Raw genomic sequence first — 56,240 nt, forward strand, 5'->3', positions numbered from 1 at the left:
CGGGCCTTTTCGCCGGGACCGATTTTCATGCCGAGCGCAATTGAGCAGATCGTGGACGCCTATGTGCGGCTGAAGAACCGCCGTGGCCTCGACCAGCTCATGATGCACAGGCAGCGGCTCGCGGTGGATCTGAAGAGCAGGTCCGGCTTCGATTTCAGCCTGCCGATCGACAAGATCGACGAGGAGATCGCGATCATCGAGGCGGGCCTCAGCAGGCTGAAGGCGGTGAATTCCACGGCGCTCTAGCGAGCCTCGCCGCGCCTTGGGACTGAGGTAGGGCGCGTCGTCGCAGCCCGCTTCCGGTTCATGCATGGTTCAGCCCGGCCGTGCCCCAATGAGCCGGTTGTTTCGTGGGACACGAATCCTGTTAGGCTTGTCCCCGACATTGGAGGAGACGTCATGATTGGACTCGCGCTGGCCGGCCTGATTGCGATTGCGAGCGTGCCGGAGGCATCGCCGGAGCCCCTGGTCGCGCAAGTTCAGTTCAGAGCTGGCCCGGGCGGACAATGTCCGGACGGCTATGATTTCAATCACTCGAACGGCCGCTGCTATCCCAACGACTATCATGCGCCCGGTTACTACAACCGGCCCGATTCCCCCTACGGGGGCCGCCGCGGTGGCCTCTGTCCGGACGGTTACGACTACAATTACTCGAACGGCAGTTGCTATCCGAACCGCGCGCGGGCGCCCGGCGCCTACGGAGCTCCCGAATACTACGGACGCCGCGGCGGGCTCTGTCCCGATGGCTACGACTACAATTATTCGAGCGGACAGTGCTATCCGAACCGCGCACGCCAGCCGGGCATGTACGGACGCTAGGGCGCCCTAAGAGGACTTTCCGCCGTCGATCACCGTGAACAATGGTCGGGCCTTGGTCGGCTCGACCAGCAGTTCGTCGACCATGGCGCTTGCAGCCTCGACATATTTTCGCGTGGGCTTGTCCAGGGGCCGCTGAGCCTCGTCGTCGAGCGCGACCCTGGCGGCCTCGACCAGCTTGCGCATGCGCTCGGCATGGTCGTCACCCGCCGTCAGCGTCGCGCGGGCCAGCGAGCGCAGCACGAACAGCTCGCCCTCGAGGCGGAGGAGGCGGTCGTTGAGCCTGGTGAGGACGGCGTTGAGGTCGGCCATTGCTTGCTGTTCGGCGCGGAGGGGCCATCCTGATCTAGCTGCCATGGGTGAACGGAGTCCAAACGCTTTTGGCGCAATTGGGGTGATCTCCGGCGGCCTCCCGGCATCGGCAATGCCGCCGATGTGACTGATCGCGACCCTGCGGCCCATTGGGACGCGCATGGTTCCCGCACCACATCGCAAGACGGGTGGACGTCTGGAGCACGTTCAATGCGGTCTGTTGTGGCCTTGGTTCTGTTGATCTCGGCGTGTGCGCAGGCGGCAGCCGCGCCGGGCACCATGCGCGTCCGCGCCATCACGCCGTTGTCCGCCTGCCTGAAGACGCGCCGGTGCCGCCCGGCTGGTACAAATTCCCCGGCCAGCCGCCGATCCCGCCGTCGGAGAACAGGAATCTCGATCCTTCGAATTTCGGCGGCGGCTGATCGCGCCTTACGCCGCAGTCCGCGCCAGATAGTCGCGGGCGAAGGCGAGATACCAGTCGAGGCAGGCGGGATTGGCCATCGCCTCCTTGTTGATGACTTTCTCAACGGGCTGGCCGAGCAGCAGCTTCTTGATCGGCAGCTCCTGCTTCTTGCCGGACAGCGTGCGCGGGATCTCGGCGACCGCAAAGATTTCATTCGGCAGGAAGCGGCGGGACAGGCCGGCCTCGATCGCCTTGTTGATCTTGGCCTGCATCGCGGCGTCGAATGCGGTGCCCTCGCGCAGCACCACGAACAGCGGCATGTAGCTGTCGCGGCCGAGATATTCGAGGTCCACGACGAGGCTGTCGAGCACCTCGGGCAAGGCTTCGATCGCGGAATAGAGCTCGCTCGTGCCCATGCGCAGGCCGTGGCGGTTGATGGTGGCATCGCTGCGGCCATAGATGATGCAGGATCCATCAAGATTGACCTTGAGCCAGTCGCCGTGCCGCCACACCGGTCCGCGGCCGCTGCCGTCGAAATTGTCCGGATAGGTCTCGAAATAGCTGCTGCGGTAGCGCGCGCCGTCCTTGTCGTTCCAGAAGTAGAGCGGCATCGAGGGCATCGGCTCGGTGCAGACGAGCTCGCCGACCTCGTCGATCACGGCGCGGCCCTGTTCGCTGAAGGCTTCGACCGCAGCGCCCAGCAGGCGGCATTGCATCGCGCCCGGCGTCTGCGGCAGCTCGCGATTGCCGCCGATGAAGGCGCCGGCGAAGTCGGTGCCGCCGGAAATGTTCGCCCACCAGATATCGGCCTGCGCCTCGCTGCCGTTCGTCTGCGACAGCGCCGCGAAGCGTGCGTTGAACCAGGCTTGCGTGTCGGCGCTGAGCGGAGAGCCGGTCGAGCCGAGGCAGCGCAATCGCGAGAGGTCGCCGGCCGCGGTCAGATCGATCTCGGCCTTGGCGCAATTGGCGAAGAACGCCGCGCCCGCGCCGAAAAAGGTTGCCTTCGACTGCGCGACGAAGCGCCACAGCGTGGTCCAGTCCGGCTTGTCCCTGGTGCCGCCGGGGCTGCCGTCGAAGATGCAGCAGGTGCTGCCGCTCAGCAGGCCGCCGACCTGGCTGTTCCACATGATCCAGCCGGTCGACGAGTACCAGTGATAGCGCTCGCCGAAAGAATTCTCGTGATATGAGCAGCCGATGTCGTTGTGCAGGCCGAGCAGCGCCAGCACCACGATGACGATGCCGCCATGGCCGTGCACGATCGGCTTCGGCAGGCCGGTGGTGCCGCTGGAATAGACGATCCAGAGCGGATGATCGAACGGCAGCCACATCGGCTCGAACGCGTCGATGGCGGCGCCGGTTCTTGCCGTGATGTCGGAGAGCAGGGCATCTGGCGCGGCGACCGCGTCGGCGGCGTTGTGCAGGATGACATGCGCGACGGTCGGTAGCGATCGGCGCAGCTCGGCGACGACATCGCGCCGGTCATGCTGCCGGCCCGCATAGGTGACGGCGTCGCAGGCGATCAGCACTTTCGGCTCGATCTGCTTGAAACGGTCGATCACGGCGGGCGCGGCCATGTCGGGCGCGCAGACGCTCCAGACCGCGCCGATGCTGGCGCTCGCGAGAAAACCGATGATGGTCTCGGGAATGTTGGGCAGATACGCCGCAACGCGATCGCCTGGCTTGACGCCTCGCTCGATCAGATGCAGCGCGAGCGCCGCCGCCTTGCGGCGCAGCTCCGGCCAGCTGGTCTGTCTGAGCTTGCCGTCTTCACCGCTGCTGACGATCGCGGGCAGGCCGGCGGCGTCAGCCGCGTCCACATGACGGAACACGTGCCGCGCGTAATTCACCTGTGCGCCGGGAAACCAGACTGCTCCCGGCATCTTGCGCTCGGCGAGAACGGCCGTGAACGGCGTCGGCGATTGCAGATCGTAATAGTCCCAGATGCTGCGCCAGAAAGCGTCGAGATCGCGCACCGACCATTGCCGCATCTCCTCGTAACTGGCGAAGGACAGGCCGCGCCGTTCGGCGAGCCAGTTGCGGTAGAGGGCGATCTGGGGAACGAAAGCTGCGGTCATTGCTTGCCGGGTTCGATTGCGGGAAGGCAAGTCTAGCTCGCACCGCAGACGAGCAGAAGCCGTCATTCGCGCAGAGCGCAATGGCGCCGGAGTTGGAGCGGGCGGTGCGTGCGACGCGGCTGTCGCCAGCGCAATGAGAGCTTCAACAGTCTCGCAATTGCTAGGCCGCGCTTGCAATGACAGTGCGTAGCCCGGATGGAGCGAAGCGTAATCCGGGGCCGGCCTCGGCTATCGCGCGCAGCACCCGGATTTCGCTTCGCTTGATCCGGGCTACGGCACCGGGACTGTCGCCTCAGCTACCACTCCACGCCGGCCCAGCGCCGGCCGAACACCGGCGGCTTCGTCTTCACCGCCTGCCAGCCGAAGAAGTGGTGCTTGCCGGACCAGCTGTGCACCACGCTGCCGCAGATGCTGCACTTGAAGTGGCCGACATGCGCCTCGGAGTGTTCCTCCCGGGTCGCGGTGTAGTTCATGCTGCAACCGGTGCAGGTGAATTCTTCGATCGTCCAGATGCTGTTGGCCATTGCACGGAATGTTTGTTGGGACCTCGACGCAGGGTAGGCGCGGGCGTTTGCATCGACGTAAACCGGCGAGCGGAAATCCGGTTAATCGCCGTTAGCCAAACCGGTTCGCGGCCGACGCGTTTGCATGATTTTCCCGGGTTTTGCAGCGCCCGTCAGTCCAAATCGCGCCGCCGGCAGGTCCAAGCGCGCCACTGATCCGGCAGCTAGATTTCACCCGTCGCCCCGGTCGGGCGGGGCAAGGTTCGATGGGGGTGAGATCGTGGGGAAGAAGCTCGTTTTGCCGGCCGCGTTGCTGTCGCTGACAACGCCGGCATTCGCTGCCGATATGGTTGCGCCCGTGCCGATGAAGGCACAGGTCGCGGCACCTATCTTCGCCTGGACCGGCTTCTACATCGGCGCCCATGGCGGCGGCGCGTGGAGCAAGTGGAGCGGCATGGACCCGGCCGATCCGGCGGCCGGCTGGAGCTCGGTCACGGCCAGCGGCGGCGTGGTCGGCGGCCAGATCGGCGGCAACTACCAGATCAGCAATTTCGTGCTGGGCCTCGAGGGCACCGGCGCCTGGTCCAGCGTCACGCTCAACAGCAACAGTCCGTTCGGCGGCGGAGCTGGTTTCATCTTCTCGCTGAAGAACGACTATATCGCCACGGTGGCCGGGCGCTTCGGCGTCGCGTTCGACCGCGTGCTGCTCTACGCCAAGGGCGGCGGGGCGTTCACGCGCGACAAATACTACGCCAACAACGGCCTTGCGGGCGCGCTCGCCGGCTCCGCCTCGGGCAGCTTCAACCGCACCGGCTGGCTTGCCGGCGCCGGCGTCGAATGGATGTTCATGCCGAACTGGTCGGTGAAGGCCGAATACAACTATATGGGCTTCGGCGCGATCAACGAACTGCCGGTGACGACGGGCAATCTGGTGGCGACGCCAGCCAACGTGAAGCTGAACATCCAGACCGGGACGGTCGGCGTGAACTATCACTTCTAGCCGCGCCGGGGGCGCAGGATCAGTCCGAGGTCTGACGCATGTCGCGGTCGATGCGCATCTGCACGCGCCGGATGGCGAGCAGCGGCAGCCTGCCTTGCACCCGCCCGGTGCGGACCTTGTCATCGATCGCGTAGGCGTAGCGCCAATAGCCGGGGGCACCGTTCCGCTGGAGCGAATAGTGGACGCCGCGGTGGATCCCCGCATGCTGGTCGGGCTCTCTGGGGTGGCGCTGCATCGTCTCGGAATGCTCCAGGGATCGATGCGTTCCTATCCGGCGGTCGGCGCGTCCGCCGCAGGAGGAACCGGTCGTCTTGACGGCGGATGCGGGGCTGGCAATAACGGCTTGTTCGAGTGCCGGAACCCGCGTCGATGCCGCAAGGAAGGTTGTGCCCGTGAAAAGCCTCCGTCAGCTCCTCACGGGAGAGGACATCATCCAGCTCGTGATCCGGCTCGGCCTGCTTGCCCTGCTGATCATCTGGACCTTCCTGATCATCCGCCCGTTCGTGCCGATCCTGGCTTGGAGCGGCGTGCTCGCGGTTGCGTTCTATCCGGCCTTCAGCTGGGTCGCCAGGATGCTCGGCGGACGTCCCAAGACCGCCGCGGCGATCCTCACCCTCGTCACGCTCGGGATCGTCATTGGTCCCGCGACCTGGCTCGGCATCAGCGCCGTGGACGGCGTGCGCGAGCTGGCGCACCAGCTCGGTACCGGCGATCTCGCGCTGCAGTCGGCGCCGGAGCAGCTCAAGTCCTGGCCGCTGGTCGGGCCATGGCTGTTTGAGCTCTGGGATCAGGCCTACAACAACATCCGCGCAGTGCTGCGCGAGGTTGCGCCCTATCTCCAGCCGCTGGCGGGGCCTCTGTTGTCGCTCGCGGGCGATGCCGGCGTCGGCACGCTCCAGTTCCTGGTGTCGGTGTTCGTCGCCGGCTTCCTGTTCCCGCACGGGCCGCGGCTGGTCGCCGCCGGCCGCGGCTTCCTGTTTCGCATCGTCCCCGAGCAGAGCGAGCATTTCCTGGGGCTTGCGGGTGCGACAATCCGTGCGGTGGCGCAAGGCGTGATCGGCGTCGCGATCGTGCAGGCGCTGCTGGCCGGCATCGGCTTCAAGCTCGCTGCCGTGCCGAGCGCGGGCCTGCTCGCCTTCATCGTGCTGCTGCTCTCGATCGTGCAGATCGGCGCCTTCCTGGTCCTGCTGCCTGTGATCATCTGGATCTGGACCGCCAAGGACGTCACCACCGCGCTGGTTCTCACCGTGTTTCTCGTCCTGGTCGGCTTCATCGACACCATGTTGAAGCCGCTCGTGATGGGACGCGGCCTGAACACGCCGACCATCGTGATCTTCGTCGGTGTGATCGGCGGGACGCTGGCCCACGGTATCGTCGGCCTGTTCATCGGACCGATCATCCTCTCCGTCGCCTGGGAGCTGATGATGGCCTGGATCCGGACGGAAGATCAGGCAGGGGCCGCCCAGGGCTGATTTCGGCTTGGCGGGCGCGAACTCGCCGCCGCTGCGCATGGACGACGACGGCCTCGCTGCCTGTGATCAAGGCACGCCGCGAACTTGTCTATCCGACTAGACAAGTTACGATGGCTCGATTCTGTTTTTGATTACGGCAGCAATGGCAAAGTCTTCCAAGCTCGTTGCCGCGAAGCGCGGCAAGGTATTGTTGGTCAGACGCCGGTCGGACGGGCTTTGGATGTTCCCGGGCGGCCGCAAGCGTTCGCGCGAGTCCGACAAGGATTGCCTGAGGCGCGAGATCAAGGAAGAGCTGCCCAAGCTGAAGCTCGGCCGGATCAGCCTCTGGAAGGAAGTGACGGCCAGGAACAAGCGCTCCGGCCGCAAGATGAGCGATGCGATCTTCATCGCCAAGGCCGCCAAGGGCAGGCTCGAGATCGGCGACAAGAAGGAGATCGACCGCGCCGCCTGGCACAAGCCGCGCGGCCTTCGCCTGACCCCGACCTCGCGCTACATTCGCGATCGCCTGTTTCCGCGCAAGGCGCGCTGAACTAGTCCTCGCGTTCTGCCGATTGCGTCCGTCCGGCGTAGGATCTCGACCGGCCGAGGCGCGGCTCCGGCGCGGCGCGCCTCACGGCCTCGGCCTCGCGCTCCTCCTTGCGGACCTTGCGCGCATTGCGCATCGCGCGCTTGACGAAGGGGTGCTGGGAATCCTCGGTGAAGAACAGCACCACTTCGCAACTCGGGCACTGCCTGGAATAGCCGTCCTGCAACCGCGCGGCGCGATCGCGGAACACGTTCTTGCAGCGCGTGCACTGAATCTGGACGGAGCCCATGTGCGATCGACAATGACTGATGGAAATGCACCGTCAGCTGATCGCAAATGTCTGAAGAAAGCTTGAAAGGCTCTTGTGAATTCACTGCCACTCTGTCGCAGCTCGAATGCCGCGTGATGCGAACATGCTCGCGTCACGCGTGCGGCGAAGCGATTGTCGCTGAAGCCGGCGGCAGGCTATTGCTTGGCCGCCATCGTCTCCAGGCAATGGTTGAGATAGGCGGTGCGATCGCGCGGCAGCACCTTGTCCAGATCCGCCTTCAGCGCGCATTCGCGCTGCCGCAGCTGCTCGGCGCGGCGCTTCTCGGCGGCTTCGCGGAATTCGGGAGCGACCTTGTTGGGATCAACCAGTGCCTGCGAGCGGGCCGGGGTGGTTGCAAGCAGGATGGTGGCGGCAACGAAAATGAATGGTTTCAAAATGAGCCTCCGTAAAAGGGGGCATCCTAGCGTGCGGCGCGCAAACCTCAAACCGGCACATGCGGTACCCCGTTCCGCCGCGGCCGCGCTGGCGAAGCGAGTGTGAACCAGTTCACAAGCGCGCGGCGGGTTCGCTGCTATGAAGGCATCATTGCTTCACCAAATCATTTTCGACGAAACGCCCCGGCGTCCAAGCGCCGGGGTTTTTCGTGTTGGCAAGGCGCTGTTTCCGATCGGATTGGCCTTACGCAAGGCACGATCCCGCGCAAGCATCGGCTGCTTGTGGAACGGGCGGGGTTCCCCGCAATGGTTGCACGGAACGTTGCCGCGAGGCGTGCGTTCGCCCGGCAAATCCCATATGGATGGCGGCGCGTCGCCGAATCGAACGAGGCCGGCGCGCGCGTTCAGTTGGTGGCGGTTGACGACCAGAAACGGATTCACGTGAGGCTTGCAAAGAAGGCGCGGGCGGCCAAGGCTTTGCCTAAGAAGGCATTGCCTAAGACGAGGTCGTCCAAGACGACGCTGTCCAAGGCGAGGTCGTTGAAGACCAAGGCATCGTCGAAGACCAAAGCTTCGCCAAGGAAGAGCGAGGGAGCGCAGCGCGCCACGATCTCGTCATCGTCGCCTCTCGGTTCGATGGCGCTGCATCTGCTCGCGCAGTGGAAGCAGTCCGGGCCGAGCGGCATCGTGTTTCTCGCCGAGAACGAGAGCAGGGCGGAGCGGCTCGGCAGCGTCATTCACGCGCTCGATCCGTCCTGCGAGGTGCTGGTGTTTCCGCGGCTGAACACCTTGCCGTTCGATCAGCTCGAACCCTCGCACGAGCTTGCAGGGCGCAGAGCCTCGGTGCTGCGGCGCCTCGCGAAATCCAAGAAGCCGATCTTCCTCGTCTCGACCGCAGAGGCGGTGATGGAGCGCCTGCCGCTGCCGGCGAGCCTGTTGCGCCTCAGCATCAGCCTGAAGGTAGGCGGCGCGTTTTCCGAGCGGGATCTCGAGACGCGTCTGGAATCCCTGGGCTACGATCTCGACGACGAGCCGGACTATCCGGGCGGGGCGCTGTTTCACGGACAGACCTTCGAGATCTTTCCCGCGGGCGCGCTCGGGCCGTTCCGGATCGAGCATTCAAATCGCGCCATCGACCGCATCGTGGCGTTCGATCCGAAAGAGCACGAGATCATCTTCGAGACCAAGGAGCTTCTCGTCGATCCCATGTCGGAGCGGCTGGGCCTTTCCGGCAAGGGCGGCAAGCGCGCGACGCTGTTCGACTATTGCGGGCGGGCCAAATGGATTGTCGACGCAGGCGTGCCCTCGCACGCCGACGTCTGGTTCGACACGATCGAGGAAGCGGCGCCGCGCGCGGAGCGGGAGCGCGAATATCTCGGCCGTCGCGACTGGAAGCAACTCTCCAGGGGCATGAAGGTGCTGCCGCGCACGGCACCGTTCCAGGCCATCCCGGAGTTCTCGAAGCTGACATCCACGCGCAAGGCGCTGCGTGCCTTCATCGAGGAGACGCAGCGGGCCGGTTCGCGGCTGATCCTCGTCGCCGCGCAGGGGGACGACCTGCGCGTGATGGAGCGGATGAGCGGCGTCAAGGCGCAGCGCTCAGAGGATTGGGACGAGGCGAGCCGCGGGGGCAGCGGCGAGGCGTCGCTTCTGGCCGATCTCGATGCGGGGTTCGTCGTGGCGGGGAAAAAGCCGATCGTCGTCGTGACGGCGTCCGACGTGCTCGGCAGCCGGGCGCATCATGCGCAGCCGATGGCGCGCGCCTGGAGCGCGGCGTTCGATCATGCCGACGTGCCGGAGCAGGGCACCGTGGTGGTGCATCTGCAGCGCGGCCTTGCCGTGCTCGACGGCCTGCAGACCGTCAACACCGGCGGCGGCGCGATGCGCGAGATGATCCGCCTCAAATTCGCGGGCGACAATGCGGTGCTGGTGCCGCCGACCGATCTGGCGCTGATGTGGCCCTACGCCGCCGAGCTCGGCAAGCTGGCGCTCGACAAGGCGGACGGCAGCACATGGTGGGGCCGTCGCAGCGAGGCCGAGCGCGAGATCCAGATCGCCGGCAAGGTGCTGGCCAAGCACATCAGCCAGCGCCGCCGGCGGCGCGGCGAAAAGCTGGTGCCGCCGGGATCGGCCTACGAGAAGTTCGTCGCGCGCTTTCCCTATTTCACCACGATCGACCAGGCCAGGGCGATCAGCGACGTGCTGGACGATCTCGCGTCCGGCCATCCGATGGACCGGGTGGTCTGCGGCGATGTCGGCTTCGGCAAGACCGAGGTGGCGCTGCGCGCGGCCGCGGCCGTGGTGCTGTCGGGTAAGCAAGTCGCGATCGCGGTGCCGACGACGGTGCTGGCACGGCAGCACGTCGCAACCTTCCAGAAGCGCTTTGCCCCGTTCGGCATCGAGGTCGGCAACCTCTCGCGCGCAACCTCCGGCGCGGCGCTGCGCGAGACCCGGGAGGGCCTGCGCAGCGGCCGGATCAAGGTCGTGATCGGAACGCAGGCGCTGACGGCGAAGGACGTCAAGTTCGATGACCTCGGCCTCGTCATCATCGACGAGGAGCAGCATTTTGGCGCGGCAGAGAAGGCCAAGCTCGCGGCCCTCGCCAAGAATGTCCATGTGCTGATGATGAGCGCGACGCCGATCCCCCGGACGCTTGCCGCCGGCCTTGCCGGCTTCCGCGACCTCAGCGTCATCGCCTCGCCGCCGGTGCACCGGCTTCCGGTCGCAACCAGGATCGCGCCGCTGTCGGATGCGGCCATTGCCTCCGCGCTGCTGCGCGAGCAGCGGCGGCACGGCCAGAGCTTCCTGATCTGCCCGCGCATCCAGGATCTCGATCCCATGCTGGCGCGGGTGCAGGCGGTGGCGCCGGACCTGCGCATCGTCTGCCTGCACGGACGGCTGGCGGCCGACGAGATCGACGATCGCATGATGAGCTTCGTCGAGGGCAGGGCCGACGTCCTGCTCGCGACCAACATCGTCGAGAGCGGCCTCGACATTCCCCGCGCCAACACCATCGTGGTGTGCTGGCCGGAGAAGTTCGGTCTCGCCCAGTTGCACCAGCTGCGCGGCCGGGTCGGGCGCGGCGGCATCCGCGCCTTCGCCCATCTGTTGACCGAGACGCAGTCCGGCCAGTCCGAGAAGCGCCTCGCGGTGCTCGAGGAGTTCAGCCGTCCGGGCGCGGGCTTTGCCATCAGCGAACGCGACCTGGATCTCAGGGGCGCCGGCGACCTGTTCTCGGAGGAGCAGTCCGGCCATGTCCAGGTGTTCGGGCCCGTGCTGTACAGCCACCTCCTGAAGATGGCCTCGGAGAAGGCCGACGACGAGCGCGCCGCGGTGTGGGTGCCCGACCTCAACCTGCCGGTCGGAGACATGCTGCCCGAGACCTATGTGCAGTCCGAGCCGGTGCGCCTCGAGCTCTATGCGCGGGCCGCACGATGCAGCAACGAGGACGACCTCGACGATCTCGAGGAGGAAACCTCCCGCCGCTTCGGGCCCCTGCCGAAGGTCGCGCGCGACTTCTTCGCCGCGGCAAGGCTTCGGATCGAATGCAAGCGGAGAGGCATCATCCGGCTCGACGTCGGCCCCGGCGCGGTGGCCGCGACGTTCCTGCCCGGGCGGTTGCGGAAGTCGCGCGGCAAGTCGCTGCAACGCGACGGCGACCGCGTCGTCTATCATAGCCAGACGCGCGATGCGCCGTTCGAGACGGTGGAGGAGCTGTTCGAGCTGCTGGACGAGGGGTAGGGCGAACTAAAAGTTCGAAAACAACCCCATGCACAGTAGCCAAGTGCTTGCCGGCACTAGGCCTTTCCGCAGCCGGTGGGAATGGCCGGTTGACCCGTCGGGCAAAACAGGCGCATTCTGCCAAATTCGGAAAATCCGTTGGGCGATGCGCGCCTGCCGGGACGGCACACGCTGTCCGCGGCCTCGGCTTTCTGGCGCGGTCCCGCTCATGGCGTCCCCGTAGTCGGCCGGAGTGACCGCTAACGTGGAATTAATCCAGAACGCCGACAATTTTAGGCAGTTGTGTATGGGTGCTGCGTAAAGGGGTCCTCGCGAGGGGCGTTCCAGGGGCGGCTTCCGTTTGCTCGCTCACTGGGGTCAATGCACGTGACCACGACTTTCGAAACGCAAGGCCTCGTCGAACAACTCGACCCTGCAGCCCTTGCCGCCGCAGCAGCGGCGGACGAAACCGCTGCCTTTGAAGCTCCAGCCCCGATCGTACGGACCAGCCGGAAATCGGTGCTGGCCCTGTCGGCGTGCGCCCTCGCCATCGCCATCAATGGCGCGGCGGCGGTCTACACATTGCCGTCCGTTCTCCCCGCGCTGAATGTCAGCAGGCTGGCTGAGCTGCTTCCGCGCCGCGAAACGCCGCCGCCGCCGAAACCGGATCCGGTCGTCGCGGCCTTGAAGGATATTCAGTCGGCCCAGCAGCAACACACGGCCTCGCTGCAGGCGAACAATGACCTCGCGCAGCAGAACGCGGCCGTGCTGCAGCAGGATTCGATGGTGCTGCTGTCCCTGCGCCAGAGCATCACGGACGAGCGGGTCGACGTGAGGAAGATTTCTTCGCAGCTCTCCACGCTGATCTCGAAGGTGGACTCGCTGCAGAACGTGATGATGTCGGACATGACGTCCTCCATCCGGAAGGCGAATGCGCGCTACGGCTTCTCGGTAGCGATGCGCAAGCGGATGCTGACCCGCCAGACCAGGCCCCTGGGGCCGGTCCCGGCGGGCGGCGCGCTAGGGCCCGTGTCGGTCGGTGGCGCGCCGCTGAGCATGCCGGCTGCGACGGCGGCTCCGGAGAGCTGACGGCTCGTCGAGCAGATCGCCTAGCTTTTCTTGAAACTGAGATACCGTACCGACTGATTGGCGCGCGAGCTGCAGGCGGAACTGGAATCCGAAGCGCCGTTGGCGAGCTGGAAGCTGCCATGGGTGCAGTATCTGCCGCGGCAGGCCGCTCCCTGCCTTTCGAAGAAGACGGTGATGGGATAGCCGCATTTGTTGGCCACGCTCAGGCACGCGCAATTCCTGCCGCCCGGTTCGTCCATGCACTGGGTGGGCGTGGAGCTCACCACCGACCCGCAGATTTCATCGGCCGATTTCGCCGCCGGCGGCGGATTTCCTGCGATCTTCTTGCCCGGTTGAAGCGGCTGCGAGCCCGATGGCTGGTACTCGGTCTGGAGCGGGGCCGATGAATCGCCGATCAACTTCGCCGGCGGCTTCTGCGGGGCGGGCTTGGCTTGTTGCGGCGCAGCCTGGCCGCCGCCGATCCGCGTGACGACGATGGAGCCGTAGGTCATCACGCCGCTTGACTGCAGCGTGTAGACGTAAGTGCCGGCACTGTTGGTGTAGGTCAGGCTGTTGCCGTTGCAGGTCCAGGTGCCCTGAACGCAGAAGGCATTGCCGGTGCACAGCGCTTGCCCGTCCGGCGTCAACGTGCCGATGTTGCTGGTGCCATGCTGCCAGGTGCCGACGAACTTGCTGGCACATGATGACGGCGGCGCAGCCAACGCGTTGCCGGCGAGCAAAAGGAGAGCAAACGAGCCGAGAGCGCGCAACCCAATCATCCCAATCCCCTTTTTTGCAATGTGACGAGAGAGCCATCGTGCGATTTGAAAATCAAGGCGGCGCTGTCGCCGTGGTTACCTCGTCGGACTCGTCGGCGCGGGGGGCAGGCTTGCGCCGCAAGTGCGTTGCGCGATCGCACGTCCATCGCCGGACCGTGATGCCGCGCCGGATTGCGGCGGGCGCGTTGGCGCATCACATCACCCCGGTCGTTCGATGGAGCTGATGCGATGCGCGCTGCCCTTGCGATGGGTCTGTTGATTGCCCTGTGCACCACTGCGAACGCCGCGCCGGCGCATCGCTTGCGTCCACATCACCCGCACTATCCGGAGGTCGATCGTTCCGGCGCGGAGGCAGATCCTCGGGTGCGTTTCGCGGTTCCCGGCTGGAGCGATGAAGCAACGCAGCGCTGGCTGAACAGCGCCTCGTCCAATGTCGGACGAGGGGGATAGAAGCCGCGACCGGATGTGTTGTCGGCTCGCGCTCGCGAGCCGATGGGGGCCGGCTTCTGAATTGAGGGGGGCGGAACGGCTAGGCAGCCTGCTCCTCGAACGAGGTGTAGATGCGGCCGGCGGGATCGACGACCTGGACGTCCCAGCATCCGTCCTGGACCAGCTCTCTGGCCTTCTTGAGGGCGGCCGCGAGTGTCGGCCGCTTGAGGCTGACGACGCCTGCCGTGTCGAAACCGTTGATTTCAAACATGCCGCTTCCTCCTGTGATTTTCTCGAATCCTACATCTTTCCGGCGCTTTGTCTCGCGGCTTTTTGGGGCAGGGCGCCTGGAACCAGCAGGCTGGTCCCCTGTCACCGCGAGCGGCTGAGGGTCGTCGGACACCCTGCCGGCGACATGGACGTCCCCCGCCGGGGTTGCTACGATATTGGCCTGCATTTCAGGGGTGTTTTGCCGTGCGGCTCGATCGGCCCGCGGCCCGATTGGTCGAGCGGCATTACAAGCAAAGGCGTTGTCGAGGGATGGTCAGCCGGCGGCCAGCAGGGACAGCCGCGCTACTCATGCTGCTTTTGTCGGCTGGCCCTTCATTTGCGACTGAAACCGTCTGGGACGTCCTGGAAGGGTTTGGGCTGACCGGCGTCTGGAGCGTTGCTTGCGCAGCGCCCACGACGGCCGCCAACTTCCGCTACATCTATTCCAAAGCCGCCAATGGTGGCGCGACGCGCGAGCTCGATTTCGGTGTCAGCGAACTGACCTCGAGCGTGATCGAAGTCGCGGAGTTGCTCTCGCCGTCGACCCTCAAGCTTCGCGTCCGCAACGCCGATCCGCGATTTCAGCACCTCAACAACCTGATCCTCGAGACCGTGCTGATCAAGCAGATCAATTCAGGAACCGGAGAGATGCGCGTCCGGTTCATCGAAGCCAGCGACAGCTCCGGTCAGGTGTTCATCAAAGGTGGCCTCGTCGTGGGCGGCGCGCAAGCGCGGGTCGGAAAGCCAACCTTCTGGCAGCACAGGTGCCGCCCTACGATGACGTGACATTGCGTCGCCGAAGCGCTCGGTGGATCTGATCGGTCATACATGCAGCGGCGCATTTCGGGCAGGCAAAGGCCACGCGCGCGCTCGAATTCATTCCGGCATTTCGTATTCTAAAAACGCCGCTCGCTTGAAATCATTCGCGAGCGGCGTTTCTCCAGCCCCGGGAGGGTCATGCAAAATCCCGGCAGCATCAACTTGCCAGCTTGTGCAACGCGGTCAATTCCGACCATCTCTTATGGTCAATCTGCAAATCGACTTAATTCTCAATGCGCGCACAAAAAGGCGTGTTTCGCAGGGTGCATTCACCTGGATCTATCTTCGATTCTTGTTTCTCTCACAGAAGAGAAGTCCCGCCACTTTCGACTTCGGCGCTGACGTTCCGCCCGAGGCATCTGCAACTGTGAAGCTTGGACTTACGCCGTTTGCACCGAGCTGGAATGTGTTGCCGACGCCGGCAACAAGAGCCCCGGCAGCAGGTGCATATTCCTGCCAGCCTTTCGGGCAACTGGGCAGGTTGAACGCCAGGACCGTGTGCTCAGGTAGGTCTTGTGCGTGCGCGGGAAAGCAGGAGGCGCTCAACAAGACGATCGATATCGCGGCAGCAATTCGCATGATTTAATCCCTTCAGTTAAATGTGCGCCGCGGCAGCATAGTTTGGGCTAAAGTTTTATGCGTGGCTAAACGGGAAGCTGTTGCACAACATTGAGCCAATCAGCGGTAATTTAAGGGGTGTCGGCGCGAAATCCGGAGTTGGCAGCCCGGTAACGGCTTCATAAACATTAAAGGGCATGCATAAATGAGGTTTTGGTTATTTAGATTCGTCTGAAAGGTTATTGCGGAATGGCATTTGCACCCGACCATCACGAGATGTTTCGCCTGATCCTGGCGTTTCAGAAGATCACAGATCCGGACCTCCGCCGAATGGTGCTCCAGCACGTCGAGGAAATGGAACGGCAGCAGACGACGGGGCGCGAAGATGATGCGGCAGCCAAGAACGGTATCGCACGGCCAGAGCCTGACCCTGCCGTCATCGAGGCTGGCCTTCAGACATTGGCCGGCCCAATTTCAGGATAGGTCGCCTCGATCGAGCAAAGTTCGGATTGCCTGCAAGCTGGCCTGGAGCTGTGTTCCGGCCGTTTTTCAACGGGAGAATTTAGCGTGGCTTTGGGGACTGTTAAGTGGTTCAACGCAACCAAGGGATACGGATTTATTCAGCCGGAGGACGGCGGTCCTGACGTATTCGTCCACATCTCGGCCGTTCAAAAGGCGGGCTATACCAGCCTGGCTGAAGGGGCCAAGGTTAGCTACGAGTTGGCTACGGGACGTAGCGGTAAAGCCTCCGCCGAAAATCTGAGGATCGGCTGAGGCGCCGATCGTGGCACGCTTTTGGCTTGGTCATGAACCGGGGGCCGCACGTCTCCCCGCCCATGCCTCGGCCTGGACCACCAGATGGGCGGGGAGATCGCTGCTCCCAATAGCTCTGTCCATGCGCAGCGGACAGCGGATGGCTTGCAGTGTTGCTCCGTGAACTCGGCCGCCAGATCGCGCACGCGATGAACCGGGGAATGGTTGGTGAGATGGCGGTCTGTCCTACCGTCTTCACCACGGAACACTCATGACAACTTCACTACCAATCGCACTGGCGGCCCGTTCTCTCTGGTGGGAACGGGAGTCGCCGCGCCGTTGCCGGGTCTTTGAGAGAAGAGGTGCTGACTGAGATTGTGTCGCTCTTAGCGTATATAGCGATAGGGCCGCTCGAAAACGTATGTTGAGCCGAAGCGGTATGGCAGGGGATCGTAGCCAATCACGTAGGCTGCTCTCACCCTGTAAAGCCTGTGTCGCACGACGGCTGTGTGCCGATGCCACGTAGTGCATACGCACCTGGCGCGAGAGCTGAAGTCGGTAGCGGTCGCATTCTGCGGCAGGAAGCAAATAGCAAATGCCAAAATCGCCAACGGCCGAAACATGGGTGCTCCAAGACACGCGCTTGCTACGGTCCCTTAAGTTGACAGAGTCCCAAAAGTTCCCATTGAGCTTGGTTGCCATAGAGCGAATTGCGTGTTCGGTCACTGCTTTCGGTGGGCCGACTTCAAGAAGCGATCGGGAAAAAGAAGCAATCTCGGCGGGAATCAGATACGTTCTCTGGTGCGGGCGGTAATCCCTACTTATCGACCGCACCATGGAAATGCACGGCCTCGATCTCTCTGCCCGGAGAGGCCGGGGCCGTTTCCTCTAGAGCTCGCGGCTCATCGCGAGCTCGGCCCGAATAATCGCCGGCTGATCTTCACGGTGCCGCATACGGAATTTCCGCAGCAGCACCAGGTCGTCGCCCGCATCATCGTGCCGGCCGACTATATGGTCACCCCTCGTTGCAGGGTGCTGGGTTGGTCCGACGAAAAGCCTGCGGAGGCGTATCTTGCCGCTTTCGAGCCGGCCGGTGATCCGAACCAGGTCGCAGAAAGGGCCGCCCGCCAGTTCGCGCTGGCGGGCTTTCTTAATGGCGCCGGAAAAACTCGTTCTGCAAATGTCGCTTGATGTTCTCGGGGCGGCGCTCACCCTGGGAGGCTAGCTTGAGGACCCGTTCGGCGACCTCAACTGCGGTCCGTCGATGCTGCTGGGTGAAGGTCGGACTGGAGAGAACATCGTCCAGGACGTCGCGAAGCATTTGCACAGTGGCTGCATCATAAGACATGAGCCAGCTCCTAATAGTTAGAGCAACAAACGAGCGGTGCCGAGCTCGAAATGCGCGTCTCGGAAGGCCGCCTATTTTCTAACTGGGCTCTGAAATCCCAGTTGGCTCTCAGAATGCAATGGACATGCCACAGGCTGATGACGGATCGATCCCCGCGGCCTGTTACAGCGTCGGCTCGAGCTTCCTGATCTCCTCAAGCCGGGCCAGGCAAAACTCGCGGTACAGGCTGTCAATGAGCGTCCACATGGCAATCCCCCCTTAGTCAATGACTGGACCGTATTCCGGCTCTGTTTCAGAGACGCTTCACGGGACTCAGGAAATGGCTTCATGCGCACCTGGCGTGTGGCCAAGCAAATGCGGACATCGCGCGGACACGAAACGAAGTTCGCTGCTTTGATCCTGCAAAAAATCGCGAAGTGCTGGTTTCTGCCAGAGTTTTGGTGAGCGCGCTGGGGCTCGAACCCAGGACCCCGTGATTAAAAGTCACGTGCTCTACCGGCTGAGCTACGCGCTCCCATGGCCGCGGATGGCTTCGAAAGAGATCGCCATCGTCTTCGGACATTCGAGAAGCATGTCTTGCCGCAGCGCGTAAGGTTGCGTCGCGGGGAAAACCGGCCGTTTCCGGATCATGCTTTCGGCCCGCGCTGTGTAGGGGGAGTGGCTGCGCAGGTCAATAGCGCGGGTGGTTGCCGAAACTGTCGGCAGGAGCGGGGATTTGCCTGCGGTGTCCGTCGTTTAGGCCGGGATTTTCAACCCGATTGGTGAGCCGTCATCCACCCCCAAAGAGCCCATGACTTTTAATCACGGGGTCCGAGGTGCCCTAGTTTGGGCCGCTCCGTCAGTTCGCCTCGCGCCGGACCTCGTTCGGCACGGCTTGCGGCGTTCCTGCCGGGGTCGGCAGGGCGACCGGGCGGAGGCCGATCAGCTCGGCGGTGCGGATCGCGCTGTCGCGCCAGAACTGGAACGAGTTGATGCGGCTGAGCTCGAGGATGGCGATGGCCACCGCCGCGAGGAACGGCAGGCTCTGCAGCACCAGCACGCCGGCGAAGATGTAGATCTCCGTGATCTGGCGGAAGCTGTTGGACGCCACCAGCACGCCGGCGCCGACCAGGAGCAGGGTGCCGATCACGGCCTCCCAGAACGCCTGGAACTCGATCGACATGCGCGAGAGGCCGCCCTTGGAGGTGCGCGCGAAGGCGATGTGCTCGGTGATCAGGCCCTGCGCCACCGCGCGCGACACCGTCCATTGCACGCTCATCGCGGCGATCATGGCGCCTAACATCTGGCCCGGCTTGATCGCGACGCGGGCGCGGTACATCGACAGGAAGTGCACCAGCGAGACGATGAAGGCGCCGATGATCGGCAGCGTCAGGATCTTGTCGGGAATGGCGATGTCGGCAAAGGCGACGATCGGCACCCAGACGAGGTTGAGCAGCGCCACGACCACGCCGAGGCTTTCGGCGCCCAGCCAGTTCAGCCAGCCGAGGCCATATTCGCGCTTCTGGTCCGCCGTCAGCCGGCTCGCGCCGGGCAGGAAGCGGCGCCAGTGCTTCTTGACGATCTGCAGGCCGCCATAGGCCCAGCGATGGCGCTGCTTCTTGAACGCCTCGTAGGTGTCCGGCAGCAGGCCCGCGCCGTAGCGGGTGTTGGTGTAGTGCGTGACCCAGCCGAGCTCCTGGATCGCGAGGCCGAGATCTGAGTCCTCGCAGATCGTGTCGGATGACCAGCCGCCGGCCATGTCCATCGCGGCGCGGCGGATCAGGCACATCGTTCCGTGCACGATGACGGCGTTGAGCTCGTTGCGCTGGACCATGCCGATGTCGAAGAAGCCGGCATATTCGCCGTTCATGATGTAGTGCATGATCGACAGGTCGCCGTCGCGATGCTCCTGCGGCGCCTGCACGAGGCCGACGCGCGGGTCGGCGAACGCCGGCACGAGGTCCTTCAGCCAGTCGGGCTCGACGACATAGTCGGCATCGAGAATGCCGATGATCTCGGCATCGACCGCGGTGCGGTCCATCGCGATGCGCAGCGCGCCGGCCTTGAAGCCCTGCACTTTCTCGGCGTTGATGAACTTGAAGCGTTCACCGAGCGCGCGGCAATGGTCCTGGATCGGCTGCCAGAAGGCGGGATCCGGCGTGTTGTTGATGATGACCACGCATTCGTAGTTCGGATAGTTCAGCCGCGACAGCGCATCGAGCGTCTGCTTGAGCATGTCCACCGGCTCGTAATAAGCGGGGATGTGGATCGAGACCTTCGGATAGTAGTTCTCCGGCACGTTCTCGACCGGCTTGCCCTTGGCGAGCAGCCGCTGCGGCGGACGGCCGAAGGCGACCGCCGCGATCTCGTCGATGCGCGCCATCGCGATCAGCACCAGCGGGACGAGCAGGATCATGCCGAGCGTCAGCGCGAAGGCCGAGCCGAAGATGAAATAGTGGCTGTTCCAGAACGCGAACACGATGGCCGTCCACGCGCCGACGCCGTTGGCGGTGGCCGACAGCAGGAAGGCCTGCTTCGCGGTCGGCTTTTCCAGCCGCAGGATCGGCAGCGAGAGCAGGATGCCGACCAGCAGCGCGATGCCCATCAACTTCCAATAGTCGGGATTCTCGACCGGGCCGGTCCAGGCGAATTTCGGCTCGCGGCTGGCGTTGAGGATGCCCCAGTACGGGCCGACGCCGCCTTCGAAGAACTTCCAGGGCTGATCGATGGCCTCGACGATGTTGTATTCCATGCCGATGGCTTCGGCGCGGCTGACGAAGTTGCGCAAGGTCAGCGCCTGCTGGAACGGGCCGGGGTCGGCGTTGCGCAGATTGTAGCCCTGGCTCGGCCAGCCGAACTCGGCGATCACGATGCGCTTGCCGGGGAACAGGTTGCGCAAAAGGTTGTAGCGGTCGACAGCCTGGTCGACCGCCTGGTCGGAACGGAAGTTCTCCCAGTAGGGCAGCACGTGGGCGGCGATGAAATCGACGTTGGAGGCAAGGTCGGGATTGTCGCGCCAGATGTTCCAGATCTCGCCGGTCGTGACGGGCACGCGGACCGAGCCCTTGACCTTCTTGATCATGTCGATGAGGTCTTCGACCTTCTGCTCGCCGCGGTAGATCACCTCGTTGCCGACCACGACGCCGACGACGTTGCTGTTCTTGCGGGCAAGCTCGATGGCGGCCTTGATCTCGCGCTCGTTGCGATCCTTGTCCTTGTCGATCCAGGCGCCGACGGTGACCTTGAGGCCGAACTCGGCCGCGATCGGCGGCACCAGTTCCACGCCGCCCGTGGATGAATAGAGGCGGATCGCGCGCGTCATCGTCGACAGCGTCTTCAGGTCGGCGCGGATTTTCTCGACGCTCGGGATGTTGTCGATGTCGGGGTGGGCCGAGCCTTCGAACGGCGCGTAGGACACGCTGGGCAGCAGGCCCTTGAAGTCGGGCGCGGGTTCCTTGTCGCGCAAGACTCCCCAGAGCCCGGCGTGAAGCACAGACACAAGCAACAGAACGGCGGCGACAACGCGCATCGCGGCTAAACCAAAAGGGGCTGAGGTGGCAGGGAAGCGGATCCGACCCCGAGATCCGACCAAGTCCGCGGCAAAAGGAGCATATCGCTGCCGCGCGGTTTCACAACTGTCATGGGCTCATGTCCTTATGAGGGCATGGGCTTTTCGAGCTCGCGTGGCAGTGCCAACCGTCTCTATGGCCGATCGTTCCTGAACGGCAGCTGAAACGATCGCGGCTATTTCTGGGGCGCCGGTGTCGGACTTGTCGCAGGCGAGGGGCTGGCGGCCGGCTGCGGCTGCGCAGCGTTGGCGGCGGGCGCTGCCGGCTGGGAGGCGGCGGCTGCTGCCTGCTGCGGCTGGGAGGCCGGGTTGATCCAGCAGGCGTGCACGCGGCTGTCCAGGGTCTCGGCGACCTTGGGATCGATCTGGCCGCCGAAGCGGGTCAGACAGCGGAACGCGGCCTGGATATGGCCGCCGGGGCAGCCGAAGCGGTCGTAGAGGTCGAGATGGCGGAACGCGGTATCGAGGTCATCCCGCCACATCAGCCGCACCACGCGCCGGCCGAGCCAGACGCATTCCGGGTTGCCGGCCGGGCCGTTGATGACCTGGGCGGCTTCGGCGAACTCGTCGGTGCGGCGCTGGTTCTGGGCGGCGTCCTTGGCGGCGGCGTCGGCGGGCTGGGCGGCGGCCTTGCCCTGGTCGGGAGCCGGGGAGCCGCTCTGGGCGGAAGCGCCGGTCAGGCCGGCCAGACCGAGAAGGGCGGAAACGGCCAAGGTGGCGGCGAACTGCCGCAGGACCGCATTTCGTGACTGACGCACCCGTTGCCGCATGAATTCCCCAACTTCTCCACTGACCGCCCGCGTCAGGATCCCCGCGGACGCGCCGGTGATGGCGTCCAAATGGGTCTCCAATGCGGCGGAAAATTCCCGCCAAGTCCCATGACCGGTATTTCGAATTTTGTCCAGCAAAGTCACGATCCTAGGCCTCTGTCGAACGGCCGCAGGTAAATTCCTTGGGGGAGCGATCGATCCATCCGGCATCACCTCTTGGCAGACGGCGTGGATGCAGGTAATCGACGGCCCTTCGCGGAGGACGGAACTATTTCTCTTCGTACGCCACTGGCGCTTCTGCTCGTCTCACTGGGTGCGATTGCTGCCGTGTGGTGGTGGCTGGCCACGCCAATCACGCTCGCGCGCGCCCCGATCGATCCCGCCGACAAGGTTCAATGTGTCTCCTATGCGCCGTTCCGGGGCGACCAGTCGCCGCTGAACGCGTGGACGCATATTGAAGCCGATCAGATCGAGCAGGATTTGCGCCAGCTCAAGGAGATCACCGACTGCGTCCGCACCTATTCCATGGAGAATGGGCTCGACCAGGTCCCGGCGATCGCCGCCAAGGTCGGCGGCATGAAGGTGCTGCAGGGCATCTGGCTCTCCAGCAACCGCACCAAGAATTTCGAGCAGGCCGCGCTCGCCGTCCGCCTGTCCAAGGACTTCCCCGGCATCATCACCAGCATCATCGTCGGCAACGAGGTGCTGCTGCGCGGCGAGATGACGACCGCCGACCTCGTCTCCATCATCCGCTCGGTGAAGGCGCAGGTCAGCGTGCCCGTCACCTATGCCGATGTCTGGGAGTTCTGGCTGAAGAACCGCGAGGTCTATGACGCCGTCGACTTCGTCACCATCCACATCCTGCCTTATTGGGAGGATTTTCCGGTCAAGGCGAAATTCGCCGCTTCGCATGTGGAAGCGATCCGCGAGCGCATGGCGGTGGCGTTTCCGGGCAAGGAGATCCTGATCGGCGAGACCGGCTGGCCGAGCGAGGGGCGCATGCGCGAGGGCGCACTGCCGTCGCGCACCAACCAGGCGCGCGTCGTCTCGGAAATCCTCGGCCTTGCGAAGGCGAACAAGTTTCGCGTCAACCTGATCGAGTCCTACGACCAGCCCTGGAAGCGCAAGCTGGAAGGCACCGTCGGCGGCTATTGGGGCCTGTTCGATTCCGTGCGCCGCGAGCTGAAATATCCGCCGGGCCAGCCGATCAGCAATTTCCCGTACTGGAAATGGTACATGGGCGCGGGCATGGGCCTGTGCGTGCTGGTGTTCGCGGTGGCGCTGATCACGCTGCGCCGGCGGCCGTGGACGCCGCGCTTCTCGGCCTGGCTCGGTGTCGCCATCTCGGCGACCACGGCGGGCAGCCTGCTCGGGATCGGCGTCGACAAGATGTACTATGAGAGCTACGGCATCGGCGGCTGGCTGCACTGGGGTGCGCTGCTGCTGGCCGGCATCCTGGCGCCGATCTTCTGCGCGCAGGCGATGGTGATCGGCCGCAGCCTGCCGACCTTCCTCGACCTGCTAGGCCCCCGCGAGGGCCGCAAATGGTCGAAGCTCACCGCGGTGCTGGGCCTGACGCTGGCGCTGACCGCCGTCATCGCGGCGCAGACCGCGCTCGCCTTCGTGTTCGACCCGCGCTACCACGACTTCCCCTATGCCTCGCTGACGATGGCGGTGGTGCCGTTCGCGCTGTTGATGCTGAACCGCCCGCAGGTCGGCCAGCGTCCGATCGCGGAGGCGGTGTTCGCGGGCGTGCTGACGCTGTCGGCAATCTACGTGCTGTTCAACGAGGGGCGCGACAACTGGCAGTCGCTGTGGACCTGCGCGATGTATCTGTTGTTCGCGCTCACGCTGTGGCGGGCGCGGGCCGAGCAAATCCAAGAATGAACAGGCCGATCGCAAGGCCCGACAGCACGACGTTGTAGAGCACGATGCCGAGGCCGGCGGCGATGATGCCGACGGTCAGGAGCACGATCGACGGCCGCATCAGGTTGAGCGTCGCCACCACCAGCGCGACGATGCCGAACACCGAATTCTTGAACAGCACGGTCGACACCGAGCGCGCCTTGCAGATCAGCGTCTGCAGGCCGGCATCGCAGGCAAGGCCGACGGTCGAGAGCTCGATGCCGAGATAGCGCAGGTAAAGCGCATAGCCGACGCTGGCAAAACCGACGACGATCAGGAACTGCACCTGGTAGGGCGTGAGGCGGAAGGGCTTTTTTGTCATGGCCGCAATATGGTCGGGATGGCGTCGGCAGGCAACAGGGCAGGTGGGCGCCTGTTGATTGCTCGCCAGCTAGTGATGGCGCGGGGAGCCTGGAACAGGCAGGACTTTCGCCACTGGCTCGCGTGCCGGCTATTTCAAGCCCAGCCGGCGCTCGACCCAGCCAAGAACGAAGAGCACGAGCAAGGTGACGGCGATCGCTGCGGCGACGAGCAACCAGGCTCCCAGAGCGCAGGCGATTCCGAGACCCGCCGCGATCCAGACGGTCGCAGCGGTGGTGAGGCCATGAACGGTCTTCGCCTTGCTGTCATGCAGGATGACGCCGGCACCGATGAAGCCGACGCCTGTCAGGACGCCGGCAACGACGCCCTGAATGACTCTCGAGATCGCGTCCGGATGATCTCTCAGGTTCTGGAACTCGATGACCGAAATCGAGACCAGCGCGGAGCCGAGGGCCACCAGCGAAAGTGTCCGCATTCCCACCGGCTTGTCGTTCATGTCGCGGTCGATGCCGATCAGCAGCCCTGTTCCCGCCGCAACGAGTAGCCTCAAGACATCATCGAGTTCGTTCATCGGAGCTCACGCGTTGTCGCCGAAGGATCGCGAACTTGCGGTGAAGTCGAGGCTCAGGTCGAAGCGTCCGATAGTCGCACGGTCACGGGTCCCTATCGGCCGATGGACCGACTGATGGTGAGCGGAATGCCTACCGCCGGAAGAACGACGTCAGCGTCGATCCCGTCGATGCGGTCTCAGGCTTCGCCTGTGCGGCCGGCTGCGGGGCCGCGGGTGCAGGCGCGGGCTCTTCGCGTTTCGACGAACGCTTCGAGGAGTAGCTGCGGCGGCGCTTGTCGGGCTTTGCATTCGGCGCGGGCGCGGGTGCTGTCTCGGCTTGCGGCGCCGCCTCCTGGGTCTTGTCGGCGCTCTTGTCCTGCACGCGGTCCTGGGACTTCTCCTGTCCCTTGTCCTGCGACTTCTCTTGGCCCTTGTCCTGACCCTTCTCCGAGCCGCCGCGCATCGACAGCCGCTGGCCGTCGAACACGGTGGTCTCGCAGTGGCGGTCGTTCTCGGAGAGCCCGGCGCAGAGCTTTGCAGCGGCCGCCGCATTGATCAGCGGGCCGGCCCCCAGGCGCAGCTGCATGCCAAGGCCGTTGGTGCCTTCCTTGATCATGATGATCGGCCGCAGCGCTGCGACTTCCGGATTGGATTTTGTCACGCCGCGCCAGAGCGCACGCAGGCCGTCGACCGAGTTGGCGCCGCCGAGGTCGATCGCAAATCGCGTCTGCTGGACCGCTATGGCCGGCGCTTCGCTCTCGGTGGCCTCCGGCGGCTTGGCTGCAACGGCCGCGACCTCGGTCGGCGCGGGCGCTGCTTCAGGCTTCTTCTCGGCGGCCTTCTCGGTCGTGTCCGGCTGAACCAGTCTCGAAGCAGCGGGATCAGGCGGCGCCATGATCGACTTGGACGGCACCAGCGGAAGTATCGGCAGCGCCGAGGTCGTTGCCGGCGCCTGCGACACCAGCGATGCGGCGGCCGCGCTCTGCGGCGGCGGATTTGCCGGCTCCTTCGCGGTGTCCCTGGCGGCGTCCTTGGCGGGCTCCTTCGCCTGCTCCTTGGCGCTCGCGCGCGGCTTGTCGGGGGAGGGCGAGGGCACCGAGGCGACCGGGCCGACGCTGGGTGCTGCGGATGCGGCTTGCGCCTCAGGCGCGTCCTGCGGCTTCGCGGCCTGTTTGGCGATGGCGCCGGTGACGGAATCGAGGCCCTGCTCCAGCACGGTGACGCGGGAGTAGAGCCGGTCGCGATCGGTGTTCAGCGTCTCGATGGCGGCGGCGAGGCGGCGGGCCTCGTTCTGGCTTTCCCGGGTCAGTTGCTGCAGCCGGTCGGCCTGGCGCGTCAGATCGGCGGCGGCGACCTGATCGCGGCGCCAGCCGAGCTGGGCCTGGTTGGCCATCACCGCGATGACGACGGCGCCGACGGCAGTCACGCCCCACGTGCCCAGCCGCCACATCATGCGGCGGTCGAACGTGCTTTCCTCGGCCCAAAGCCCGGAGAACAGCCCGCCGGTCTCCTTGGCGCCGAAGGCATCCGCCAGTGGGTCGGAATCCTTTGCCATGAACGTTAAATGCCCAGCCCCTGTCCGGCTTCCCCGAATCAATCAGGGAACATTAACAGGAAAACCCCGTCGCACTTGAATTCCGGGCGTTTGCGGGGGTAGCAAGGCGGCAGCTTGCGACGGCGGCGCACCGCCTGCCGCGCCAATTGATTCGGCCGTATCTGACAGGATTTCGATGACCGCCCGTTCCAGCCTCACGATCGTGCTCGCCGCCGGTGAAGGCACGCGCATGCGATCGAGCCTGCCGAAAGTGCTGCATCCCGTCGCGCACCAGAGCCTGCTGGCCCATGTGCTCGCCGCGGCACCGAAGGGAACCGGCACCGCGCTGGCCGTCGTGATCGGCCCCGATCACCAGGCCGTCGCGGAGGAAGCGAAGCGCATCCGCCCGGACGCTCTCACCTTCGTGCAGAGCGAACGCCTCGGCACCGCGCACGCGGTGCTCGCGGCACGCGAAGCCATCGCGCGCGGCGCCGACGATCTCCTGGTCGCATTCGGCGACACGCCGCTGATCTCGGCCGAGACCTTTGCGCGGCTGCGTGCGCCGCTCGCCAAGGGCGCCGCCATCGCCGCGCTCGGCTTTCGCGCCGCCGATCCGACCGGCTACGGACGCTTCATCGTCGAGGGCGACCGCCTGGTCGCGATCCGCGAGCAGGCCGATGCCAGCGAAGCCGAGCGCAGGATCGATCTGTGCAATGCCGGCGTGATGGCGATCGACGGACGCCGCGCGCTCGAGATCCTCGAGAAGATCGGCAATGCCAATTCCAAGGGCGAATATTATCTGACCGACGCGGTCGAGATCGTCCGCAAGCAGGGATGGGAGTCCGTGGTGATCGAGACCAGCGAGGACGAAGTGCGCGGCATCAACACCAAGGCGCAGCTCGCCGAGGCCGAGGCCGTGATGCAGGCGCGCCTGCGCAAAGCGGCGATGGAGGCCGGCGTCACGCTGATCGCGCCGGAGACGGTTTACCTGTCCGCCGACACCGTGTTCGGCAAGGACGTCACCATCGAGCCGTTCGTGGTGATCGGCCCCGGCGTGTCGATCGCCGACGGCGCGGTGATCCATTCCTTCTCGCACATCGTCGAGACCACGCTCGGCAAGAAGGTTTCGATCGGCCCCTATGCGCGGCTTCGGCCCGGCACCTCGCTCGGCGACGGCGCGCGCATCGGCAATTTCGTGGAGACGAAGGCGGCGACGCTGGAGGCCGGCGTCAAGGTCAACCATCTCTCCTACATCGGCGATGCCACCGTCGGTGCCAATTCCAACATCGGCGCCGGCACCATCACCTGCAACTACGACGGCTTCAAGAAGCACAAGACCATCATCGGGCAGGGCGCCTTCGTCGGCACCAACTCCTCGCTGGTCGCGCCCGTGAAGATCGGCAACGGCGCCTATATCGGCTCGGGCTCGGTGATCACGAAGGATGTGCCCGACGATGCCATGGCGCTGGAGCGCAACCAGCAGACCATCAGGGAAGGCGGCGCCAAGCGCTATCGCGAGATGAAGACGGGCGGCAAGAAGCCGGAGAAGTGAGCGGCCGCCTGCCGTCCCCCGATTGGTGTCGTGAGGGCTGCGCTCATGGACAACGACTTCATCGACGATGCGATCTCATTCCTCGTCAAACGCGTCGTCGTGCCGCCGGGACAATGGGTGTTGGAACAGGTCGGCGAGCCCCGTCCGACCGAGATCGCATCACTGGTCACCGGCCTGACGTTCTGGGCGTTCGTCGTTTGCCTCGTCTTTGCCCTGGTGCTGGGGTGGTGAAGCACCCCGCTATTCGTCGTCGGCGAATTCCGAGAAGATCGCGCGGGTCAGGCGCCAGCCGCGCGGCTTGGCGCGCTTGGCCGGTTCGCCCTGCGCATGCTTGACGAAGACCGGCTTGCTTTCCTTGCCGCGCTGGGGCGGCGGCCAATGGGCGAGGTGCGTGCCCGACGTCTCGCTGGCACGCAGATACAGCGACGACAGACCTTTGCGGTCGGATGAGCCTTTCATGGCCTTGTTCTCCTGACAGGAATCGTTGGTCAAACTTGTTGACAACAAGTTAACGCGCGGGGTTAAAGGCCGGCCACATCGACGCAGGCAGCGCCTGGTGCGGTCGGACGCTGTCTCAATCAGCAATAATTATTGAGTATATGGTTCCCTCGGAATTTCGCTAAAAACTGAGCGTGTCGTTTTGGCGATTTTTCGACGATTTGGGGGATATTGATCCGCATGTGCGGGATTGTCGGCATTCTCGGGCGCGAACCGGTTGCGGAGCAACTGGTCGACTCGCTCAAACGTCTTGAATATCGCGGCTACGATTCCGCGGGCGTTGCCACGCTCGAAGGCAAGCATCTCGAGCGCCGCCGCGCCGAGGGCAAGCTGAAGAACCTGGAAAAGCGGCTGGAAGCCGAGCCGCTCAAGGGCACCACCGGCATCGGCCACACCCGCTGGGCCACCCACGGCAAGCCGACCGTCAACAACGCCCATCCGCACGCGACCGAGCGCGTCGCCGTGGTCCACAACGGCATCATCGAGAATTTCCGCGAGCTGCGCGAGGAGCTCGAGAAGAAGGGCGCGGTGTTCCACACCGAGACCGACACCGAGATCGTGCTGCATCTCGTCGACGATCTGCTGAATCGCGGCAACAAGCCGGTCGAGGCGGTGAAGCTGGCGCTGGGACGCCTGCGCGGCGCCTTCGCGCTCGGCTTCATCTTCGCCGGCGACGATGACCTGATGATCGGCGCCCGTAACGGCCCGCCGCTCGCGATCGGCTATGGCGACGGCGAGATGTATCTCGGCTCCGACGCCATCGCGCTCGGCCCGTTCACCGACACGATCAGCTATCTCGAGGACGGCGACTGGGTCGTCCTGACCCGCAAGAGCGCCAGCATCTTCGACAAGGACGGCCACGCCGTAAAGCGCGAGAAGATCAAGCACGCCGCCTCGACCTCGCTGGTCGACAAGGCCAACTATCGCCACTTCATGGCCAAGGAGATCCACGAGCAGCCGGAAGTGGTCGGCCACACCCTGGCGCGCTACGTCGACATGGCGACCGAGCGCGTTTCGCTGCCGGTCAAGCTGCCGTTCGATTTCAACGACATCCGCCGCATCAACATCACGGCGTGCGGCACCGCGAGCTATGCCGGCTTCGTCGCAAAATACTGGTTCGAGCGCTTTGCGCGCGTGCCGGTCGAGGTCGATGTCGCCTCCGAATTCCGCTACCGCGAGGCGCCGCTGCGCAAGGGCGATCTCGCCATCTTCATCTCGCAGTCGGGCGAGACCGCCGACACCCTGGCCGCGCTGCGTTACGCCAAGGCCGAGGGCGTGCACACGATCGCCGTGGTCAACGTTCCGACCTCGACCATTGCGCGCGAGAGCGAGACCGTGCTGCAGACGCTTGCCGGTCCCGAGATCGGCGTCGCCTCGACCAAGGCCTTCACCTGCCAACTCATGGTGCTCGCCAATCTTGCGATCGCCGCCGGCAAGGCCAGGGGCCAATTGTCCGACGAGGACGAGACCAAGCTGGTCCACGGACTCGTCGAGGTGCCGCGTCTGATGTCGGATGCGCTCACCACGGAGCTGCAGATCGAGAAGCTCTCGCGCGAGATCGCGAAGTCGCGCGACGTGCTCTATCTCGGCCGCGGCACCAGCTTCCCGCTCGCGCTCGAAGGCGCGCTGAAGCTGAAGGAAATCTCCTACATCCACGCCGAGGGCTATGCCGCCGGCGAGCTCAAGCACGGCCCGATCGCCCTGATCGACGAGACCATGCCGGTCGTGGTCATCGCACCCTATGACCGCGTGTTCGAGAAGACCGTCTCCAACATGCAGGAGGTCGCCGCCCGTGGCGGCAAGATCATCCTGATGACCGACGCCAAGGGCGCGGAGGAGGCGACGGTCGATTCGCTCGTCACCATCGTCATGCCCGACATGGCGGCGGCGTTCACGCCGATGGTCTACGCCGTCCCGGTTCAGCTGCTCGCCTATCATACGGCTGTCATCATGGGCACCGACGTCGACCAGCCGCGCAATCTCGCGAAATCGGTGACGGTGGAATAGGCAGAAGGGATACCGGTCGCGTCGCTTCGTGGTCTTCCAAAACCTGCTAGAAGACCCTAGCTTGTCAGCTGCGACCGACCTGGAACCCGAATGACCACCCGCGACGACGTCCCTGCGCCGCTTGATCCCGCACCGGAACCGCATACCGGGCTGATGGGCCGCTTCCGCAATTATTTCCTGACCGGCCTCGTGGTGACGGGGCCGATCGCGATCACCCTCTATCTGGTCTGGTGGTTCGTCACCTGGGTCGACGGTGTGGTGCGACCCTTCGTCCCGCTGGCCTATAGGCCCGAGACCTATCTGCCCTACGGCGTTCCCGGCTGGGGACTGATTGTCGCGTTCTTCACGCTGACCCTGGTCGGTTTCCTCGCGGCGAACCTGATCGGGCGGACGCTGGTCGATGTCGGCGAGACCTTCCTCGGCCGCATCCCGGCGGTGCGCGCCATCTATCGCGGCCTGAAGCAGGTGTTCGAGACGCTGTTCTCGGGCAAGGGCTCGAGCTTCCGCAAAGTGGGCCTGGTCGAGTTTCCCTCGCCGGGCATGTGGTCGATCGTGCTGATCTCGCAATCGCCGAGCGAGGACATCGCCCGCAGCCTGCCGGGACAGGAAGAGCATGTCTCGGTGTTCCTGCCGTGCTCGCCGAACCCGACCACCGGCTTCTTCTTCTACGTGCCCAGAAGCAAGATCATCGAGGTCGACCTCACCGCCGAGGACGCCGCGACGCTGATCATGTCGGCCGGCGTGGTGCAGCCGGGCTCGGCGCCCGACCCGAAGAAGGCTGCGGCGCTCGCGGGCATGGCCAATGCCGCGCGCATCGCCAACGCCTCGACGCTCCAGCAACAGCCCCAGCCTGCGAAGGTGGAGTAGGGCCATTCCGCTGCGAGATGGCCGCGTTCACGCAAGGCCTCGCATCCTCTGCTAATCTTCCGGTCGAATTGAGCGCCTCGCTCAAAGTTCGATCTGGAGTGCACGATGTCAAAGACCATTGCGATCCTCGCGCCCGGCGCCATGGGCAGCGCCGTCGCCCGCCGTCTCAGCGAAAACGGCGCGCGCGTGCTGACGTCGCTGAAGGGGCGGAGCGAGGCGACGCAAAAGCGCGCCGCGGATGCCGGCATGATCGGCGCCGAGGACGAGGCGATTGCGGACGCCGATGTCATCCTCTCGATCGTGCCGCCGGGCGAAGCGGTGGCGCTGGCCGAACGGCTGGCGGCGCTGATCGTCAGGCGCGAGAAGAAGCCGATCGTGGTCGATTGCAACGCCGTCAATGTCGATACCGTGCAGAGGATCGAGGAGATCATCGGCTCGGCACAGGCGCCGTTCGTCGATGGCGGCATCATCGGCTTCCCGCCGCAGAAAGGCGGCAAGAGCCCGGCCTTCTACATGTCCGGCGAGTACGCAGGGGACGTCGCGATGCTCCGGGATTTCGGCCTCGACGTGCGGATTGTCGAGGGACCGGTCGGCGCAGCATCGGCGTTGAAGATGTCCTATGCCGGCATCGTCAAGGGCCTCGCCGGCATCGGATCGGCCATGGTGATCGCGGCCACGAAGGCGGGCGCCGCGGACGCGCTGCGCGACGAGCTCGCGCTCAGCCAGCCCGCGATCCTCGCCCGCCTCGAAGTGGCGCTGCCGGACATGATCCCGAAAGCCTATCGTTGGGTCGCGGAGATGCGGGAGATTTCCGGCTTTCTCGGCGCCGACCATCCGGCCAGCCAGATCTACGAGGGCTTTGCGCGCTGGTTCGAGCATCTGGCCGCAGACGCGAAGGGCGAGGCGGTGGATGCGGAACTGCTGAAGGCGTTTTCCGCGGGTATCGCGCAGAAGAAATCCTGATCGTCAGGTCTCACTCGCCGTCTATCGAGATGGACTCCAGAAAGCCCTGGATGTCCCGGTCGCGTCTCAGGCGTAGGACTGGGACATCGGGGCCATGTTCGATGCGCTCGGCCTCGATGTCAGGCACGCGCTCGACGTCGTAGCGCCATGCCTCCTTCATCAGTTTCCAGTCGAACTGTTCCGGACATCCCTCGGGCAGATCGGGGCGGGCCTTGTCGCGATCGAAGGCCGAGCGCCAGAGGATGCGCCACTGGCAGACCCAGCGCGGGCGGTCGATGACGACGAGAACATCGGCACGTGCGATCGTGAGATCGAACGCCAGCCCCGAGAAGCTGCCGTCGACGACCCACGCATCGCCCGCGATCGCCTCCGCGACGCGCGCTCGAAAGCTTGCTGTGTCGGATGCTGTCCAGCCCGGTTGCCAATAGAGGACGTCGAGATGCACCACCGGCAGCCCGAGCTTTTGCCCGAGCTTGCGAGCAAGGCTCGTCTTTCCGCTGCCTTGTGAGCCAACCACGATGATCCGGCGCATGGCGGGAAGGTTGCATGAAGTCGGTCGCGGCGAAAGGGCAAGCCGTCTGAACTAGTCGTCATTGCGAGCGCAGCGAAGCAATCCAGACTCTTTCCGCGGAGGCAGTCTGGATTGCTTCGCTGCGCTCGCAATGACGGGCAGGAGACGGAGCGAGGCTCGTCTGCTAATCTCTCAGTGGAAGCAATTCTACTGCAGTGGGAGTTCGAATGAGAGTGCTCGTGATCGGCGCAGGCGCGCTTGGCGGCTACTATGGAGCTTGCCTGGTCCGGGCGGGCCGCGACGTGACCTTCCTGGTGCGGCCGGCGCGGGCAGGGCAATTGCAGCGGAATGGACTGCAGGTCGCAAGCCCGCATGGCGACTTTGCCGTAGAGCCGAAGCTGGTTGCGGCCGACGATCTCAGGGAGCCGTTCGACGTCGTGCTCGTCGGCGTGAAGGCCTACTCGCTCGATGACGCGATGAACCAGTTTGCGCCCGCGGTCGGCCCCAATACGATGATCCTGCCGATCCTGAACGGGTTGAAGCATATCGACGCTCTCATTGCGCGGTTCGGCGCCGCGCGCGTTCTCGGCGGGCTCGCGAATGTCAGCGCGGGCCTCGATGCGGATGGCCGCGTCGTTCAGTTCATGGCCAATCAGACGATTGTCTTCGGCGAGACCGCGGGCGCGTTGAGCGAGCGTGCGCTCGCGCTGGAAGCGCTGCTCCAGGTTCCCGGTATCGACGTGCGCGCCAGCGAGGCGATCATGCAGGACATGTGGGAGAAATTCGTCCAGCTCTCGACGCTGGCCGGCATCACCTGCCTGATGCGTGCAAGTGTCGGCGACATCCTGGCCGTGCCGAACGGCGAGCAGTCCATATTCCGCCTGTTCGCCGAATGCTGCGCCGTTGCGACGGCGTCGGGCTTCGAGCCGCGCGCGCCGTTCATCGAGTTCGACCGCAAGCTCTTCACCACGCTGGATTCGCCGCTCAAGGCCTCGATGCTGCGCGACATCGAGCGCGGTTCGATCACCGAGGCGGAGCACATCCTCGGCGATATGGCCAACCGCGCCCGTGCGCTCGGCATCGACACGCCGCTGCTGGATCTCGCCCGCGCGCATGTGGCGGCCTACGAGATCGGGCGGCGGCGGGCCGCGGGCTGAGCCCGCCCGCGGGGACGTGGCGATGTTGCGCCGGGCAATGCCTAGCTTGCTTCCATCAGGGGCAAATCGCCGTCGACCTGGTCGCGCGACCAGAACTGCATGACGCAGCGAAGCCCGCCGGGATTGAAGTCCAGGTTCACGGACCAGCCGGTCTCGCCGGCAAACATGCCGGTGATCATCTTGGTCCCGAAGCCGCGGCGCGTGGGCTTGTGGACCAGCGGACCGTCCCGTTCCGACCAGGACAGGCGAACCAGGCCGGTCTCGTCCACCGTCCAGGAGATCTGCAGCTTGCCCGATGGGACCGAGAACGCGCCATATTTGGCCGCGTTGGTGCTGAGCTCCTGTAGCGCGGCGGAGATTGCCAGCGTGACCTTTGGCGGCAGCAGGAGATCGGGGCCGTCGATGTCGAGACGTTCGGGACCGGCATAGGGCGCCAGGGTCTGCCTGACGATGGACTCCAGGCTGACGCCGACCCAATTGTTTTCGGTGAGGAGATTATAGGCCTGCGACAGCGCCAGCAGGCGGCCTTCGAAAGCCGCCGCATACTCGTTGAGGTCGCTCGAGCTGGCGCGCGACAGGCGCGCGATCGACTGGACGGTGCCGAGCGTGTTCTTCACCCGATGATTGATTTCGTCCAGCAGCGCCTTCTGCTGCTTCAGCGCGCCCGCGAGTTCGCTTCCGACATGATAGAGCACCTTCTTCATCCGGTTGACTTCGCTGATCGCGCCCAGCTTCGGCTCGAGCGCACCGGATCGCAGGCCCCCGACATATCGTTCGAGATCGGAGAATTCGGCCAGGAAGCGCCGGGAGATCAGGCGTGCCAGCGCCAATCCGAGGACGAGCGTGAACGCCGTCAGCGCGACGATCCATTCGACCGTCCGGTGCAGCGGACCGTCGATGACGTCGCGCGGGACGGCGAGGTTGATCGACCAGCTGCTCTGGTTGGATCGCAGCAGCGAGGTGTAGGTGGGAACGCCGGTCCGCGACACCGCCTCGATCCACCAGGCGGACGGTTTTCCGAGTTGGGCCATGACCGCAGGAATGGTCGGCTGTCCCACCAGATCGTCGCCATCGAGCAACGGGCGCCTCGCCAGAAGCAGTCCGTTCGCATCGACGATGCTGCCCACCATTCCGGCCGAGACATATTCGTCCATCATCGACGAAAGGTATCGGGTCGACAGTCCGATATTGAGCGCGTAACGGATTTCGCCGCGGATGCGGACCGGAACGGCGATCGTGACGATCGGTTGACCGTCGACCACGGCGCGCTGCAGGCCGGACACTTGCGGGCGGCCGGTCTCGATCGCCCGGCGCTCGACGTCGAATTCGGTGCGCTTGGGCAAGGGGGCATCGAGCGCGAGGCGCGTATTCGCGATCTGCTGACCATCGGGGGCATAGAGCACGATGGCGACGCCGCCGATCAGCTTGACCGCCTGCACGGCATGCTCCCTGAACTCGGCAAACCTGTCCTGCGCCAGCGAAGGCGACAGGGCGAGGACCTGCAGGTCGTCGATGATGTTTGCGATGCGCAGGTCGGCGGCGTTGCGCATGAGGCGCAGCCTGTCCTCGTACTCCGCCTTGGTGAGCTGGGAGGATTCGGCGACGAAATGGTAGGCGAGAAAGGCCGCGCACGCCGTGACCGGGACGGCGGTGGTGATGGCCAGCAGCAGCAGATATGCGGAAACAGGCCAGGTCCGCAGCGACCGCCTGAACCACCCCCTTCTTCGACTTCCCGAACCTCGCACCTGTCGCTCACCCCATTGGCGAGGCTGATCTCGCAATTGATTCCTTCAAGGTACCGGCTCGGCCGCGGCGAGCAACATGCGATGTGATGGAACTTGCTGCCGGAACCTTTGTTCCGAACGCGGTCCAATCAACCCGCGCCGATCAGCGGGATCGCCTCGTCCCGTTCGTAGAGATACAGGAGACAGCGCAGCGCCTCGCCGCGCTCGCCCTTCAGCTTGGGATCGTCCTTGAGGATGCGCAGTGCCTCGTCTCTCGCCTGGGTGATGAGCTGGCCGTGCACCTCCGAGCGCGCGATGCGATAGCCGGGCAGGCCGCTCTGGCGTACGCCGAGCACGTCGCCTTCGCCGCGCAGCTTCAAATCTTCCTCGGCGATGCGGAAGCCGTCGGTGGTCTCGCGGATCACCTTCAAGCGCGCCTTCGACATTTCGCCGAGCGGCTCGCCGTAGAGCAGGATGCAGGTCGAGGCCTCCGAGCCGCGGCCGATGCGGCCGCGCAGCTGGTGGAGCTGGGCGAGGCCGAACCGCTCGGCGTTCTCGATCACCATGATGGTGGCGGCCGGCACGTCGACGCCGACCTCGACCACCGTGGTCGCGACCAGCAGCCCGATCTCGTGGGCGGCGAACTGGCCCATCACGCGGTCCTTCTCGGTGCCCTTCATCTGGCCGTGGACGAGGCCGACGCGGTCGCCAAAGCGCTTCTGCAGGCTCTCGAAACGCTTGGTCGCGTTGGTGAGGTGCTCCGTGCCCTCGGCCTCGGATTCCTCGACCAGCGGGCAGATCCAGTAGACCAGCTTGCCGGATTCGAGCGCGCGGCCGACACCTTCCATGACCTCGCTGATCCGGCTCATCGGCACGGCGCGGGTGTCGATCGGCTGGCGGCCGGACGGCTTTTCGCGCAGCTCGGAAATGTCCATGTCGCCGAAATAGGTCAGCACCAGCGTGCGCGGGATCGGGGTTGCGCTCAGCACCAGCACGTCGACGGCTTCGCCCTTGGAGGTCAGCGCCAGCCGCTCGCGCACGCCAAAGCGGTGCTGCTCGTCGACGATGGCAAGCGCGAGGTCCTTGAAGATCACATCGTCCTGGATCAGCGCGTGGGTGCCGACCAGGAGATCGATCTCGCCCTCGGCGAGCTGGGCGATGATCTCGCGCCGCTCCTTGCCCTTTTCGCGGCCGGTGAGGATCGCCACGCGCAGGCCGGCGCGCTCGGCGAGCGGGGCGATGGTCTTGATGTGCTGGCGCGCGAGGATCTCGGTCGGGGCCATCAGCGCGGCCTGCTTGCCGACCTCGGCCACTGCGGCGGCCGCGAGCAGCGCCACCACCGTCTTGCCCGAGCCGACGTCGCCCTGGAGCAGGCGCAGCATGCGCACCGGCTGTTGCAGATCGTTGGCGATTGCTGCTGCCGCGTCGCGCTGGGAGGTGGTCAAAGCATAGGGCAGGGCGTCGATGATCTTGTGGCGCAGATGCCCGTCGCCGGCATTGCGCACGCCGGCGGGGCGGCGCAGTTGCGCGCGGATCAGGGCGAGCGCGAGCTGGCCGGCCAAGAGCTCGTCGAAGGCAAGGCGCGACCAGAACGGCCGGTCCGGCAGGATGTCGGTGAGCTCGACCGGCTGGTGCACGCGGGTGAGGGCTTCCGCGATTGGCGGGAAGTGGCAGCGGCGCATCACCTCGGGGCTGATCCACTCCGGCAAGACGGGCAGCTTCTGCAGCGCCTGCGTGATCGCGCGGCGGAGCGAGCCGAGCGCGAGGCCCTCCGTCAGCGGATAGACCGGGTCGATGCCGGAGATTTTCGAGATCGCCTCTTCGTCCAGCACGCGGTCGGGATGCACGATCTGCGGGATGCCGTCATACATCTGCAGCGTGCCCGAGACGTAGCGCTTCTCGCCGACGGGCAGCAGCTTCTCGACATAGCCGGGCTTGGCGCGGAAGAAGGTCAGCACGACGTCGCCGGTATCGTCGCTGGCATAGACCAGATACGGCGCGCGCGCGTTGCGCGGCGGGGGCGGCCGGTGGCGGTCGACGGTCACCTCCAGCGTCACCATGGTTCCCTGCGCGGCGTCGCGGATCTTCGGCCGGGCCCGGCGGTCGATGACCTGGCTCGGCAGATGCAGCAAGAGGTCGACCAGCCGCGGCGTCTCGCTCCGGCTGAGCAGATATTGCAGCAGCTTGTCCTGCTTCGGACCGACGCCGGGCAGGCTGGTCACGAGGGCAAACAGCGGATTGAGCAGGCTGGGGCGCATTCTTGCAACATTCATCATGCGCGGGCTCGACCCGCGCATCCATCTTTTCAAGGAGGATGGATTGCCGGGTCAAGCCCGGCAATGACGGTCCCCAAACAATTGCAAAAACAAAGGGCTGACACCGGCGGTCCCAATGGCTATATCAGCCCCGCCCGGCACGTCCGGGCTTTCTGCGTTTGACTGGATTTGAGACATGACGGGAACGACACGATCGAGCAGCGGGCTGGACGAGCGCCGCAAGCGGCTTCTGTTCCGCTGCTGGCACCGCGGCACGCGCGAGATGGACCTGATCCTCGGCCGCTTCGCCGATGCCGAGATCGGCAACCTGTCCGACGCGGAGCTGACCGAGCTCGAGACCCTGCTCGAGGTCAACGATCCCGATCTCTATGCCGCCATCACCGGCGACAAGGTGCTGCCGGCCGACGTCACCGGCGCGCTGTTCGCCCGCATCAAGGCGTTCCCGATTACGGACGGCAATCTATGAAACCCGGTTTGAAGTCGCCGGCCGAGCTGCTCACGCCCGGCCGCGCGGTGACGCTTGCCAATGTGGCCGAGGGCGCGGAAGGCCTCGTCGTCTCCGATCTGGCGCGTGCGATCGCGGCGCGGCCGAAGAAACCGGCCGTCAGCCTTGCGGTCGTCTGCCGCGACGGCGCGCGCATGCAGCAGCTCGAACGCGCGCTGCGGTTCTTTTCGCCCGATCTGCCGGTGCTGACCTTTCCGGCCTGGGACTGCCAGCCCTATGACCGCGTCTCGCCGCATGGCGGCATCCTCGCCCTGCGCCTGACCACGCTGGCGCGGCTGGCCCCGCTCACCGGCAGCGACAAGCCGCTGATCGTGCTGACCACCGTGAACGCCGTGGTGCAGCGCGTGCCCGCGCGCGAGCTGGTGGCCGCGCAGGCGCTGTCGGTCGCCCCGGGCAATGTGGTGCCGATGGACACCGTCGTCGCCTGGCTGGAGCACAACGGCTACAACCGCTCCTCGACCGTGCGCGAGCCCGGCGAATACGCCGTCCGCGGCGGCATCCTCGACCTGTTTCCGGCCGGCCTCGAGCAGCCGGTCCGGTTCGACTTCTTCGGCGACAGCCTGGAATCGATCCGCTCCTTCGATGCCGAGACCCAGCGCACGCTGCTCGACATGCGCTCGCTCGACCTCGTGCCGGTTTCCGAATTCCAGCTCGTCACCGACACCATCCGCCGTTTCCGCATGGGCTATGTCGCCGAGTTCGGCGCGCCCGAGCGCGACGATGCGCTGTACGAGGCCGTCAGCGAGGGCCGCCGCCATCCCGGCATGGAGCACTGGCTGCCGCTGTTCCAGGACCGCATGGACACGCTGTTCGACTATCTGCAAGGGGCTGTCGTCGCGATCGAGCCGCAGGCCGAGGACGCGGTCCGCGAGCGCTTCAAGCAGATCCAGGACTATTACGAGGCCCGCCGCGATGCGATGGAGCATCCCGGCGGCGGCGCCATCTACAAGCCGCTGCCCCCGGACCGGCTCTATCTGACCGACGCGGAGTGGACCAAGCGCCTCGGCGATATTCCGCTGGCGCGGCTGACGGCATTCTCGGTGCCGACCGACGGCATCAGCGTCGTCGATGCCGGCGCGCGCAAGGGCCGCGATTTCGCGCCGGAGCGCAACGACACCACCGTCAACGTATTCGAGTCCGTCGTCAGCCACGTGATGGGGCTGCAGGCGCAGCGCAAGAAGGTCGTGATCGCGCTCTGGAGCGAAGGCTCGCGCGACCGCATGACATCGATGCTGCGCGACCACAAGCTGACCCACACCACCAGCGTCAATACCTGGCGGACGGTGCAGGCGACCCCGCGCAACGAGACCATGCTCGCCGTGCTTGGCCTGGAGAGCGGTTTCGAGACCGACGAGATCGCGCTGATCAGCGAGCAGGATATTCTGGGCGACCGCCTGGTGCGGCCGCGCAAGGCGAGCCGCAAGCTCGACAATTTCATCTCGGAGGTGACGAGCCTCACCGCCGGCGACATCGTCGTCCATGTCGATCACGGCATCGGCCGCTTCATCGGCCTGCAGACGCTGGACGTTGCCGGCGCGCCGCATGACTGCCTCGAGCTGCATTACGCCGCCGAGACGAAGCTGTTCCTGCCGGTCGAGAACATCGAGCTGCTCTCGCGCTACGGCTCCGACCAGACCACGGTCGAGCTGGATCGCTTGGGTGGAAGCGGCTGGCAGACCCGCAAGGCGAAGCTGAAGAACCGCATCCGCGAGATCGCGGGCGAGCTGATCAAGATCGCCGCCGCGCGCCATCTGCACGAAGCGCCCAAGCTTCCGGTGCAGCAGGGTCTCTATGACGAGTTCTGTGCGCGCTTCCCCTATGACGAGACCGAGGACCAGCTCGGTGCGATCGAATCCACCCTGAAGGATCTCGAGCTCGGCCGTCCCATGGATCGCCTGATCTGCGGCGACGTCGGCTTCGGCAAGACCGAGGTGGCGCTGCGCGCCGCGTTCGCCGTCGCGCTCGAAGGCAAGCAGGTTGCGGTCGTGGTCCCGACCACGCTGCTGGCGCGCCAGCACGCAAAGACCTTCACCGAGCGCTTCAAGGGCTTTCCGGTGAACGTGGCGCAGGCCTCGCGCCTGATCGCGACCAAGGAGCTGAACCAGGTCAAGAAGGGTATCGCCGACGGGTCCGTCGACATCGTCGTCGGCACCCATGCGCTGCTCGGCAAGGCGATCAAGTTCCGCGACCTCGGCCTCGTCATCGTGGACGAGGAGCAGCATTTCGGCGTCACCCACAAGGAGCGGCTCAAGGCGCTGCGCTCAGAGGTGCACGTGCTGACGCTGTCGGCAACGCCGATCCCGCGCACGCTGCAGCTGGCGCTCACCGGCGTCCGCGAGCTCTCGATCATCGCATCGCCCCCCGTGGACCGTCTCGCGGTCCGTACCTTCGTCGCCCCGCACGATCCGCTGATGATCCGCGAAGCGCTGCTGCGCGAGCGCTATCGCGGCGGGCAGGCGTTCTACGTGGTGCCGCGCATCGACGACCTCGCCGAGGTCAAGGACTTCCTCGACAAGAACGTGCCGGAGATGAAGGTCGCGGTCGCGCACGGGCAGATGCCGCCCGCCGTGATCGAGGACATCATGACCGCGTTCTACGACGGCAAGTTCGACATCCTCTTGTCGACCACGATCGTGGAGTCCGGCCTCGACATTCCCAACGCCAACACGCTGATCGTGCACCGCGCCGACATGTTCGGTCTCGCCCAGCTCTACCAGCTCCGGGGCCGCGTCGGCCGCTCCAAGCTGCGCGCCTATGCGCTGTTCACGCTGCCGGCGCAGCAGAAGATCACCGCGCAGGCCGAGCGCCGGCTTACCGTGCTGCAGTCGCTGGAGACGCTGGGCGCCGGCTTCCAGCTCGCCTCGCACGACCTCGACATCCGCGGCGCCGGCAATCTGCTCGGCGAAGAGCAGTCCGGCCACATCAAGGAGGTCGGCTTCGAGCTCTATCAATCGATGCTGGAGGAGGCGATCGTCAATCTCAAGGCCGGCGTGTCCGAGCCCGCGGCCGACCGCTGGTCGCCGTCGATCACCATCGGCATGCCCGTGCTCATCCCGGAGGATTACGTCAGCGACCTCTCGGTGCGGCTGTCGCTGTACCGGCGTCTCGCCGATCTCGACACCGAGGAGGAGATCGAGAATTTCGGCGCCGAGATGCGCGACCGCTTCGGCGTGCTGCCGGACGAGGTGCGCTACCTGTTCAAGGTCGCCGCGATCAAGGCGTTCTGCCGCCGGGCCAATGTCGAGAAGATCGACGCCGGCCCGAAGGGCGCCGTCATCGTCTTCCGCGACAATTCCTTCGCCTATCCCGACCGCCTCGTCACCTTCATCCGCAGCTATGGCCAGGCCGCCAAGGTGCGGCCTGACATGAAGGTCGTATTTCTACAGGACTGGGAGACGCCGGAAGAGCGGCTGGCCGGAACCACCGAGATCATGCGGCAGCTGGCGCAGCTCGCCGAGAGCAAGAAGGCGGCGTAGAGGTTCCCCGGGGCCGCTGAAACGGTATTTAGACACAAATACAGCGGCATATGGCCACTTGCGGAATGATCGGGCAACCGCCATGTTCGATCCATCGAGCTCGGGCTGAAACGAATCGGCCCGTTCATGGAGCTTCTGGTTCGTGCGCCCCGCGACTGGTTTACCGGCCGCGGGTTTTTTGTACCCGCCCAACTGAAACTGATGAGGTCGCAAGCGTGTCTATCAATATCGGTTCAGGCCCGGACAATGACGACGAGCACGACGACGTCATGTATCCCCAGGTCCTGCCGTTTGTGCTGGTTCACGCGGGATGCTTCGCGGCGATCTGGTCAGGTATCTCGTGGCAGGCCGTGACGATTTGCGTGGCCCTGTACTGGCTGCGCATGTTCGGGATCACGGCCGGCTATCATCGCTACTTCTCGCATCGCTCCTACGCGACCAGCCGGGTGTTTCAGTTCATCCTGGCCTTCCTGGCCCAGAGCAGCGCCCAGAAGAGCGTGCTCTGGTGGGCCGCCAAGCATCGGCATCATCATCTTCATTCCGATACCGCGCATGACGTGCATTCGCCGCGGCACAAGGGCTTCCTGTACAGCCATGTCGGCTGGATCTTCTATCGGCAGCACGATGCGACCGACCTCGTGAAGGTCGCGGACCTCGCGTCCTATCCCGAGCTGATGTGGCTGCACCGGCTGGAGCTGCTGCCGGCGTTCGTGCTCGCGGGCCTCTGCTTCCTCGTCGCCGGCTGGTCGGGGCTCGTGGTCGGATTCCTCTGGAGCACCGTGCTGGTGTATCACGCCACGTTCTGCATCAACTCGCTCGCACATGTTCATGGACGCAAGCGCTATGTGACCGGCGACGACTCCCGCAACAACTGGCTGCTCGCGCTCTTCACCATGGGCGAGGGCTGGCACAACAATCACCACGCCTATCAGGCCAGCGCCCGGCAAGGCTTCTACTGGTATGAGATCGACCTGACCTATTACATTCTGGTGGTCTTGTCCTGGATCGGCATCGTCCGGGATTTGAAGACGCCGCCCAAGCTGGTCCTGCGCAACGAGCATCGGCTGGGATCGCGCGCAGTGAAGCAGGCGGCCGAGCAGCTCGCGGCCCGCTTCAACCCCGAGCACATCGCGCACGCGATCAGGACGTCGATCCACGAGACCGAATTGTCGGTGCGGGATACGCTGGTTCAGTTGCAGCACCATGCCGATCTGCGCCTCGCCAGCATGCCGACGCGCGAGCAGCTGCTGGCTGAAGCGCAGCGCATGTTCGCCAAGACGATCTCCCTCGACGACATCGTCGACCGCGCCCACGAGCTTCTGAACGAGACCGTTGGCTTTCTCCTGGCCGCTCCTGCGCCTGCTCTGGCGGCCAGCACGCAACCGGTAACAAAGGGCAACGGCTAGCGCGCACTGCCGCAGGGTGGGCAAAGCGACTTGTCCGCTGTAGCTCGAAGAGCGAAGGCGGAAGCGTGCCCACGTTTTTCGTCATTGATGAAGACGGTGGGCACGGCGCTGCGCGCCTTTGCCCACCCTACGGCAGCGAGCGTGTGGTTACGACGCCGCCCTCGACGCGTCGGCCGACAGCCGGGCCAGCAGCGACCGCGCCGTATCCGACGGCGACAGCGAGTCCACGCTGACGACGGGATCGCTGCGCATCTCGTGCTTGCCGTTCGAGGTATGCCGCATCACCGCCGACAAACGCCGGGCGATCATGTGCGCGGTGCGGAAGTCAGTCTCGGCGAACACCACGATGACCGAACCGTCCTTCTGTGCTGCGCCAAAATCCATCTGCCGCATCAGGCGGCTGAGGATACGCGCGGCATCGAGCTGGGCGCGGGGATTGTTGGGATCGAAGGCGAAGCGCGCCACCGACAGGCCGCCGCCGCGGGCGAGCGCCTGCTCGACCGCCTTGGCGAAGTCGCGGGCGAAGGCTTCCGTCGTCAGGAGACCGCTGCGCGGGTCGAGCCAGCCGCCGGCGTCGATCGAACGCAGCGTGCGGCTCAGTTGCGCTTCCATCGCGTGCTGGCGGATCAGCGGCAGCGCGTTGGCGGCGACCTTGGCCGGCTCGCCCACGATCAGCTCGAGGTTGGGCAGGTCGTAGCTCTGCACGAGCTGGTGCGCGGTGACGACGACGGGCAGGGTGCGGAAGCGGGTGTCCTCGGCGAGCACCGTCAGGAAGGCGTCGGTCACGCGCGCGGTGAACCCTTCGGCGAGCACGACGCCGTCGATGTCGCGGGTGTTGAGATGCTTGGCCGCGGCCTCGATCGAGAGCGCACCGACCACGCCGACGCGCTCGCCGAGCGCGACGGAGAGGGCGGGATAGGCCGCGCCGCGGCCGATCAGCAGCACGGTGGCATCGCGCGACGGGTCGCCCTCGGGCAGCGCGACCTTCACCTCGGGCAGGCGGCGCAGCACGGTCGAATGCAGGGTGCGGACGCGGAGCGCGGCGCGCAGCCGCGCGCTCAGGCGGTCGGGCTGGCCGCCGCGCGAGGCGAAGGGCAGGGCGTTGGGCGGCAGCGCCCCTGGCGCATCCAGGGCCACGAAGGGCAGGTAAGGCGATTGGTCGGCGATCTTCCTGGCGAGCGGCGCCAGATACGGCTCGTGTCCGCCGTGCATCGCGGCAAGGACCGCGGCCGGCTGCACCTGCTCGACCGCGCGCGCCGCGCTGGCCCAGTCGGTGTCGATCACGGGGAAGAGCCGGGCCTCATCCAGCGCCGCAACGAAGGCGGGGCGCTCGGCATTGGACACAAACAGGATCGGGCCCGCCTGGGACATTCGGAAACTCTGACTCGCGCAACAGGTGTCGCGCAATCTAGTCCGGTCGCCTTAATGCGGCGTCAATGGAACCTGCGAAACTGTGCTCAGGCCGGCCCGGAGCGGTCGCGAAAAGCCTCGACCATCAGAGGGTTAAGCCCGAGCTCGCTGAGCGCCTCGCGGGCACGGGCATTGTCCTGGGCCCGTCCTGCCAGCCGGTGCCCCGAGAGCCGGTCGGGCAGCGCGGTGAGCAGGGCGCCCTGGCCGAGCCGGCGCGCCCATTCCTGCAGGTCGTTGGAGAGGAAACGGTAGCCGCCGACCGCCATGATGCCGGAAGGCGGCGCGGTGATGCAGATCGCCCCGCTCGGCCGGTCGAGCCGCGCGGCATAGCCGGTATCGACATAGTCGCGCGGCGGCTGCGCCGTCAGCGTCTCGCCGACCGGCTGCGGCGGAGCGTAAGCCGCGATCGGCACCATCGCGCCGCGCAGCCCGAGCGTGCCCTTCGGCGTCAGCAGGATCTCGCCGGCGATCGAGGAGCCCGCCTGTTCGCGCGGCGCACCGTGCGGTCCTGGCATGACGGGCACCGGCATGCCGTCCTCGCCACGGCGGGCGCCGAACAGTCCGGCCTCGCCGAACAGGTAGATGTCGGTGAGCGGAGCATGCGGCGCGATCCAGGCATCGCTTGCCGCGACCTGCTCCGGCGCGCGCCACAGGCCGACGACGTTGCGCAAGCTCGGCAACCGCGCCGCGAGATCGGAATCGCCGAGCCGCAGCGCGAGCTGCGCCGGCGCGATCAGCACCTCGCATTCGTGCTCGTTGATCTGCTGCTCCAGCACGTCGTTCTCGAACGGATGATGCAGCGCCAGCGTGCCGCCCGACAGCAGCCACACCCCGAGCGAGGAGGCGAGGCCCGCAAACGACATCGGTGTGAACGCCGCCATCACGGTCGCGCCCTGCTTGATGTCGGCTTCGAGCGACATCGCCAGGGCGCCGGCGATCAGGCTGAAATGCGGCCGCGGCACCGGGCGAAAGCCCTCCGCCGTGACGTCGAAGGAGATCATCGCCGCCTTGCGGCCGTCCTGGATCACGGCGCGCGTGGTGCCCGGCGGGCGGGCCAGGACGTCGTCGAGCGAGGCCATGCCTTCGGGCAGATTGGCTCCGAAGCCGAAGACGTGGCGGATCGAGAATGCCTCGGCCGCGGCGTGCATCGCGAGGTCGGCATAGCTGACGCCGTCGACCGTGCTCATGGTGACGATGGCACGCGCCGCCGTGCGGTTCAGCGCCGCGGTCAGCTCCGCGTGCCGCCACAGCAGCGGCAGCACGGCGACGACGAGGCCGGCGCGATGGGCGGCGAGCACGGTGAGCACGAACTCGACCGTGTTGGGGAGCTGGATCGCGATGACGGAATTGGCCGGCAGGCCCGATTCGACGAAATGGGCCGACAGCGCCTCGATGGCGGTATCGGCCTCGGCATAGCTCATCCGCCGCGGCTGATGCCCGGTGATGCGCGCCTTGTTGAGCGGATCGAGCAGGGCGGCCGCATGCGGCTGCCGCATCAGCGTGCGCTGAAACAGCGTGTCGAGCGTCGGCGATACGGCTTGCTGGTTCACGGCGTCACTTCGTTTGCGTCGCTTGAGGCTCACCCTTCGACCACCAGGTCTCCGGCAGGTAGCCGGACAACGCGGTAGCCTTTGGCCGTTCTATCCGATTCCAGCGCGCGATCCATTGCTCGGATACGTTAAACAGCGGGATTGTGTAGAAGCCGGCGATCAGGGCGCGGTCGAGCGCGCGCACTGCCGAGACGAAATCCGTATGTTCACGGGCCTCCAATAGGGCGCCGATCATGGCGTCGACGGCGGGATCCCTGGCGCCCATGTAGTTGCGGGTGCCGGGATTGCCCGCGGCAGCGCTGCCCCAATAGAAATACTGCTCGTTGCCGGGCGACAGCGACTGGTCCCAGCGGTTCTGGATCATGTCGAACTCGTAGCCGAGCCGGCGCTGGTCGAATTGCACGGGGTCCACCGCGCGCACGCTGGCCTCGATGCCGGCGCGCTTGAGGTCGCGCTGGAAGGCGAGCGCGATGCGTTCCTGGTCGCGGGTGGTGACCAGGATCTCGAAGGTGAATGGCGCCTTGGTCGTGCGTTTGCGCAGCACGGTGCCGTCGAGATCGTAGCCGGCCTCCGTCAGCAGCTTGAGCGCAGCGCGCAGCGTCGTGCGGTCGCGGCCCGAACCATCGGTCACGGGCAGGCGGTAGCTGCCCTCCATGATGTCGGACGGGATCTGCGCGGCGAAGGGCTTTAGCAACTCGCGCTCGCGCGCATCGGCGGGTTTGCCATAAGCCGACAGGTCCGAGCCGGCGAAATAGCCGGCGACGCGTGAGTACAGGCCAAAAAAGTAGTTGCGGTTGACCAGCTCGAAGTCGAACAGCAGCGTCAGGGCCTTCCGCACCCTGATGTCGGCGAAGACCGGACGGCGGGTGTTGAAGACCAGGAATTCGGACGGCTGCGGCACGCCGGGCTTGACGGTGTCGCGGATCACCTCGCCGCTTCTGGCGGCCGGAAAATCGTAGCCGTCGTGCCAGCGCAGCGGTTCGTGCTCGACGCGGAAATCATAGAGGCCGCGCTTGAACGCCTCGAACTGCCCGTTGGCCTCGCGAAAATAGTCGAGCCTGATCTCGTCGAAATTGTAGAGCCCGCGATTGATGGCGAGATCGCGCCCCCAATAATCCGGATTGCGCGTCAGCGTGACGCTGGCGCCCGGTTTCACGGCCGTGACGCGATACGGGCCGGAGGCGACCGGCGCCGCCAGCGACGTCTCCTCGAAGGTCGCAACGTCGACCGCATGCTTCGGCAGGATCGGCATCAGGCCGAGGATCAGCGGCAGCTCGCGATCGTTGGCGCCTGCGAGGTCGAAGCGGACGGTGAGGGGATCGGCTGCCTCGGCCTTCGCGACCTTGCCGTAATATTGCCGGTGATTGGGACGGCCGTGGTCGCGCAGCAGCTGCCAGGAGAACAGCACGTCCTCGGCCGTGACCTGCTTGCCGTCGGAGAAGCGCGCGCGCGGGTCGATATGGAACGTGACGAAGGACCGCTCGTCGTCGGTTTCGACGGTCCGGGCGAGCAGGCCGTAGAGCGTAAACGGCTCGTCCTGGCCGCGGGCGAGCAGGCTCTCGACGACGTAGTTGCGAACCGGCTGCACCGCCAATCCCTTCACAATGAAGGGATTGAGACTGTCGAAGGTTCCGAGAATGCCCCAGGTCAGCCGGCCGCCCTTGCGGGCGTCAGGATTGACGTAGGGCATGTGGGTGAAATCGGCGGGCATCGCCGGCTTGCCGTGCATGGCGATGGCATGGGCCTCCTCGGCCCGCGCAGGGCCTGCCGACAGCCCGGCCGCAAGCGCAAGGGCGAGGACGCAGAGGCGGAGACCGGGGCCCTCGAAGAGGCGCTGGAACATGAACATCGGCACACGTTGATTCGAGGACCGGCGGGCCTGAATCCTATCACAGGGAATTTGACCGGACGCGCCTGCGGATGTGGCCAAACGTGGTTGTCGGCATTGATCTTTTCGTCGGCCACGCTAAGAAGGCACCCGATCGCGCAAGAGCGTCGAGCCCGTCACTTATCTGCCTCAATTGACGGGGAGAGAGCCGCGCCCAAGGCGGCTTGGTTCGGTGCTTCGGAGCGGTTCGGGCGCTTCCCGTTCAGAAAGGGTTTTCTGCAATGAATTTCCGTTATTTGGCCGCGTCCGTCCGGCCGCGCGGGCGAGTTCTCGCCCTGTTGACGGCGACGGCATTGGTCGTTCCGTTTGCTGCCGAGGCCCAGACCCCGGCGCCGGCCCCCGGTGCGCCCGCAGCGCCCAAGGCGGCTCCTAAGGCCGCTCCGAAGGCTGCCCCCAAGGCTCCGGCGCCGGCCGCTCAGGCCCCCGCGCAGCCGGCTCCTGCTCAGGGCGCTCCGGCGCAGCAGCAGGGCGCGGCTCAGCCGGCAGACCAGCAGATCCAGCTGATCTACGCCCCCTGGACCAAGTTCTGCCTCAAGGGCCAGGACGCCAACGCCAAGCAGGTCTGCTTCACCGGTAAGGACGGCCGCATCGAGTCGGGCCAGCCGGTCATCGCCGCCGTCATCATCGAGCCGGAAGGCGAACCGAAGAAGATCCTGCGCGTGACGCTGCCGCTCGGCATGCAGCTCGTGCACGGCACCCGCATCATCGTGGACAGCAACGCGCCCCTGCAGCAGCCCTACGTGATCTGCTTCCAGAACGGCTGCATGTCGGACTACGAGGCCACGCCCGAGCTCATCAACAGCATGAAGAAGGGCCAGAACCTCGTTGTTCAGGCGATCAACGCCAATGGCGCGCCGCTGACCCTGCCGCTGCCGCTCGCCGGCGAATTCCAGAAGGCCTATGACGGTCCGCCGACCGATCCGAAGGTGTTCGAGGAAACCCAGAAGAAGCTCCAGGAAGAGCTTCAGAAGAAGGCCGACGAGCAGCGCAAGAAGCTCGAGCAGAGCGGTGGTGCCCCCGGCGCGGCGCCGACCAGCCAGAAGTAATCGGGCTCGAATCCCGGACATGAAAAAGGCGCTCGCAAGAGCGCCTTTTTTGCTGGCCGCCTTTGTGCGGCGAAACTTCAGTTCAGCGAGGGATTGCGCGGGCGGTAGCCGCCATCCTTGTTCTTGATGAAGATCTCGGCGACCTGGGAATGCCGGATCGGCTCGCCGGAATCATCCGGCACCAGGTTCTGCTCGGAGACGTAGGCGACGTACTCGGACTCCGCGTTCTCCGCGAGCAGGTGGTAGAACGGCTGGTCCTTGTGGGGCCGCACCTCCTCGGGAATGGACAGCCACCACTCCTCGGTGTTGTTGAATTCCGGATCGATGTCGAAGATCACGCCCCGGAACGAGAAGATCCGGTGGCGCACGACCTGTCCGATCTGGAATTTGGCGGTCCGCGCTTTAATCATCCCCCGTCGATAGACCAGGATTGTGGCCGATGCTAGTGCCCTGATCTGGAATTAACCTTCGCCTGCTGGGCGGATAACCCCCAGGTCTTCAGAAAACACTTCACCAATGGCCGATATCCTCAATCTGGCGCTACCTTATTTTGGCTTGATCTTCGTTGGGTTTGCCTGTGGCAAGGTCAAATCGCTGCCGGAATCAGGCCTCGCCTGGATGAACTTCTTCCTGCTCTACGTGTCGTTGCCGGCGCTGCTGTTCGCGATCATGTCGAAGACGCCGTTTGCGGAGCTGAACAACCCGCCGTTCCTGATCGCGACGACATTGTCGACCGTTGTCGCGTTCACGCTCGCGCTGGTCGTCGGCAAGGTGCTGGGACGCCTGACCTTGCGCGAGGCGACGCTCGCAGGGCTCTCGGGCGGCTACGGCAATATCGGCTACATGGGACCGGGGCTGGCGCTCGCCGTGCTCGGGACCAAGGCGGCCGCGCCGACCGCGCTGATCTTCTGCTGCGACAGCATCTTCCTGTTCACGATCGTGCCGCTGCTGATCGAGCTGTCGGATCGGGACCATCCCTCGATCGTGCACGCCTTCGGCGTCGTGCTGAAGCAGATCGTGCTCAACCCGCTGATCATGTCGGCCTGCTTCGGCGCGGCGGTGGCGGCGCTGCATATCGAGCTGCCGGTCGCACTCGATCGCACCATTACCTTCCTCCAGAACGCGGCCGCGCCGACGGCGCTGTTCGTGCTTGGCGTGACCGTGGCCCTGCGTCCGTTCGACCGCGTGCCGTGGGAAGTGCCCGGTGTGATCGCGGTGAAGCTGCTGATTCATCCGCTTGCGGCGTTCGGCCTGATGCTCGCGTTCGGCCCGTTCGCCCAGCCCTGGGCAGCGACCGCCGTGCTGATGGCCTCGCTGCCGCCGGCGCTGAACGTGTTCGTCATCGCAAGGCAGAACGATGCCTGGATCGAATCCGCCTCCGTCGCCGTGCTGCTTGGGACGTTTGGTTCGGTGGTCACGCTGACCACCGTGATGTGGCTGCTCCAGACCGGACGGCTGGCGTTTCCGTGAGGCAGGTGGCGCGTAACGGGATTGGAATTCGCTGCTTGCAGCGCGTCAGGTGCGCTCCCTCTCCCGCTTGCGGGGGAGGGTTGGGGAGGGGGTCTCTCCGCGTCGGGATGATCTGAGGTCTGCGGAGAAAGTCCCCAAGCGGACAGAGCCCCCACCCGGCGCTTCGCGCCGACCTCCCCCGCAAGCGGGAGAGGTTGCACCCGAGTCCGCGGCGAAGCCGTTCTACCTAACGCCGTTCAAGCTTACCTTCGCCAGGTCGGCGTCAGCCCCTCGCGCATGGCGAAGCGCCGGAGCGGGCCGATGGCGCCGAGCAGGTGCATGCCGACGGCGCGGACCGGCTGCAGCGGCAGGAAGTCGTTGAGCAGGGATCGGTTGGCGATGTCGATCGCGAAGGTGCGGCTCAGGATGTCCGGACGCCGCGCCCGGTCGTAGCGCTTGAGCACCTCGTCTGAGCCGGGATCTTCGCCGGCCGCGATGGCTTCGCCCGCGAGCCGCGCGATGTCGGCGGCGTCGCGCAGGCCGAGATTGAGGCCCTGCGCGCCGATCGGCGGGACCACATGGGCGGCTTCCCCGACCAGCGCGACCCGGTCGCGGCCGAACGATTTCGGACGCTCGATCGCCAGCGGAAACAGGTTGCGCCCCGGCTCCACCGTCATGCGTCCCAGGATCGAATGCGACTGCTTCTCGATCGCGGCGGACAGCTCTTCGTCGCTGAGGCCGCGCAGCCGCTCGGCGTCCCCAGGGGCCGCGACCCAGACGATGCTGGAGCGGTTGCCGGGCAGGGGCACGAACACGCAGGGACCGTGGGGTGTGTGGAACTCGGTCGAGACGTTGCGATGCGGCCTGATGTGGCCGACGTTGAAGGTCAGCGCGGTCTGCGACAGATCCCGCCGCGTCACCGCAATGCCGGCCGCCTCCCGGCACAGCGAATGCCGGCCGTCGGCGCCGACCACGAGGCGGGCCGAGAGGAATTGCGCGGAGGCGGTGCGGATCGCGACGTCGCCGGCCTCGATGACGACGCTCTCGGCCTCGTCGTCGAAACGGACGATGCCGGGCAGCTCGGCGGCGCGCTCTTCCAGCGCCAGCATCAGCGAGCGGTTGTCGATGTTGTAGCCGAAAGCGTCGAGCCCGATTTCGTGACAGGAGAACCGGACCTCGGGGCTACGGAACAGCCGGCCGGTGTCGTCGACGAGCCGCATCACCTCGAGCGCGGCCGCCTTGTCTCTGCAGCGCGGCCAGACGTCGAGGCCTTCGAGCAGATCGACGGAGGCGCCCAGCAGCGCGGTGGTGCGGTTGTCGGCATAGGGCAGCCGCCGCGCCACCAGCGCGGTCCGTGCGCCCGTCTGCGCCAATGCGATGGCCGCCGCGAGCCCGGCTGGTCCGCCGCCGATCACGGCCGTGTCAAACAGTGTCGATGCGTCTGTCATGGAACGACAAATGACACGCTCCGCAGTAAATTCAAGCCCACCTATTTTGCCTAGGTTTTATGGCGAATTGTGCGATGGCGCGCCGGAATGGCTTATGTGCAAACCGGCCCCGTTCTGATAGCAGAAGTCATGGACAGCCAAGAGGATTCCCTGAAGCCGACCCCCGCGATCCGTGCCGCGGCGTTCTCGGTGCACGTCTTCACCGCGTTCGGTGCGGCCATCGCGCTGTTGGCGATGCTGGAGGCCGTGCGCGAGCACTGGGCGGCGATGTTTCAATGGCTGGGCATCGCGCTGATCATCGACGCGATCGACGGTCCGATCGCGCGCCGGCTCAACGTCAAGGACGTGCAGCCGAACTGGTCGGGCGACGTGCTCGATCTCGTGGTCGACTTCGTCACCTACGTGTTCGTGCCGGCCTATGCGATCGTGGCGAGCGGGCTGCTGCTGCCGGTCGCCGCGCCCTTGCTCGGCGTCGCCATCATCGTCACCAGCGCACTATATTTCGCCGATCTGCGCATGAAGGCGGACGACAATCATTTCCGCGGCTTTCCGGCACTGTGGAACGCGGCGGCGTTCTACCTGTTCCTGCTGCACTGGCCGCCGCTCTGGTCGACGCTGCTGGTCGCGGCCCTGGTCGTGCTGACCTTCGTACCGTTCCACGTGCTGCATCCGGTACGCGTCGTGCGGCTGCGCTGGCTGACGATGTCGCTGATGGCGCTCTGGGCGGTGCTGGCGCTCTACACGCTGCGGATGGATTTCGGCGTCGGCGCTGGCGTGACCCTCGCGATGTGCGCGATCGCGCTCTGGATCAGTTTCAGCGATGCGTTGATCCGCCTCGCAAGATCCTTCGCATGATGCATCTGGTCACCAGCCCCGAGGCCTGGGCCGCTCTTCTCACACTGACTGCGCTCGAGATCGTGCTCGGCATCGACAACGTCATCTTCCTGTCGGTGATCGTCTCGCGCATCCCGGCGCCGCAGGCGAACCGCGCCCGCCAGATCGGCCTCGCGCTGGCGCTGGTCTTCCGCATCCTCCTGCTCAGCGTGCTGGTCTGGCTGATCGGCCTGACCGCACCGGTGTTCTCGTTCTCGGATTATGCCTTCTCCTGGCGCGACCTGATCCTGATCGGCGGCGGTCTGTTCCTGATCGCGAAGGCGACGCACGAGATCCATGCCGAGGTCGAGGCCGAGGACGGCGAGGCCGGTCAGAAGTCCGGCGGCAGCGCGTTCTTCTGGGTGATCGTCCAGATCATCGTCATCGACATCGTGTTCTCGCTGGACTCGATCATCACCGCGATCGGCATGGCGCAGGACATCGAGATCATGATCGCGGCCGTCGTGATCGCCTGCCTGATCATGTACATTTCGTCCGGGCCGGTGTCGCGATTCGTCGCCGAGCATCCGACCACGAAAATGCTGGCGCTGGCCTTCCTGGTGCTGATCGGCGTCGCGCTGGTCGCGGATGGATTCAGATTCCACATTCCGCGCGGCTACATCTATTTCGCAATTGCGTTCTCGGCCGCCGTGGAATTCTTCAACGTGCTGGCCAAGCGCAACCGCAGGAAGGCGAGCAAGCCGTCGGTTTAGGCGTTCCTGCGGGCGCTGAGTTGACAAGGCGGGCGCGATGTTTTTCGCTCCGCCTTGGAGAAGAGGAGGTCAGGTGATGACCAAAGCCGTCCGTGTGCACAAGGTCGGAGGCCCCGAAGCCCTGGTCTATGAGAGCGTCGAGGTTCCGGCGCCCGGCCCCGGCGAGGTGCGCATCCGCCAGCATGCGGTCGGGCTGAACTTCATCGACGTCTACTACCGCACCGGCCTGTACAAGGCGCCGGGGCTGCCCTTCATCGCCGGCAACGAGGCCTCGGGCGAGGTCACGGCGGTCGGGCCGGGCGTCACGAATTTCCATCCCGGCGACCGCGTCGCCTACTACCACAATCTCGGCGCCTATACCGGCGAGCGCAACATGCCCTGGGAGAAGCTGGTCAAGCTGCCCGACCACATCACCCACGAGCAGGGCGCCGTGCTGATGCTGAAGGGGCTGACGGTCTGGTATCTCCTGCACAAGACCTTCAAGGTCGAGCCGCATCACCGCGTGCTGATCCACGCCGCGGCCGGCGGCATCGGGCTGCTCGCATGCCAATGGGCGAGGGCGCTCGGGGCGCATGTCATCGGCACCGTCGGCTCGCGCGAGAAGGCGGAGCTTGCCGAAGCCAATGGCTGCGACCACGTCATCCTCTACAACGAGGAGGACTTCGTCGCGCGCGTGAAGCAGATCAGCCGCAACGAGGGCTGCGACGTGGTCTATGACGGCGTCGGCAAGGCGACCTTCCCGGGCTCGCTGTCCTGCCTGAAGCCGCGCGGCATGTTCGTCTCGTTCGGCAATGCCTCGGGCCCCGTGCCGCCGTTCTCGATCGCCGAGCTCAACAACCACGGCTCGCTGTTCGCGACCCGCCCGAAGCTCAACGACTATATCGGCACGCGCAAGGAGCTGCTCGAAGGCGCCGACACGCTGTTCGCGGCCGTCATCAACGGCAAGCTGCACGTGCCGATCAACCACGCCTACGCGCTGAAGGATGCCGCGAAGGCGCATATCGATCTCGAGAGCCGCAAGACCACGGGCGCGTCGATCTTGAAGCCGTAGATATTCCGTCGTCATCGCTTTGGTGTCCCGGACGCGCTGCAGCGTTCTCACGCTGCTGCGCAGAGCCGGGACCCAGAAAGCGACACGGGACACTGCGGAGGGATGGGCCCCGGCTCTGCAGCGCACCGCCGAAGGGGCGCTGCGCTGCGTCCGGGGCACGAGACCGCTCTTACGCCACCCGCCGTGCCGCGCCCGCCTTCGTCAAGATCGCGTCGAGACAATCGATCATCTCGGCGATCTCGGCGCGCGTCACGTTCAGCGCCGGCATGAAACGCAGCGTGTCGACCTGCGGCGCGTTCAGGAGCACACCGGCCTCGAACGCCTGCGCGACGATGCCTGGTGCGATCGGCAGCTTGAGGTCGAGCGCGAGCAGCAAGCCGCGTCCCCGCACGCCGCCGAGCCCGTGCCGTGCCGAGACCTTCTGCAGCTCGCTTTCGAGCAGCAGGCCGGTCTCGGCCACCTGTTTCAGGAAGTCGGGCTTGCCGACTTCCTCCAGCACCGCAAGGCCCGCCGCGCACATGATCGGGTTGCCGTTGAACGTGCCGCCCTGGTCGCCGTGCTCGAAGCAGGAGGCGCGTTCGGTCGCAAGCAGCGCTGCGAGCGGCACGCCGCCGCCGATGCCCTTGCCGAGCGTCATGATGTCGGGCGAGATCCCCGTGTGCTCATAGTGGAAGAGCTTTCCGGTCCGGCCCATGCCGGTCTGGATCTCGTCGAAAATGAGCAGCAGGCCGTGCGCATCGGTCAGCGCCCGCAACTCCTTCAGGAACTGATCGGTCGCGGGCCACACGCCTGACTCACCCTGGATCGGCTCGAGCATCACGGCGACGGTGTTGGCGTTGATCAGCTTCTCGACCGAGGCGATGTCGTTCAGCTTCGCCTTCTTGAAGCCCGACACTTTCGGCTCGAACAGCGGCTCGAATGCCTTCTTGCCCGAGGCCGACATCGTCGCCAGCGTCCTTCCGTGGAAGCCGCCCTCGAAGCTGATGATCTCGAACGCGCCGTTCCTGTGCAGGCTGCCATATTTCCGCGCGAGCTTGATCGCGCCCTCGTTGGCTTCCGCCCCCGAATTGGCAAAGAACACCTGGTCGAAGGCGCTGTTTGCGACCAGCGCCTGCGCGAGCTTGAGGCTCGGCTCGTTGTAGAAAGCCGGGCTCGGCGTCAGCAGCCGCTTGGCCTGGGCTGCAAGCGCATCCGCAATCCCGGGCGGGGAGTGGCCGAGGCAGTTGACGGCCCAGCCCTGCACGAAATCGAGATAGCGCTTGCGACCATCGTCCCAGAGGTAGGAGCCGGCACCGCGGACGAACACGGCCTTGGGCCGTGCGGTGATGTCCATCAGCGCGTCATACGGATGCGTGGCGGTGGTCATGTCGAACTCCTCTTTTAGGGTAGGAAGATCTGGTCGGCGGGGTGGAAAAAGGACGCGGAAAAGCAAGAAGGCCGCACTTTGCGGGTGCGGCCTTCTCGAAAACTGGCTGAATTCTAGTGCTTCAGCGGCGTCGTCGGACATGGCGCAACCCATCATCGTCGCGGGTGCGACGACGGAAAGTTGCGCGGCGGTTGGTCCGAGAGTTGATCATGGGGCGCGTCCCTACAGCCGAATGCCAGGCCTTGTCAAGCGGGCGTTTCGCCAGCGGCCCGCCATGCGAGGCGGGAGGATCACTCGACGCCGTAATGCGCGAACGCTTCG

At 65.6% G+C, this 56,240-nt stretch carries 53 protein-coding genes and 1 tRNA gene (1 of these 54 running past the window's edge); 27 read left to right on the plus strand and 27 right to left on the minus strand.

Translation table 11 applies throughout. From position 1 onward, the window contains the following. Positions 1-27: 27 nt before the first annotated feature. Both JQ617_RS06420 and JQ617_RS06425 read left to right on the plus strand, forming a co-directional pair. Positions 28-246 carry a hypothetical protein gene (locus tag JQ617_RS06420; RefSeq protein ID WP_063683394.1) on the plus strand — a complete coding sequence of 73 codons (219 nt, stop codon included), beginning with the start codon at positions 28-30 and terminating at the stop codon, positions 244-246. A 153-nt stretch (positions 247-399) separates the two neighbouring features. Next, positions 400-819 carry a hypothetical protein gene (locus tag JQ617_RS06425; RefSeq protein ID WP_212025253.1) on the plus strand — a complete coding sequence of 140 codons (420 nt, stop codon included), beginning with the start codon at positions 400-402 and terminating at the stop codon, positions 817-819. 6 nt (positions 820-825) lie between these two features. On the opposite strand, the gene JQ617_RS06430 is transcribed toward JQ617_RS06425, so the two are convergent. Next, on the minus strand, positions 826-1,128 hold the full coding sequence (locus tag JQ617_RS06430) for a hypothetical protein (protein ID WP_212025255.1): 303 nt from the start codon (positions 1,126-1,128) through the stop codon (positions 826-828). A 248-nt stretch (positions 1,129-1,376) separates the two neighbouring features. Between JQ617_RS06430 and JQ617_RS06435 the strand changes: the two genes are divergently transcribed. After that, a complete protein-coding gene (locus JQ617_RS06435; protein WP_249156667.1) occupies positions 1,377-1,550 on the plus strand; it encodes a hypothetical protein in 174 nt (57 codons plus the stop codon). Between the two features lie 7 nt (positions 1,551-1,557). Here the strand turns inward: JQ617_RS06435 and JQ617_RS06440 are convergent, their stop codons facing one another. Together JQ617_RS06440 and JQ617_RS06445 are read right to left on the minus strand one after the other, a co-directional pair. Continuing rightward, positions 1,558-3,606, minus strand: coding sequence for an acetoacetate--CoA ligase (locus JQ617_RS06440; RefSeq protein ID WP_212025257.1), 2,049 nt, complete (start codon positions 3,604-3,606; stop codon positions 1,558-1,560). Positions 3,607-3,902: 296 nt separating this feature from the next. After that, positions 3,903-4,130, minus strand: coding sequence for a hypothetical protein (locus JQ617_RS06445; protein WP_212025259.1), 228 nt, complete (start codon positions 4,128-4,130; stop codon positions 3,903-3,905). A gap of 259 nt (positions 4,131-4,389) precedes the next feature. Between JQ617_RS06445 and JQ617_RS06450 the strand changes: the two genes are divergently transcribed. Next, positions 4,390-5,109: an outer membrane protein gene (locus JQ617_RS06450; protein ID WP_212025261.1), complete on the plus strand. Its 720-nt coding sequence runs from the start codon at positions 4,390-4,392 to the stop codon at positions 5,107-5,109. 19 nt (positions 5,110-5,128) lie between these two features. Here JQ617_RS06450 and JQ617_RS06455 read toward each other — a convergent pair whose 3' ends face one another. After that, the gene (locus tag JQ617_RS06455; protein ID WP_212025263.1) at positions 5,129-5,344 is read right to left on the minus strand and encodes a hypothetical protein; all 216 of its coding nucleotides are present in this window, start codon (positions 5,342-5,344) and stop codon (positions 5,129-5,131) included. 151 nt (positions 5,345-5,495) lie between these two features. Here JQ617_RS06455 and JQ617_RS06460 point away from each other — a divergent pair, with 151 nt between their 5' ends. Beyond that, positions 5,496-6,581 (plus strand): AI-2E family transporter, encoded by a 1,086-nt coding sequence (locus JQ617_RS06460; RefSeq protein ID WP_212025265.1) that lies wholly within the window; start codon positions 5,496-5,498, stop codon positions 6,579-6,581. 142 nt (positions 6,582-6,723) lie between these two features. Beyond that, complete coding sequence (locus tag JQ617_RS06465; RefSeq protein ID WP_212025267.1) at positions 6,724-7,110, plus strand: NUDIX hydrolase; 387 nt, start codon at positions 6,724-6,726, stop codon at positions 7,108-7,110. A gap of 1 nt (position 7,111) precedes the next feature. Here JQ617_RS06465 and JQ617_RS06470 read toward each other — a convergent pair whose 3' ends face one another. The 3 genes from JQ617_RS06470 to JQ617_RS06480 form a co-directional block, all read right to left on the minus strand. Beyond that, positions 7,112-7,396: a hypothetical protein gene (locus tag JQ617_RS06470; RefSeq protein ID WP_212025269.1), complete on the minus strand. Its 285-nt coding sequence runs from the start codon at positions 7,394-7,396 to the stop codon at positions 7,112-7,114. 176 nt (positions 7,397-7,572) lie between these two features. Beyond that, entirely contained in the window at positions 7,573-7,812 is a 240-nt protein-coding gene (locus tag JQ617_RS06475) for a hypothetical protein (protein WP_212025271.1), read from the minus strand. A gap of 156 nt (positions 7,813-7,968) precedes the next feature. Next, positions 7,969-8,253, minus strand: a complete 285-nt coding sequence (locus tag JQ617_RS06480; RefSeq protein WP_212025273.1) for a hypothetical protein — start codon at positions 8,251-8,253, stop codon at positions 7,969-7,971. Between the two features lie 195 nt (positions 8,254-8,448). Here JQ617_RS06480 and JQ617_RS06485 point away from each other — a divergent pair, with 195 nt between their 5' ends. Beyond that, entirely contained in the window at positions 8,449-11,553 is a 3,105-nt protein-coding gene (locus tag JQ617_RS06485; RefSeq protein ID WP_212025982.1) for a DEAD/DEAH box helicase, read from the plus strand. A 360-nt stretch (positions 11,554-11,913) separates the two neighbouring features. Beyond that, complete coding sequence (locus JQ617_RS06490; RefSeq protein ID WP_212025275.1) at positions 11,914-12,621, plus strand: hypothetical protein; 708 nt, start codon at positions 11,914-11,916, stop codon at positions 12,619-12,621. 20 nt (positions 12,622-12,641) lie between these two features. On the opposite strand, the gene JQ617_RS06495 is transcribed toward JQ617_RS06490, so the two are convergent. Beyond that, positions 12,642-13,379 (minus strand): hypothetical protein, encoded by a 738-nt coding sequence (locus tag JQ617_RS06495; RefSeq protein ID WP_212025276.1) that lies wholly within the window; start codon positions 13,377-13,379, stop codon positions 12,642-12,644. A gap of 529 nt (positions 13,380-13,908) precedes the next feature. Further along, complete coding sequence (locus JQ617_RS06500; RefSeq protein WP_167358209.1) at positions 13,909-14,079, minus strand: hypothetical protein; 171 nt, start codon at positions 14,077-14,079, stop codon at positions 13,909-13,911. A 203-nt stretch (positions 14,080-14,282) separates the two neighbouring features. Here JQ617_RS06500 and JQ617_RS06505 point away from each other — a divergent pair, with 203 nt between their 5' ends. Continuing rightward, complete coding sequence (locus JQ617_RS06505; protein ID WP_212025278.1) at positions 14,283-14,864, plus strand: hypothetical protein; 582 nt, start codon at positions 14,283-14,285, stop codon at positions 14,862-14,864. 312 nt (positions 14,865-15,176) lie between these two features. On the opposite strand, the gene JQ617_RS06510 is transcribed toward JQ617_RS06505, so the two are convergent. Beyond that, on the minus strand, positions 15,177-15,476 hold the full coding sequence (locus JQ617_RS06510; protein ID WP_212025280.1) for a hypothetical protein: 300 nt from the start codon (positions 15,474-15,476) through the stop codon (positions 15,177-15,179). Between the two features lie 228 nt (positions 15,477-15,704). On the opposite strand from JQ617_RS06510, the gene JQ617_RS06515 reads away from it, so the two are divergent. From JQ617_RS06515 to JQ617_RS06525, 3 genes are all read left to right on the plus strand, one after another. Further along, positions 15,705-15,938 carry a hypothetical protein gene (locus JQ617_RS06515; protein WP_212025282.1) on the plus strand — a complete coding sequence of 78 codons (234 nt, stop codon included), beginning with the start codon at positions 15,705-15,707 and terminating at the stop codon, positions 15,936-15,938. Positions 15,939-16,022: 84 nt separating this feature from the next. Next, positions 16,023-16,229 carry a cold-shock protein gene (locus JQ617_RS06520; RefSeq protein ID WP_212025284.1) on the plus strand — a complete coding sequence of 69 codons (207 nt, stop codon included), beginning with the start codon at positions 16,023-16,025 and terminating at the stop codon, positions 16,227-16,229. Positions 16,230-17,153: 924 nt separating this feature from the next. Beyond that, positions 17,154-17,399 (plus strand): hypothetical protein, encoded by a 246-nt coding sequence (locus tag JQ617_RS06525; protein ID WP_212025286.1) that lies wholly within the window; start codon positions 17,154-17,156, stop codon positions 17,397-17,399. Between the two features lie 595 nt (positions 17,400-17,994). Here the strand turns inward: JQ617_RS06525 and JQ617_RS06530 are convergent. The 3 genes from JQ617_RS06530 to JQ617_RS06540 all read right to left on the minus strand — a co-directional run bounded on the left by JQ617_RS06530 (position 17,995) and on the right by JQ617_RS06540 (position 21,873). Next, positions 17,995-18,070, minus strand: a tRNA-Lys gene (locus tag JQ617_RS06530). Positions 18,071-18,394: 324 nt separating this feature from the next. Next, complete coding sequence (locus JQ617_RS06535) at positions 18,395-21,064, minus strand: glycosyltransferase (protein WP_212025288.1); 2,670 nt, start codon at positions 21,062-21,064, stop codon at positions 18,395-18,397. 215 nt (positions 21,065-21,279) lie between these two features. After that, positions 21,280-21,873, minus strand: a complete 594-nt coding sequence (locus JQ617_RS06540; RefSeq protein ID WP_063683414.1) for a hypothetical protein — start codon at positions 21,871-21,873, stop codon at positions 21,280-21,282. Between the two features lie 327 nt (positions 21,874-22,200). Between JQ617_RS06540 and JQ617_RS06545 the strand changes: the two genes are divergently transcribed. Next, positions 22,201-23,760 carry a glycoside hydrolase family 17 protein gene (locus tag JQ617_RS06545; protein WP_212025290.1) on the plus strand — a complete coding sequence of 520 codons (1,560 nt, stop codon included), beginning with the start codon at positions 22,201-22,203 and terminating at the stop codon, positions 23,758-23,760. Here JQ617_RS06545 and JQ617_RS06550 read toward each other — a convergent pair. From JQ617_RS06550 to JQ617_RS06560, 3 genes are all read right to left on the minus strand, one after another. After that, entirely contained in the window at positions 23,720-24,100 is a 381-nt protein-coding gene (locus JQ617_RS06550; RefSeq protein ID WP_063683416.1) for a hypothetical protein, read from the minus strand. The two genes, JQ617_RS06545 and JQ617_RS06550, sit on opposite strands and share 41 nt — an antisense overlap. Before the next feature lie 129 nt (positions 24,101-24,229). Beyond that, the gene (locus JQ617_RS06555; RefSeq protein WP_212025291.1) at positions 24,230-24,670 is read right to left on the minus strand and encodes an MgtC/SapB family protein; all 441 of its coding nucleotides are present in this window, start codon (positions 24,668-24,670) and stop codon (positions 24,230-24,232) included. A 130-nt stretch (positions 24,671-24,800) separates the two neighbouring features. Further along, the gene (locus JQ617_RS06560) at positions 24,801-26,204 is read right to left on the minus strand and encodes a hypothetical protein (RefSeq protein ID WP_212025293.1); all 1,404 of its coding nucleotides are present in this window, start codon (positions 26,202-26,204) and stop codon (positions 24,801-24,803) included. A gap of 175 nt (positions 26,205-26,379) precedes the next feature. On the opposite strand from JQ617_RS06560, the gene glmU reads away from it, so the two are divergent. Together glmU and JQ617_RS06570 are read left to right on the plus strand one after the other, a co-directional pair. Next, positions 26,380-27,735, plus strand: a complete 1,356-nt coding sequence (gene glmU, locus JQ617_RS06565; RefSeq protein ID WP_212025295.1) for a bifunctional UDP-N-acetylglucosamine diphosphorylase/glucosamine-1-phosphate N-acetyltransferase GlmU — start codon at positions 26,380-26,382, stop codon at positions 27,733-27,735. Between the two features lie 45 nt (positions 27,736-27,780). Next, positions 27,781-27,966, plus strand: coding sequence for a hypothetical protein (locus tag JQ617_RS06570; RefSeq protein ID WP_212025297.1), 186 nt, complete (start codon positions 27,781-27,783; stop codon positions 27,964-27,966). Between the two features lie 9 nt (positions 27,967-27,975). Here JQ617_RS06570 and JQ617_RS06575 read toward each other — a convergent pair whose 3' ends face one another. Continuing rightward, positions 27,976-28,194: a hypothetical protein gene (locus tag JQ617_RS06575; protein WP_212025299.1), complete on the minus strand. Its 219-nt coding sequence runs from the start codon at positions 28,192-28,194 to the stop codon at positions 27,976-27,978. Positions 28,195-28,413: 219 nt separating this feature from the next. Here JQ617_RS06575 and glmS point away from each other — a divergent pair, with 219 nt between their 5' ends. The 3 genes from glmS to JQ617_RS06590 all read left to right on the plus strand — a co-directional run bounded on the left by glmS (position 28,414) and on the right by JQ617_RS06590 (position 32,070). Next, the gene (gene glmS, locus JQ617_RS06580; RefSeq protein WP_212025301.1) at positions 28,414-30,240 is read left to right on the plus strand and encodes a glutamine--fructose-6-phosphate transaminase (isomerizing); all 1,827 of its coding nucleotides are present in this window, start codon (positions 28,414-28,416) and stop codon (positions 30,238-30,240) included. A 90-nt stretch (positions 30,241-30,330) separates the two neighbouring features. Then, complete coding sequence (locus tag JQ617_RS06585) at positions 30,331-31,107, plus strand: DUF502 domain-containing protein (protein WP_063683422.1); 777 nt, start codon at positions 30,331-30,333, stop codon at positions 31,105-31,107. A gap of 105 nt (positions 31,108-31,212) precedes the next feature. Next, positions 31,213-32,070 (plus strand): NAD(P)-dependent oxidoreductase, encoded by an 858-nt coding sequence (locus JQ617_RS06590; RefSeq protein ID WP_212025303.1) that lies wholly within the window; start codon positions 31,213-31,215, stop codon positions 32,068-32,070. Positions 32,071-32,080: 10 nt separating this feature from the next. On the opposite strand, the gene JQ617_RS06595 is transcribed toward JQ617_RS06590, so the two are convergent. Then, positions 32,081-32,602 carry a P-loop NTPase family protein gene (locus JQ617_RS06595; protein WP_212025305.1) on the minus strand — a complete coding sequence of 174 codons (522 nt, stop codon included), beginning with the start codon at positions 32,600-32,602 and terminating at the stop codon, positions 32,081-32,083. A gap of 206 nt (positions 32,603-32,808) precedes the next feature. Here JQ617_RS06595 and panE point away from each other — a divergent pair, with 206 nt between their 5' ends. Continuing rightward, on the plus strand, positions 32,809-33,738 hold the full coding sequence (gene panE, locus JQ617_RS06600; protein ID WP_212025307.1) for a 2-dehydropantoate 2-reductase: 930 nt from the start codon (positions 32,809-32,811) through the stop codon (positions 33,736-33,738). A 41-nt stretch (positions 33,739-33,779) separates the two neighbouring features. Here panE and JQ617_RS06605 read toward each other — a convergent pair whose 3' ends face one another. Continuing rightward, entirely contained in the window at positions 33,780-35,483 is a 1,704-nt protein-coding gene (locus tag JQ617_RS06605; protein WP_349630595.1) for a sensor histidine kinase, read from the minus strand. 128 nt (positions 35,484-35,611) lie between these two features. After that, positions 35,612-37,720, minus strand: a complete 2,109-nt coding sequence (gene recG, locus JQ617_RS06610) for an ATP-dependent DNA helicase RecG (RefSeq protein WP_212025309.1) — start codon at positions 37,718-37,720, stop codon at positions 35,612-35,614. 193 nt (positions 37,721-37,913) lie between these two features. Between recG and JQ617_RS06615 the strand changes: the two genes are divergently transcribed. From JQ617_RS06615 to JQ617_RS06625, 3 genes are all read left to right on the plus strand, one after another. Further along, positions 37,914-38,204, plus strand: a complete 291-nt coding sequence (locus tag JQ617_RS06615; protein WP_063683428.1) for an FAD assembly factor SdhE — start codon at positions 37,914-37,916, stop codon at positions 38,202-38,204. Then, the gene (gene mfd, locus JQ617_RS06620) at positions 38,201-41,719 is read left to right on the plus strand and encodes a transcription-repair coupling factor (RefSeq protein WP_212025311.1); all 3,519 of its coding nucleotides are present in this window, start codon (positions 38,201-38,203) and stop codon (positions 41,717-41,719) included. The genes JQ617_RS06615 and mfd overlap by 4 nt, the downstream gene beginning before the upstream one ends. Before the next feature lie 269 nt (positions 41,720-41,988). After that, positions 41,989-43,125, plus strand: a complete 1,137-nt coding sequence (locus JQ617_RS06625; protein WP_212025984.1) for an acyl-CoA desaturase — start codon at positions 41,989-41,991, stop codon at positions 43,123-43,125. 147 nt (positions 43,126-43,272) lie between these two features. Here JQ617_RS06625 and JQ617_RS06630 read toward each other — a convergent pair whose 3' ends face one another. The 3 genes from JQ617_RS06630 to JQ617_RS06640 all read right to left on the minus strand — a co-directional run bounded on the left by JQ617_RS06630 (position 43,273) and on the right by JQ617_RS06640 (position 47,934). Next, positions 43,273-44,496, minus strand: coding sequence for a GGDEF domain-containing protein (locus tag JQ617_RS06630; protein ID WP_212025313.1), 1,224 nt, complete (start codon positions 44,494-44,496; stop codon positions 43,273-43,275). An 86-nt stretch (positions 44,497-44,582) separates the two neighbouring features. After that, entirely contained in the window at positions 44,583-46,085 is a 1,503-nt protein-coding gene (locus JQ617_RS06635) for a class I adenylate-forming enzyme family protein (RefSeq protein WP_063683432.1), read from the minus strand. Between the two features lie 4 nt (positions 46,086-46,089). Further along, positions 46,090-47,934 (minus strand): extracellular solute-binding protein, encoded by a 1,845-nt coding sequence (locus tag JQ617_RS06640; protein ID WP_212025985.1) that lies wholly within the window; start codon positions 47,932-47,934, stop codon positions 46,090-46,092. A 260-nt stretch (positions 47,935-48,194) separates the two neighbouring features. Here JQ617_RS06640 and JQ617_RS06645 point away from each other — a divergent pair, with 260 nt between their 5' ends. Next, on the plus strand, positions 48,195-49,019 hold the full coding sequence (locus JQ617_RS06645; RefSeq protein ID WP_212025315.1) for an invasion associated locus B family protein: 825 nt from the start codon (positions 48,195-48,197) through the stop codon (positions 49,017-49,019). Positions 49,020-49,096: 77 nt separating this feature from the next. Here JQ617_RS06645 and hspQ read toward each other — a convergent pair whose 3' ends face one another. After that, positions 49,097-49,429, minus strand: coding sequence for a heat shock protein HspQ (gene hspQ / locus JQ617_RS06650; RefSeq protein ID WP_063683435.1), 333 nt, complete (start codon positions 49,427-49,429; stop codon positions 49,097-49,099). A gap of 106 nt (positions 49,430-49,535) precedes the next feature. Here hspQ and JQ617_RS06655 point away from each other — a divergent pair, with 106 nt between their 5' ends. Next, positions 49,536-50,489 carry an AEC family transporter gene (locus tag JQ617_RS06655; RefSeq protein ID WP_063683436.1) on the plus strand — a complete coding sequence of 318 codons (954 nt, stop codon included), beginning with the start codon at positions 49,536-49,538 and terminating at the stop codon, positions 50,487-50,489. Positions 50,490-50,731: 242 nt separating this feature from the next. Here the strand turns inward: JQ617_RS06655 and JQ617_RS06660 are convergent, their stop codons facing one another. Beyond that, positions 50,732-51,916 (minus strand): UbiH/UbiF family hydroxylase, encoded by a 1,185-nt coding sequence (locus JQ617_RS06660; RefSeq protein ID WP_212025317.1) that lies wholly within the window; start codon positions 51,914-51,916, stop codon positions 50,732-50,734. Between the two features lie 87 nt (positions 51,917-52,003). Between JQ617_RS06660 and pcsA the strand changes: the two genes are divergently transcribed. The 3 genes from pcsA (at position 52,004) to JQ617_RS06675 (ending at position 54,553) form a co-directional block, all read left to right on the plus strand. Continuing rightward, positions 52,004-52,771, plus strand: coding sequence for a phosphatidylcholine synthase (gene pcsA, locus JQ617_RS06665; RefSeq protein WP_212025319.1), 768 nt, complete (start codon positions 52,004-52,006; stop codon positions 52,769-52,771). After that, positions 52,768-53,502: a TerC family protein gene (locus JQ617_RS06670; RefSeq protein WP_212025321.1), complete on the plus strand. Its 735-nt coding sequence runs from the start codon at positions 52,768-52,770 to the stop codon at positions 53,500-53,502. The genes pcsA and JQ617_RS06670 overlap by 4 nt, the downstream gene beginning before the upstream one ends. Positions 53,503-53,578: 76 nt before the next feature. Continuing rightward, positions 53,579-54,553: a quinone oxidoreductase family protein gene (locus tag JQ617_RS06675; RefSeq protein ID WP_145659986.1), complete on the plus strand. Its 975-nt coding sequence runs from the start codon at positions 53,579-53,581 to the stop codon at positions 54,551-54,553. 169 nt (positions 54,554-54,722) lie between these two features. On the opposite strand, the gene JQ617_RS06680 is transcribed toward JQ617_RS06675, so the two are convergent. Both JQ617_RS06680 and JQ617_RS06685 read right to left on the minus strand, forming a co-directional pair. Then, entirely contained in the window at positions 54,723-55,919 is a 1,197-nt protein-coding gene (locus JQ617_RS06680) for an acetylornithine transaminase (protein ID WP_212025323.1), read from the minus strand. A gap of 290 nt (positions 55,920-56,209) precedes the next feature. Then, positions 56,210-56,240, minus strand: the end of a protein-coding gene (locus tag JQ617_RS06685) for a tetratricopeptide repeat protein (protein WP_349630596.1). Its footprint extends 1,079 nt past the window's final position; only the last 31 of its 1,110 coding nucleotides appear in the window; its start codon lies off the right edge, out of view; its stop codon occupies positions 56,210-56,212.

Source organism: Bradyrhizobium sp. KB893862 SZCCT0404, from assembly GCF_018130885.1.
Taxonomy (GTDB): Bacteria; Pseudomonadota; Alphaproteobacteria; order Rhizobiales; family Xanthobacteraceae; genus Bradyrhizobium; species Bradyrhizobium stylosanthis.

Bases quoted from the DNA above. Each gene is read 5' to 3' on its own strand.
- JQ617_RS06420 (WP_063683394.1), top strand. From the start codon at position 28: ATGCCGAGCGCAATTGAGCAGATCGTGGACGCCTATGTGCGGCTGAAG.
- JQ617_RS06425 (WP_212025253.1), top strand. From the start codon at position 400: ATGATTGGACTCGCGCTGGCCGGCCTGATTGCGATTGCGAGCGTGCCG.
- JQ617_RS06430 (WP_212025255.1), bottom strand. From the start codon at position 1,128: ATGGCCGACCTCAACGCCGTCCTCACCAGGCTCAACGACCGCCTCCTC.
- JQ617_RS06440 (WP_212025257.1), bottom strand. From the start codon at position 3,606: ATGACCGCAGCTTTCGTTCCCCAGATCGCCCTCTACCGCAACTGGCTC.
- JQ617_RS06445 (WP_212025259.1), bottom strand. From the start codon at position 4,130: ATGGCCAACAGCATCTGGACGATCGAAGAATTCACCTGCACCGGTTGC.
- JQ617_RS06455 (WP_212025263.1), bottom strand. From the start codon at position 5,344: ATGCAGCGCCACCCCAGAGAGCCCGACCAGCATGCGGGGATCCACCGC.
- JQ617_RS06465 (WP_212025267.1), top strand. From the start codon at position 6,724: ATGGCAAAGTCTTCCAAGCTCGTTGCCGCGAAGCGCGGCAAGGTATTG.
- JQ617_RS06470 (WP_212025269.1), bottom strand. From the start codon at position 7,396: ATGGGCTCCGTCCAGATTCAGTGCACGCGCTGCAAGAACGTGTTCCGC.
- JQ617_RS06485 (WP_212025982.1), top strand. From the start codon at position 8,449: ATGGCGCTGCATCTGCTCGCGCAGTGGAAGCAGTCCGGGCCGAGCGGC.
- JQ617_RS06490 (WP_212025275.1), top strand. From the start codon at position 11,914: ATGCACGTGACCACGACTTTCGAAACGCAAGGCCTCGTCGAACAACTC.
- JQ617_RS06495 (WP_212025276.1), bottom strand. From the start codon at position 13,379: ATGATTGGGTTGCGCGCTCTCGGCTCGTTTGCTCTCCTTTTGCTCGCC.
- JQ617_RS06500 (WP_167358209.1), bottom strand. From the start codon at position 14,079: ATGTTTGAAATCAACGGTTTCGACACGGCAGGCGTCGTCAGCCTCAAG.
- JQ617_RS06510 (WP_212025280.1), bottom strand. From the start codon at position 15,476: ATGCGAATTGCTGCCGCGATATCGATCGTCTTGTTGAGCGCCTCCTGC.
- JQ617_RS06515 (WP_212025282.1), top strand. From the start codon at position 15,705: ATGGCATTTGCACCCGACCATCACGAGATGTTTCGCCTGATCCTGGCG.
- JQ617_RS06535 (WP_212025288.1), bottom strand. From the start codon at position 21,064: ATGCGCGTTGTCGCCGCCGTTCTGTTGCTTGTGTCTGTGCTTCACGCC.
- JQ617_RS06540 (WP_063683414.1), bottom strand. From the start codon at position 21,873: ATGCGGCAACGGGTGCGTCAGTCACGAAATGCGGTCCTGCGGCAGTTC.
- JQ617_RS06550 (WP_063683416.1), bottom strand. From the start codon at position 24,100: ATGACAAAAAAGCCCTTCCGCCTCACGCCCTACCAGGTGCAGTTCCTG.
- JQ617_RS06555 (WP_212025291.1), bottom strand. From the start codon at position 24,670: ATGAACGAACTCGATGATGTCTTGAGGCTACTCGTTGCGGCGGGAACA.
- JQ617_RS06560 (WP_212025293.1), bottom strand. From the start codon at position 26,204: ATGGCAAAGGATTCCGACCCACTGGCGGATGCCTTCGGCGCCAAGGAG.
- glmU (WP_212025295.1), top strand. From the start codon at position 26,380: ATGACCGCCCGTTCCAGCCTCACGATCGTGCTCGCCGCCGGTGAAGGC.
- JQ617_RS06570 (WP_212025297.1), top strand. From the start codon at position 27,781: ATGGACAACGACTTCATCGACGATGCGATCTCATTCCTCGTCAAACGC.
- JQ617_RS06575 (WP_212025299.1), bottom strand. From the start codon at position 28,194: ATGAAAGGCTCATCCGACCGCAAAGGTCTGTCGTCGCTGTATCTGCGT.
- glmS (WP_212025301.1), top strand. From the start codon at position 28,414: ATGTGCGGGATTGTCGGCATTCTCGGGCGCGAACCGGTTGCGGAGCAA.
- JQ617_RS06585 (WP_063683422.1), top strand. From the start codon at position 30,331: ATGACCACCCGCGACGACGTCCCTGCGCCGCTTGATCCCGCACCGGAA.
- JQ617_RS06590 (WP_212025303.1), top strand. From the start codon at position 31,213: ATGTCAAAGACCATTGCGATCCTCGCGCCCGGCGCCATGGGCAGCGCC.
- JQ617_RS06595 (WP_212025305.1), bottom strand. From the start codon at position 32,602: ATGCGCCGGATCATCGTGGTTGGCTCACAAGGCAGCGGAAAGACGAGC.
- panE (WP_212025307.1), top strand. From the start codon at position 32,809: ATGAGAGTGCTCGTGATCGGCGCAGGCGCGCTTGGCGGCTACTATGGA.
- recG (WP_212025309.1), bottom strand. From the start codon at position 37,720: ATGCGCCCCAGCCTGCTCAATCCGCTGTTTGCCCTCGTGACCAGCCTG.
- JQ617_RS06615 (WP_063683428.1), top strand. From the start codon at position 37,914: ATGACGGGAACGACACGATCGAGCAGCGGGCTGGACGAGCGCCGCAAG.
- mfd (WP_212025311.1), top strand. From the start codon at position 38,201: ATGAAACCCGGTTTGAAGTCGCCGGCCGAGCTGCTCACGCCCGGCCGC.
- JQ617_RS06625 (WP_212025984.1), top strand. From the start codon at position 41,989: ATGTATCCCCAGGTCCTGCCGTTTGTGCTGGTTCACGCGGGATGCTTC.
- JQ617_RS06630 (WP_212025313.1), bottom strand. From the start codon at position 44,496: ATGTCCCAGGCGGGCCCGATCCTGTTTGTGTCCAATGCCGAGCGCCCC.
- JQ617_RS06640 (WP_212025985.1), bottom strand. From the start codon at position 47,934: ATGTTCATGTTCCAGCGCCTCTTCGAGGGCCCCGGTCTCCGCCTCTGC.
- JQ617_RS06645 (WP_212025315.1), top strand. From the start codon at position 48,195: ATGAATTTCCGTTATTTGGCCGCGTCCGTCCGGCCGCGCGGGCGAGTT.
- hspQ (WP_063683435.1), bottom strand. From the start codon at position 49,429: ATGATTAAAGCGCGGACCGCCAAATTCCAGATCGGACAGGTCGTGCGC.
- JQ617_RS06655 (WP_063683436.1), top strand. From the start codon at position 49,536: ATGGCCGATATCCTCAATCTGGCGCTACCTTATTTTGGCTTGATCTTC.
- JQ617_RS06660 (WP_212025317.1), bottom strand. From the start codon at position 51,916: ATGACAGACGCATCGACACTGTTTGACACGGCCGTGATCGGCGGCGGA.
- pcsA (WP_212025319.1), top strand. From the start codon at position 52,004: ATGGCTTATGTGCAAACCGGCCCCGTTCTGATAGCAGAAGTCATGGAC.
- JQ617_RS06670 (WP_212025321.1), top strand. From the start codon at position 52,768: ATGATGCATCTGGTCACCAGCCCCGAGGCCTGGGCCGCTCTTCTCACA.
- JQ617_RS06675 (WP_145659986.1), top strand. From the start codon at position 53,579: ATGACCAAAGCCGTCCGTGTGCACAAGGTCGGAGGCCCCGAAGCCCTG.
- JQ617_RS06680 (WP_212025323.1), bottom strand. From the start codon at position 55,919: ATGACCACCGCCACGCATCCGTATGACGCGCTGATGGACATCACCGCA.